General features: G+C 69.9%; 55 protein-coding genes (2 of these 55 cut by a window edge). 30 read left to right on the top strand and 25 right to left on the bottom strand.

The window, feature by feature from the left end; genetic code table 11:
* Window positions 1-32, bottom strand: partial view of a GNAT family N-acetyltransferase gene (locus AB5J53_RS44865; RefSeq protein WP_369251316.1) — the start only. Its footprint begins 712 nt before the window's first position; only the first 32 of its 744 coding nucleotides appear in the window; its start codon is at window positions 30-32; its stop codon lies off the left edge, out of view.
* 297 nt (window positions 33-329) lie between these two features.
* Here AB5J53_RS44865 and AB5J53_RS44870 point away from each other — a divergent pair, with 297 nt between their 5' ends.
* Window positions 330-632 (top strand): hypothetical protein, encoded by a 303-nt coding sequence (locus AB5J53_RS44870; RefSeq protein WP_369252861.1) that lies wholly within the window; start codon window positions 330-332, stop codon window positions 630-632.
* Between the two features lie 22 nt (window positions 633-654).
* Here AB5J53_RS44870 and AB5J53_RS44875 read toward each other — a convergent pair whose 3' ends face one another.
* Window positions 655-1,449, bottom strand: coding sequence for a hypothetical protein (locus AB5J53_RS44875; RefSeq protein ID WP_369251317.1), 795 nt, complete (start codon window positions 1,447-1,449; stop codon window positions 655-657).
* A 483-nt stretch (window positions 1,450-1,932) separates the two neighbouring features.
* On the opposite strand from AB5J53_RS44875, the gene AB5J53_RS44880 reads away from it, so the two are divergent.
* Window positions 1,933-2,727 (top strand): SigB/SigF/SigG family RNA polymerase sigma factor, encoded by a 795-nt coding sequence (locus AB5J53_RS44880; protein WP_369252863.1) that lies wholly within the window; start codon window positions 1,933-1,935, stop codon window positions 2,725-2,727.
* Window positions 2,728-2,888: 161 nt separating this feature from the next.
* Here AB5J53_RS44880 and AB5J53_RS44885 read toward each other — a convergent pair whose 3' ends face one another.
* The 3 genes from AB5J53_RS44885 to AB5J53_RS44895 all read right to left on the bottom strand — a co-directional run bounded on the left by AB5J53_RS44885 (window position 2,889) and on the right by AB5J53_RS44895 (window position 5,428).
* Complete coding sequence (locus AB5J53_RS44885) at window positions 2,889-3,212, bottom strand: ANTAR domain-containing protein (protein WP_369251318.1); 324 nt, start codon at window positions 3,210-3,212, stop codon at window positions 2,889-2,891.
* Between the two features lie 119 nt (window positions 3,213-3,331).
* A complete protein-coding gene (locus AB5J53_RS44890) occupies window positions 3,332-4,642 on the bottom strand; it encodes an FtsX-like permease family protein (RefSeq protein WP_369251319.1) in 1,311 nt (436 codons plus the stop codon).
* Between the two features lie 3 nt (window positions 4,643-4,645).
* Window positions 4,646-5,428, bottom strand: a complete 783-nt coding sequence (locus tag AB5J53_RS44895) for an ABC transporter ATP-binding protein (RefSeq protein ID WP_369252865.1) — start codon at window positions 5,426-5,428, stop codon at window positions 4,646-4,648.
* A gap of 167 nt (window positions 5,429-5,595) precedes the next feature.
* On the opposite strand from AB5J53_RS44895, the gene AB5J53_RS44900 reads away from it, so the two are divergent.
* From AB5J53_RS44900 to AB5J53_RS44920, 5 genes are all read left to right on the top strand, one after another.
* Window positions 5,596-6,276 carry an ABC transporter permease gene (locus AB5J53_RS44900; protein ID WP_369251320.1) on the top strand — a complete coding sequence of 227 codons (681 nt, stop codon included), beginning with the start codon at window positions 5,596-5,598 and terminating at the stop codon, window positions 6,274-6,276.
* The gene (locus tag AB5J53_RS44905; RefSeq protein WP_369251321.1) at window positions 6,273-6,944 is read left to right on the top strand and encodes an ABC transporter permease; all 672 of its coding nucleotides are present in this window, start codon (window positions 6,273-6,275) and stop codon (window positions 6,942-6,944) included. Before AB5J53_RS44900 ends, AB5J53_RS44905 begins: the two co-directional genes overlap by 4 nt.
* On the top strand, window positions 6,941-7,876 hold the full coding sequence (locus AB5J53_RS44910) for an ABC transporter substrate-binding protein (RefSeq protein ID WP_369251322.1): 936 nt from the start codon (window positions 6,941-6,943) through the stop codon (window positions 7,874-7,876). The genes AB5J53_RS44905 and AB5J53_RS44910 overlap by 4 nt, the downstream gene beginning before the upstream one ends.
* A 40-nt stretch (window positions 7,877-7,916) precedes the next feature.
* On the top strand, window positions 7,917-8,507 hold the full coding sequence (locus tag AB5J53_RS44915; RefSeq protein WP_369251323.1) for a hypothetical protein: 591 nt from the start codon (window positions 7,917-7,919) through the stop codon (window positions 8,505-8,507).
* 110 nt (window positions 8,508-8,617) lie between these two features.
* The gene (locus AB5J53_RS44920) at window positions 8,618-9,583 is read left to right on the top strand and encodes a hypothetical protein (protein WP_369251324.1); all 966 of its coding nucleotides are present in this window, start codon (window positions 8,618-8,620) and stop codon (window positions 9,581-9,583) included.
* Here the strand turns inward: AB5J53_RS44920 and AB5J53_RS44925 are convergent.
* Window positions 9,550-10,704, bottom strand: a complete 1,155-nt coding sequence (locus tag AB5J53_RS44925; RefSeq protein ID WP_369251325.1) for an ABC transporter ATP-binding protein — start codon at window positions 10,702-10,704, stop codon at window positions 9,550-9,552. The genes AB5J53_RS44920 and AB5J53_RS44925 overlap by 34 nt on opposite strands.
* Before the next feature lie 362 nt (window positions 10,705-11,066).
* Here AB5J53_RS44925 and AB5J53_RS44930 point away from each other — a divergent pair, with 362 nt between their 5' ends.
* The gene (locus AB5J53_RS44930; RefSeq protein WP_369252867.1) at window positions 11,067-14,129 is read left to right on the top strand and encodes a family 78 glycoside hydrolase catalytic domain; all 3,063 of its coding nucleotides are present in this window, start codon (window positions 11,067-11,069) and stop codon (window positions 14,127-14,129) included.
* Here AB5J53_RS44930 and AB5J53_RS44935 read toward each other — a convergent pair.
* From AB5J53_RS44935 to rhaI, 6 genes are all read right to left on the bottom strand, one after another.
* A complete protein-coding gene (locus tag AB5J53_RS44935) occupies window positions 14,102-14,770 on the bottom strand; it encodes a lactate utilization protein C (protein WP_369251326.1) in 669 nt (222 codons plus the stop codon). The genes AB5J53_RS44930 and AB5J53_RS44935 overlap by 28 nt on opposite strands.
* On the bottom strand, window positions 14,767-16,245 hold the full coding sequence (locus AB5J53_RS44940; RefSeq protein ID WP_369251327.1) for a LutB/LldF family L-lactate oxidation iron-sulfur protein: 1,479 nt from the start codon (window positions 16,243-16,245) through the stop codon (window positions 14,767-14,769). The genes AB5J53_RS44935 and AB5J53_RS44940 overlap by 4 nt, the downstream gene beginning before the upstream one ends.
* Window positions 16,246-16,273: 28 nt before the next feature.
* On the bottom strand, window positions 16,274-17,029 hold the full coding sequence (locus AB5J53_RS44945) for a (Fe-S)-binding protein (RefSeq protein ID WP_369251328.1): 756 nt from the start codon (window positions 17,027-17,029) through the stop codon (window positions 16,274-16,276).
* Between the two features lie 105 nt (window positions 17,030-17,134).
* Window positions 17,135-18,571 (bottom strand): rhamnulokinase family protein, encoded by a 1,437-nt coding sequence (locus AB5J53_RS44950; RefSeq protein WP_369252869.1) that lies wholly within the window; start codon window positions 18,569-18,571, stop codon window positions 17,135-17,137.
* A gap of 13 nt (window positions 18,572-18,584) precedes the next feature.
* On the bottom strand, window positions 18,585-20,624 hold the full coding sequence (locus tag AB5J53_RS44955; protein ID WP_369251329.1) for a bifunctional aldolase/short-chain dehydrogenase: 2,040 nt from the start codon (window positions 20,622-20,624) through the stop codon (window positions 18,585-18,587).
* A gap of 168 nt (window positions 20,625-20,792) precedes the next feature.
* Entirely contained in the window at window positions 20,793-21,953 is a 1,161-nt protein-coding gene (gene rhaI, locus AB5J53_RS44960) for an L-rhamnose isomerase (protein WP_369251330.1), read from the bottom strand.
* A gap of 274 nt (window positions 21,954-22,227) precedes the next feature.
* On the opposite strand from rhaI, the gene AB5J53_RS44965 reads away from it, so the two are divergent.
* The 10 genes from AB5J53_RS44965 to sigJ all read left to right on the top strand — a co-directional run bounded on the left by AB5J53_RS44965 (window position 22,228) and on the right by sigJ (window position 33,055).
* Window positions 22,228-23,745 (top strand): sugar ABC transporter ATP-binding protein, encoded by a 1,518-nt coding sequence (locus tag AB5J53_RS44965; protein WP_369251331.1) that lies wholly within the window; start codon window positions 22,228-22,230, stop codon window positions 23,743-23,745.
* A complete protein-coding gene (locus tag AB5J53_RS44970; protein WP_369251332.1) occupies window positions 23,742-24,782 on the top strand; it encodes an ABC transporter permease in 1,041 nt (346 codons plus the stop codon). Before AB5J53_RS44965 ends, AB5J53_RS44970 begins: the two co-directional genes overlap by 4 nt.
* The gene (locus AB5J53_RS44975) at window positions 24,775-25,788 is read left to right on the top strand and encodes an ABC transporter permease (RefSeq protein ID WP_369251333.1); all 1,014 of its coding nucleotides are present in this window, start codon (window positions 24,775-24,777) and stop codon (window positions 25,786-25,788) included. Before AB5J53_RS44970 ends, AB5J53_RS44975 begins: the two co-directional genes overlap by 8 nt.
* Window positions 25,789-25,820: 32 nt before the next feature.
* Window positions 25,821-26,903 carry a rhamnose ABC transporter substrate-binding protein gene (gene rhaS, locus AB5J53_RS44980; protein WP_369251334.1) on the top strand — a complete coding sequence of 361 codons (1,083 nt, stop codon included), beginning with the start codon at window positions 25,821-25,823 and terminating at the stop codon, window positions 26,901-26,903.
* 16 nt (window positions 26,904-26,919) lie between these two features.
* The gene (locus AB5J53_RS44985) at window positions 26,920-27,240 is read left to right on the top strand and encodes an L-rhamnose mutarotase (protein WP_369251335.1); all 321 of its coding nucleotides are present in this window, start codon (window positions 26,920-26,922) and stop codon (window positions 27,238-27,240) included.
* Window positions 27,241-27,256: 16 nt separating this feature from the next.
* Window positions 27,257-28,675, top strand: a complete 1,419-nt coding sequence (locus tag AB5J53_RS44990) for a BNR repeat-containing protein (protein ID WP_369251336.1) — start codon at window positions 27,257-27,259, stop codon at window positions 28,673-28,675.
* Window positions 28,676-28,751: 76 nt separating this feature from the next.
* A complete protein-coding gene (locus AB5J53_RS44995) occupies window positions 28,752-29,777 on the top strand; it encodes a LacI family DNA-binding transcriptional regulator (protein WP_369251337.1) in 1,026 nt (341 codons plus the stop codon).
* A gap of 134 nt (window positions 29,778-29,911) precedes the next feature.
* Window positions 29,912-31,222 (top strand): alpha/beta fold hydrolase, encoded by a 1,311-nt coding sequence (locus tag AB5J53_RS45000; RefSeq protein WP_369251338.1) that lies wholly within the window; start codon window positions 29,912-29,914, stop codon window positions 31,220-31,222.
* Window positions 31,223-31,279: 57 nt separating this feature from the next.
* Window positions 31,280-32,113, top strand: coding sequence for an enoyl-CoA hydratase/isomerase family protein (locus tag AB5J53_RS45005; RefSeq protein ID WP_369251339.1), 834 nt, complete (start codon window positions 31,280-31,282; stop codon window positions 32,111-32,113).
* A gap of 51 nt (window positions 32,114-32,164) precedes the next feature.
* Window positions 32,165-33,055 carry an RNA polymerase sigma factor SigJ gene (gene sigJ, locus AB5J53_RS45010; RefSeq protein ID WP_369251340.1) on the top strand — a complete coding sequence of 297 codons (891 nt, stop codon included), beginning with the start codon at window positions 32,165-32,167 and terminating at the stop codon, window positions 33,053-33,055.
* A gap of 3 nt (window positions 33,056-33,058) precedes the next feature.
* Here sigJ and AB5J53_RS45015 read toward each other — a convergent pair whose 3' ends face one another.
* Together AB5J53_RS45015 and AB5J53_RS45020 are read right to left on the bottom strand one after the other, a co-directional pair.
* Window positions 33,059-33,934, bottom strand: a complete 876-nt coding sequence (locus AB5J53_RS45015) for an SDR family oxidoreductase (RefSeq protein ID WP_369251341.1) — start codon at window positions 33,932-33,934, stop codon at window positions 33,059-33,061.
* 51 nt (window positions 33,935-33,985) lie between these two features.
* A complete protein-coding gene (locus tag AB5J53_RS45020; RefSeq protein ID WP_369251342.1) occupies window positions 33,986-35,119 on the bottom strand; it encodes a serine hydrolase domain-containing protein in 1,134 nt (377 codons plus the stop codon).
* 616 nt (window positions 35,120-35,735) lie between these two features.
* On the opposite strand from AB5J53_RS45020, the gene AB5J53_RS45025 reads away from it, so the two are divergent.
* Window positions 35,736-36,590: a pentapeptide repeat-containing protein gene (locus tag AB5J53_RS45025; RefSeq protein ID WP_369251343.1), complete on the top strand. Its 855-nt coding sequence runs from the start codon at window positions 35,736-35,738 to the stop codon at window positions 36,588-36,590.
* Here AB5J53_RS45025 and AB5J53_RS45030 read toward each other — a convergent pair.
* Complete coding sequence (locus AB5J53_RS45030; protein WP_369251344.1) at window positions 36,552-38,036, bottom strand: cytochrome P450; 1,485 nt, start codon at window positions 38,034-38,036, stop codon at window positions 36,552-36,554. The two genes, AB5J53_RS45025 and AB5J53_RS45030, sit on opposite strands and share 39 nt — an antisense overlap.
* 108 nt (window positions 38,037-38,144) lie before the next feature.
* Here AB5J53_RS45030 and AB5J53_RS45035 point away from each other — a divergent pair, with 108 nt between their 5' ends.
* Both AB5J53_RS45035 and AB5J53_RS45040 read left to right on the top strand, forming a co-directional pair.
* Window positions 38,145-38,753 carry a TetR/AcrR family transcriptional regulator gene (locus AB5J53_RS45035; protein ID WP_369251345.1) on the top strand — a complete coding sequence of 203 codons (609 nt, stop codon included), beginning with the start codon at window positions 38,145-38,147 and terminating at the stop codon, window positions 38,751-38,753.
* Between the two features lie 119 nt (window positions 38,754-38,872).
* Entirely contained in the window at window positions 38,873-39,598 is a 726-nt protein-coding gene (locus AB5J53_RS45040; protein WP_369251346.1) for a DUF2470 domain-containing protein, read from the top strand.
* On the opposite strand, the gene AB5J53_RS45045 is transcribed toward AB5J53_RS45040, so the two are convergent.
* From AB5J53_RS45045 to AB5J53_RS45055, 3 genes are all read right to left on the bottom strand, one after another.
* Window positions 39,566-40,798 (bottom strand): lactonase family protein, encoded by a 1,233-nt coding sequence (locus tag AB5J53_RS45045; protein WP_369251347.1) that lies wholly within the window; start codon window positions 40,796-40,798, stop codon window positions 39,566-39,568. The two genes, AB5J53_RS45040 and AB5J53_RS45045, sit on opposite strands and share 33 nt — an antisense overlap.
* A 114-nt stretch (window positions 40,799-40,912) precedes the next feature.
* Complete coding sequence (locus AB5J53_RS45050; RefSeq protein WP_369251348.1) at window positions 40,913-41,968, bottom strand: hypothetical protein; 1,056 nt, start codon at window positions 41,966-41,968, stop codon at window positions 40,913-40,915.
* A gap of 92 nt (window positions 41,969-42,060) precedes the next feature.
* Entirely contained in the window at window positions 42,061-43,323 is a 1,263-nt protein-coding gene (locus AB5J53_RS45055) for an aromatic acid exporter family protein (RefSeq protein ID WP_369251349.1), read from the bottom strand.
* A 115-nt stretch (window positions 43,324-43,438) separates the two neighbouring features.
* On the opposite strand from AB5J53_RS45055, the gene AB5J53_RS45060 reads away from it, so the two are divergent.
* Window positions 43,439-44,035 (top strand): TIGR03086 family metal-binding protein, encoded by a 597-nt coding sequence (locus AB5J53_RS45060; protein ID WP_369251350.1) that lies wholly within the window; start codon window positions 43,439-43,441, stop codon window positions 44,033-44,035.
* 56 nt (window positions 44,036-44,091) lie between these two features.
* On the opposite strand, the gene AB5J53_RS45065 is transcribed toward AB5J53_RS45060, so the two are convergent.
* Window positions 44,092-44,739 carry a TetR/AcrR family transcriptional regulator gene (locus tag AB5J53_RS45065; protein WP_369251351.1) on the bottom strand — a complete coding sequence of 216 codons (648 nt, stop codon included), beginning with the start codon at window positions 44,737-44,739 and terminating at the stop codon, window positions 44,092-44,094.
* An 88-nt stretch (window positions 44,740-44,827) separates the two neighbouring features.
* Between AB5J53_RS45065 and AB5J53_RS45070 the strand changes: the two genes are divergently transcribed.
* Entirely contained in the window at window positions 44,828-45,508 is a 681-nt protein-coding gene (locus AB5J53_RS45070) for a class I SAM-dependent methyltransferase (RefSeq protein ID WP_369251352.1), read from the top strand.
* Window positions 45,509-45,691: 183 nt separating this feature from the next.
* On the opposite strand, the gene AB5J53_RS45075 is transcribed toward AB5J53_RS45070, so the two are convergent.
* The gene (locus tag AB5J53_RS45075) at window positions 45,692-46,399 is read right to left on the bottom strand and encodes an ANTAR domain-containing protein (RefSeq protein ID WP_369251353.1); all 708 of its coding nucleotides are present in this window, start codon (window positions 46,397-46,399) and stop codon (window positions 45,692-45,694) included.
* A gap of 133 nt (window positions 46,400-46,532) precedes the next feature.
* On the opposite strand from AB5J53_RS45075, the gene AB5J53_RS45080 reads away from it, so the two are divergent.
* Window positions 46,533-46,904 (top strand): helix-turn-helix transcriptional regulator, encoded by a 372-nt coding sequence (locus AB5J53_RS45080; protein ID WP_369251354.1) that lies wholly within the window; start codon window positions 46,533-46,535, stop codon window positions 46,902-46,904.
* 104 nt (window positions 46,905-47,008) lie between these two features.
* Here AB5J53_RS45080 and AB5J53_RS45085 read toward each other — a convergent pair whose 3' ends face one another.
* A complete protein-coding gene (locus AB5J53_RS45085) occupies window positions 47,009-47,224 on the bottom strand; it encodes a tautomerase family protein (RefSeq protein ID WP_369251355.1) in 216 nt (71 codons plus the stop codon).
* Between the two features lie 189 nt (window positions 47,225-47,413).
* Between AB5J53_RS45085 and AB5J53_RS45090 the strand changes: the two genes are divergently transcribed.
* Entirely contained in the window at window positions 47,414-48,274 is an 861-nt protein-coding gene (locus AB5J53_RS45090; protein ID WP_369251356.1) for a helix-turn-helix transcriptional regulator, read from the top strand.
* Between the two features lie 22 nt (window positions 48,275-48,296).
* Here the strand turns inward: AB5J53_RS45090 and AB5J53_RS45095 are convergent, their stop codons facing one another.
* Window positions 48,297-48,791, bottom strand: coding sequence for an FBP domain-containing protein (locus AB5J53_RS45095; protein WP_369251357.1), 495 nt, complete (start codon window positions 48,789-48,791; stop codon window positions 48,297-48,299).
* Between the two features lie 123 nt (window positions 48,792-48,914).
* Here AB5J53_RS45095 and AB5J53_RS45100 point away from each other — a divergent pair, with 123 nt between their 5' ends.
* From AB5J53_RS45100 to AB5J53_RS45120, 5 genes are all read left to right on the top strand, one after another.
* Window positions 48,915-49,808, top strand: a complete 894-nt coding sequence (locus AB5J53_RS45100; RefSeq protein WP_369251358.1) for a DUF3626 domain-containing protein — start codon at window positions 48,915-48,917, stop codon at window positions 49,806-49,808.
* Window positions 49,809-50,245: 437 nt separating this feature from the next.
* Window positions 50,246-50,845 carry a DinB family protein gene (locus tag AB5J53_RS45105; protein WP_369251359.1) on the top strand — a complete coding sequence of 200 codons (600 nt, stop codon included), beginning with the start codon at window positions 50,246-50,248 and terminating at the stop codon, window positions 50,843-50,845.
* Between the two features lie 176 nt (window positions 50,846-51,021).
* The gene (locus AB5J53_RS45110) at window positions 51,022-51,495 is read left to right on the top strand and encodes a carboxymuconolactone decarboxylase family protein (protein ID WP_369251360.1); all 474 of its coding nucleotides are present in this window, start codon (window positions 51,022-51,024) and stop codon (window positions 51,493-51,495) included.
* A gap of 119 nt (window positions 51,496-51,614) precedes the next feature.
* Window positions 51,615-51,779: a hypothetical protein gene (locus AB5J53_RS45115; protein ID WP_369251361.1), complete on the top strand. Its 165-nt coding sequence runs from the start codon at window positions 51,615-51,617 to the stop codon at window positions 51,777-51,779.
* Window positions 51,780-51,882: 103 nt separating this feature from the next.
* Window positions 51,883-52,833: a phosphotransferase family protein gene (locus tag AB5J53_RS45120; protein ID WP_369251362.1), complete on the top strand. Its 951-nt coding sequence runs from the start codon at window positions 51,883-51,885 to the stop codon at window positions 52,831-52,833.
* A 72-nt stretch (window positions 52,834-52,905) separates the two neighbouring features.
* On the opposite strand, the gene AB5J53_RS45125 is transcribed toward AB5J53_RS45120, so the two are convergent.
* The 3 genes in view from AB5J53_RS45125 to AB5J53_RS45135 are tightly spaced (at most 29 nt apart) and all read right to left on the bottom strand, a layout consistent with a single transcriptional unit that may run on beyond the window.
* Complete coding sequence (locus tag AB5J53_RS45125; protein WP_369251363.1) at window positions 52,906-54,264, bottom strand: GH1 family beta-glucosidase; 1,359 nt, start codon at window positions 54,262-54,264, stop codon at window positions 52,906-52,908.
* Between the two features lie 29 nt (window positions 54,265-54,293).
* A complete protein-coding gene (locus AB5J53_RS45130; protein ID WP_369252871.1) occupies window positions 54,294-55,133 on the bottom strand; it encodes a carbohydrate ABC transporter permease in 840 nt (279 codons plus the stop codon).
* Window positions 55,134-55,140: 7 nt separating this feature from the next.
* Window positions 55,141-55,213, bottom strand: partial view of a carbohydrate ABC transporter permease gene (locus AB5J53_RS45135; RefSeq protein ID WP_369252873.1) — the 3' portion only. It continues 926 nt past the right edge of the window; 73 of the gene's 999 nt are visible here — the last part of the coding sequence; its start codon lies beyond the right edge, outside the window; the stop codon is at window positions 55,141-55,143.

Consider the following 55,213-nt stretch of genomic DNA (forward strand, 5'->3'; position numbering starts at 1 on the left):
TGGGCCTGCTTCAGCAACGGATCAACAGCCATCAGCGGATCCTGTCACCCCGAGATCACACGCGCGGAGGGATTCCGCCGGCCGCCCCAGTGACAAGACGCTTAGGTGGTCCCAACACACGCCATTCCCCAGGGCCACTGCAGGACGTCCGCAAGCCTCGAAGTCCCCACCAACTGGGGCCGCCCAGTTCCGGGCCAATCTGACCCCCGCCCCAGCGGCCGCTTGCCATGCCAACGAGATCACGCGCGAGGCGCGCGCCCTGCTGCAGGCCGACACCGCAGTGATCCGCGATACCGGAGACAACTGCCCTGGAGGGGCAGGCCGTTGAGATCGCCGTCCTGGACGCGGCTACTGGCCGGAAGCTCATGGAGACTCTCGTACGGCCAACCGAGAAAATCAGCCGGCAGGCGTCCTGGGTGCATGGTCTCTCCGACCACGACGTCGGCCGCGCGGCACCGTGGGAGAAAGTCCTGCCGCACCTGCGAAGAGTCACCCGTGGGCGCACGATCTGGGCCTACAACGCAGACTTCGACCGAGGCATCGTCGTGGGCGACACCCGTCGCGGGCAAGAAGCCGCTACACCTGGACGACCCGGGCGCCTGGTACTGCCTGATGGAGGGGTACACCCCTGATCACGGCCTTCTGTAACACGACTTAGTGCTGGACGTCCTGGACATCCCGCCGTGACACGGCCAGATAGCCGACGAACCCGACGATGGCGACGGTCCAGGACAGGGTGACGGGCCCCAGTCCCAGGGCGAGGCCGCCGCGGGAATGGCCGAGCGCCATCCAGTCGGCGACCGAGGCGCCGAGCGGGCGGGTGATGACGTACGCGGACCAGAAGGCGGCGACCGCGCCGAGTGCGCCCCAGCGGTGCAGGACGGCCGGGACGGCGATGGCGACGGTGTACAGGACGGCGGAGCCCAGGTAGCCGAGGCCGATCGTGGCGGAGAGGTCCCCGGCGGCGGTGCCGAGCGCGAAGGTGGCCAGCACGGTGGCCCAGTAGAAGATCTCGCGGCGGCGGGTGCGGACGCTGTGGATGGACAGGGTGCGTTCGCTCGAGTACCAGACGACGAACACGGCGGCAAGCGCGACCATGAAGAAGGGAGTCGAGATCGTGTACGGGACACCGAGGCCCACATGCAGGACGTCGGCGGCCATCGTGCCGAACACACTGACCATGACGATCGCCGTCCAGTAGATCCAGGCGACGTAGCGGCGGACAGTGAGCTGGAGGGCCAGCGAGACCGCGAGGGCCAGCCCGCCGAGGCCGACGGCGGGGACGGGCCCGAGCCGCTGGGCAAGGAAGTCGGAGGCTGTCTCGCCCATGCCGGTGGTGAGCACCTTGATCACCCAGAAGTAGACGGTGACTTCCGGAACCTTGCTCGCCAGGGCGGTGGCGGAGGGGCCGGCGACGCGGGGGTGACGGGTGAGGTGCTCTGTGCTCATGCCCCGCACGATGACATGGCGAACTGGCGTTGCCACAGGGGTCTTTACGATCGCTTGGGGGCTTCTGGTGCAGGAATTGCCAAGGGCGGCAACGGGCCTGAACGCAACCTGAACACCTGAACGGAACACCTGGTCAACGGCATGATCCCGGTGATATGAAGAGCGGTCACCCTGCAGTCGGCGCCCCAGTCGTCGGAGGGTTCCTTTCGTAATTCGAGAGTGAAACCTTCGTAATTCGAGGGTGAAAGGGAGCGGGTGAAATCGAAGTCGGTCACACTCCAGGACCGGACGATTGCCGGGCGTCACATTATTCACGAATCTGTTTGCGTTCGTCGACGCGGGGAATTTGATTTCTAGTGCTTCGGACAGGAGGCACGTCCGTGGGAGTCGGTACGCCGGCCGCGGGTGTCTCCGACCGGTCCCCGTGCGCGTACTCCCATGGTGACTGTCCACTCAACACCCCACGAGGGAGTTGTGAGCACCATGCGCGCCACGGCCAGAACGAAGCAACATCCCCACGACGACGCCCCGGACACCGCGGCCGCCTTCGTCCGGCTCCACCGTCTGCCCGACGGACCCGAGCGGCAGGCGCTGCGCGACGAGATCGTCCGCGCCTGGCTTCCCATGGCGGACCGCATCGCGGGCCGGTACCGCGGCAGGGGCGAATCCATCGAGGACCTGAGCCAGGTCGCGGCCCTCGGCCTGGTCAAGGCCGTCGACCGGTACGAACCGGCTCTGGGCAACGCCTTCGAGAGCTACGCGATCCCCACCATCACGGGCGAGATCAAGCGTCACTTCCGCGACCACATGTGGATCCTGCATGTGCCGCGTCGCGTCCAGGACCTGCGCACCCGGGTGCGCGCCGCACTGAAGGACCTGTCCCAGACGATCCAGGGCCGACAGCCCACCGTCGCTGAGATCGCCGAGTGCGCGCACCTGTGCGAGGAGGACGTACGCATCGCCCTGGAGGCCCTGGACAGCTTCGCCGCCCTCTCGCTGGACGCCGAGCTGCCGGGCAGCGAGGACGGATATGCCCTGGCGGACGCTCTGGGCGAGCTCGATGTCGGCTTCGACCTGGTCGTCGACCGCGAGGCCGTGAAGCCCGCGCTGAGCGCGCTGCCCGAGCGCGAGCGGACCATCCTCTACCTGCGGTTCTTCGGCGGTATGACACAGAGCCTCATCGCTGAGCAGCTCGGCATCTCGCAGATGCACGTGTCCCGTCTGATCAGCAATTGCTGTGCCACGCTGCGTGAGCAGGTGCTCGCCGATGCGGCATAGCTTCCGGAACGGCCGGGTGAGCCTACCCGGCCGCCCGGTCGAGTCTCCTCGGGCCGGGCGGCCGGGGGCGAGCTCACTGCCGAACCCTCCCGGGAATGGTTGGCCAGCATCTCGCCTTTCTTCGAACTACCGGGGCGGGCTGGATCCAAACACTTTTCGGGTCACGGAGTGGACGGAGGATCCGGGATCTGGGCCGGCCCGTATTTGTCGAGCGTGTCCTCGAGGACCGCGCGAACATCGGGCGACAGATCTCCTTTCTGACCCCAGACAATGATCATCTCCGCGATGGTGCGCAGCTTGATGTTCGTGTGCTGGGAGACCTCCCGCAGAACGGCCCACCCTTGATCGGGTGTCACCCGCCCGAGGGCGACCACCATGCCGATCGCCTGGTCCACGACGGCGTGCGAGGTGACTGCTTCCTTCAACTGGTCTATTTCTTCCCGCAGCTCGACGATCCGTTCCGGCTCCTGGGCGTCTTGGTTCATCGTCCCCTCCGGGATCGGGCCGCGTCCTTCGAGTACATCGTCGCCACTCGACGGGGTGCGTGCCAACGCGGGGAGGGGCACCCGCTCGGCGGGTGCCCCTCCCCGGATCGAGCATCCGGTCACGCGGCGATCGTCACCGCCGCCACCGCGGGCGTCCGCAGGGCGCGCCGGGCCGTGAACAGGCTGGTCCCGAGCGTCACCGCCGCCGCCACCGCGACGATGGCGAGCCAGATGCCCAGGCCCTGGCCCGGCCATGTCGCGTCCGTACGGACCAGGGTGAACGGGAGGATTCCCGCGAGCCCGGCCACGGTGCCGAAGAAGACCCCGGTCACCGTCAGGAGCATGCCTTCGGCGCCGACCATGGAGAGCACCTGGCCCGGCGTCGCACCGGCCAGCCGCTGCTGCCCGAACTCCCGGCTGCGGTAAGTCGTCGCCGCGTACAGGGAGTTGATCAGCATGATGCAGGAGAAGACCACGATGATGCCGACGACCACGAGATTGAGGGTCTCCAGGTTCTTGGCGTCGACGGACTTCGGCACGCCCGAGTCGTCGATCGCGTCGTTCTCCACCGCCTGCATATAGAGCGTCGCCGTCGCCATGCAGGTGAACAGGATCAGCGGCATCAGGACACCGGACAGTTCCTCGGCGCGCCGGCGCATGTTCCGTACGGCCAGATACCCGCTCGGGCCCGACAGCGGGAGCCGGTCGAGCAGGCCCTTCAGCAGCCTCGGGGACAGCAACGCGAACCCCACCGACAGCAGGATCGCGCCGTACGCGGGAGGCGCCATCAGCGCGGCGTCCCGCGCGGAGAAGGCAAACGTGGAGCAGACCGCCGCGACGCCCACGGCCAGGGCCGCGTACGCGAGGAACTTCCGCGCCCCGCCCCGGGGTTGACGGCGCTGCGTCGCCCGGCGTACCGCCAGGAACGCCGCGCCCGCAGCCGCGAGCACCGTGACGTCGATACCCGACAGGAGCGCGATGGGACCGAAGGAGTAGTCCACGGACCGCCGCACCTGACCGCTGTCCTGGAAGACGTGCAACAGGGCCTGCCCGCCGAGCATCGCCGGACCGATCGCCAGCACCGCGCCCACCAGCGCGACCGCCACCGACTCGCCGACGACCATGCGCTTGATCTGCGCCGGAGTCGCCCCCGAGCACCGCAACAGCTCGATCTCGGCGCCGCGTTGACGGACATTCACCGTCAGCGTCGAGGCGACCGCGAAGAACACCAGCAGGCTGCCGTAGCCGCCGACGACGCTCGCCGCGGTGGACAGCGACTCCGCGCTCACCGAGTCGACGCCCGGCTGCCCGGCCGTGTCGTGCATCGAGTTGAACGTCATGATGATCGCCGCGCCGAGGAACGCGGACAGCAGCGTCGCCGTGAAGCGCCCGGGGCGCTTGCGAATCGAGCGCAGGGCCAGAGCGAACATGACTCACACCCCCATCAACGCGTCGTCGCCCAGGTGCGCCAGACGCTCGGCCACGGCGTCAACCGTCGGCGCGTGCAACCCGCCCGCCAGCCGTCCGTCCGCGAGGAACACGACGGAGTCGGCGTAGGAGGCGGCGACCGGGTCGTGCGTCACCATCACCACGGTCCTGCCGTGCACCCGTACCGCCTCCTGGAGCAGACGCAGCACATCCCGCGCACTGCGCGTGTCCAGCGCGCCGGTCGGCTCGTCCGCGAAGATCACCCGAGGCTCGGTGACCAGCGCACGGGCGATCGCCACGCGCTGCCGCTGTCCTCCGGAGAGCTGGTCGGGCAGATGGCCGAGCCGGTCGCCGAGACCGACCGCCGTCAGGATCTCCCGGGCCCGCGCACGGTCGACACGCCGGTGGGCGAGCCTGAGCGGCAGGACCGTGTTCTGGGCGACGGTCAGCGTCGGCAGCAGGTTGTACTGCTGGAACACGAAGCCGATCCGACTGCGCCGGAACTTCGTCAGTTCGGCCTCGCCACCGCCCGTCATCTCCGCGCCGTCCACCATCACGATGCCGCTGTCGGGCCGATCGAGCCCGGCCGCGCACTGCAGCAGCGTGGACTTGCCGGACCCCGAGGGCCCCATCACCGCGGTGAACGAGCCCCGCGCCAGGCTGAGCGTCACCCCGTCCAGGGCCGTCACGGCACTCTCCTCGACCCCGAACGTCTTGCTGACCTTGACCAGCCGCAGAGCCTCCGGGGCGGGTCCCGATTCGTGCGTACGTCGCGCTCGGCGAAACATCGTCATCACTCTCCGTCCGGCACGCCCTGTGCCATGCCAACGAAGCTACGGAGACGCAGGCGGGACCACATGGGGCGCAGAACCCGTAATCCGGGGTGTAGACAGCACCACCCCGTACGGGTCACCACAACGCGCCGACCCCCGCCCGCCCCCGATGGAATGGACGCGTGACCGCGCCCCCGGACGACTGCCTCGCGCGCAACGAGTGGATCTGCGGTGAGTATCTGAGCACCCGCCGCCAGATCCTCCTCGATGCGGTGGTCCAGCACCTCCAGCTGACAGCGGTCTCCGTGCTCATCGGGCTCGTCCTCGCGGTGCCGCTCGCGGTACTCGCCCGCCGCTGGGGCTGGGCCGCGGGACCCGTCCTCGGCGTGACCACGATCCTCTACACCATCCCGTCACTGGCGATGTTCTCGCTGCTCCTGCCGCTGTACGGACTGTCGGCCGCCCTGGTCGTCGCGGGCCTCGTCCTCTACTCGCTGACGCTCCTGGTGCGGAACATCCTCGCGGGCCTGCGCGCCGTCCCCGAGGAGACCCGGCAGGCCGCGCGCGGCATGGGATACGGGCCCATCCGGCTGCTGCTCACCGTGGAACTGCCGCTCGCCGTGCCCGCAGCCATGGCAGGGCTGCGGATCGCCACGGTCTCGGCCGTTTCGCTGGTCACGGTCGGCGCGATCGTCGGCTTCGGAGGGCTCGGCAACCTCATCTACTCGGGCATGAACACCTACTTCAAGGCCCAGGTCCTCACCGCGTCCGTGCTGTGCGTCGTCATCGCCGTCGCCGCGGACCTCCTCCTGCTGGGCGTCCAGCGGCTCATCACCCCCTGGACCAGGGCGGCCCGCGGATGAACACCTTGAGCGAGGCCTGGGACTGGCTCACCGACCCCGCGCACTGGTCGGGCGCCGACGGCATCTGGCACCGCCTCGCCCAGCACCTCGTGCTGACCGTGGTCTGCCTGGTCATCAGCTGTCTGATCGCGCTGCCCGTGGCCCTCGTCCTCGGCCACCTCGGCAAGGGCGGCGCGCTGGCGGTCAACATCTCCAACATCGGCCGGGCGGTCCCCACTTTCGCCGTGCTGGTGCTTCTGCTGCTCACCCCGATCGGCAAGTGGGGCGAGGGCCCGACCGTCGTCGCCCTCGTCCTGTTCGCCGTGCCGCCTCTGCTCACCAACGCCTACGTCGGGATGCGCGAGGTCGACCGCGACGTGGTGCGGGCGGCGCGCGGGATGGGGATGACCGGGCGGCAGATGCTGTTTCACGTGGAACTGCCCCTTTCGCTCCCGATGGTCATGAACGGGGTGCGGATCGCCGCCGTGCAGCTCGTGGCGACCGCCACCATCGCGGCGCTCGCGGGCGGCGGCGGGCTCGGCCGGATCATCACCGCCGGCTTCAATCTGGCCAGTACGCCGCAGGTCGTCGCCGGTGCCGTCCTGGTCGCCGTGTTCGCGCTGATCGTCGAGGGGATCTTCGAGGTCGCCGAGCGGCTGGCGCCGTACTGGGCGAGAGGCTCGCGGTGAGGCGACGTACCGCACTGGTGTCCTTGGTCTTGGTGAGCGGCTGCACCACCGGCCCCTCCCTGGAGACCCGGGGCGCGGTCACCGCGTCGCCCGGCGACAGCAAGCACCTGACCATCGGCTCGGCCGGGTTCACCGAGAGCGACCTGCTGGCCCAGATGTACGCGCTGCTGCTGAACCAGGCCGGCTACAAGACATCCATGCTCACCGTCGCCAACCGCGAACTGTACGAACCGGCCCTGGAATCCGGCCAGATCGACGTCGTCGCCGAATACGCTGCCACCTTCGCCGACTGGCTCAACGCCAAGACCAACGGCGCCGACGCACCCCCCGTCGGCTCACCCGACCTCGACGCGACGATGGCCGCGCTGCGCAAGCTGGCCACGCCTCGCGGACTCACCGTCCTCGACGCCGGCAAGGCCGTCGACCAGAACGCCTTCGCCGTGACTCGGGCGTACGCGCGTCAGCACCACCTCAAGATGCTCGGCGACCTCGGAAGGTCCGGCCTGAAGGTGCGGCTCGCCGCGGGCGACGAGTGCGTGCAACGGCCGTACTGCGAGCCCGGGTTGAAGAAGACGTACGGCATCGACATCACCGCCGTCGACCCGAAGGGCGTCGGCACCACCCAGGCCAAGCGGGCCGTGCAGAACGGCCAGGACCAGATGGTGCTGACCACCACGACGGACGCCACCCTGGACGACTTCGGGCTCGTCCTGCTCGCCGACGACAAACATCTGCAGAACGCCGACTACATCGTGCCCGTCGTCAACCGCTCCCGCGCCGGCAGCGAGGGTGTCACCAAGGCGCTCGGCAAGCTCAACGACGTACTCACGACCGCCGACTTGGCGTCCATGAACGAGCAGGTGGACAGCTGGCGACGGCTGCCGGAGGAGGTGGCCCGGACCTATCTGAAGGACCAGGGCCTGCTGAAGTGAGGTTCCATGCGTTGTCAGTGGTGCCTTGTACGTTGCGGTCATGGGCGTATATCTGGTGAGTGTCGGCGCGCAGGAGTGGTGCGACGACAGCGAGGACGGGCGGGGAGAGACAGCCTCCGCCTTGAACGAGGAGTTGAGGCGGCGCGGTCTGCCGCCGTACGAGTCCGTTCCCGAGGAGACGGACTTCGTTCGCGGCTCCGGCCTGGGGTTCGAGGAGAAGCTGGTTCCTCCCATGGACGGATTCGCCGCTCTGTGCCGTGCGCACCTGTCGCGGGAGGAGGTGGAAACTCTCTGCGGCTGGTCGGTGCTGGTGCCGTTGTCGCTCGACGAGGAGATCTGGCTGCCCGTCGAATCGTCCTATACGGAGTCGACGATGGTCGCGGGTGCTCCTCAGGTCCTCGCCCTCGCGGAGCGGCTGGCGGCGGCCATCGAGCTGCCGGACGACGAGATACCGGCGACGTGCGACAACCTCGATCTGACCATGTGGTTCCTGGACGGGCCGGCGAAGGAAGCCGCCACCGCCGGATCGGGACCGTGGCGGGACGACCTGGACACGTGCTTCTACGTGGCGCTGTACCTGCGAGCCGCCCAGCACTCGCTGCGGCGCGGCTGCCCGATCGTCTACTGCTGACGACGCTCCGCTGCGGTCATGAAGGCCGGAGCCCGAGGTGACGGCTCCGTGACGTCGGTGACCGTACTGGTGCGGTCGGGCGGCTTCCCGGGCGGGCCGGGTGCCGGTACATGTTCTCTATGGGGGACTACGGGGGTATCCGCCGGACATGGCGGCAGGCATTACGTGAAGCGGTCCTGGGGGCGCGCACCGACACCAAGGCCGATGGACTGGCGAATCTCGTCGAGCCCGGCTGCGAGAAGGCGTACGAGCGGTTCGAACTCGTCTATTCCAAGCAGCAGGTGCAGCTTCAGCTGCTCTACGGGGAGTCGCAGCGGGCCTTCGAGTCGCAGACCAGACAGTCGCTCAGGATCACCGTGGGATGCGTGCTGAGCAACGTCCTGCGGGACGCGCGGCTGACCGGCACGGAGCCCGATCGTCACCTCGCCGACTATCTCAACAAGGAGATCTCCGGCCTGCGGGCGCGCATCGACCAGGACGGCGCGCTGGCGGTCAGCAGGGGCATCAACGTGGGGCTCAGCCTGGGCGCGCTCATCAGTGTCGTGCTGCTGTTCGTGCCCCTGCTGGTGGGAGCCGCCGGGCTGCTCGACCTGCTGCGGGTCGAGGTGGGCTGTAGCGATCGCTGGAGTCTGATGGGGGCCTTCGTGTGCGGGGGAGTAGGGGCATTCGGCGCGGTGCTCAGCGTCCTCGTACGGCTGCGCAACAGCGGGGAGGAGCTGTCGCGCCGCAGGACCAACGGCGACCGGGGTGCCGTCGCGCCCGGCCAGATGGCCCGCGGGATGCGCCACGAAGGCGTCTACCGGGTCTTGGTCGGCTGGATCCTGGCGCTGGCTGTCTACTTCCTGCTCAACGCCGGTTTCATCAAGCTGTTCGACATGCCCGCCACGCCCGCCGGGATCTGCGCGGACAACGGGGACGGACAGAGCACCGCCTTCTGGGGATTCTGGTGCGCCGTCGGCTTCCTGGCGGGCTTCAACGAACGCTGGGCCTTCGGACTCCTCGACCGCTCGAACCGGTCGGAGCACACCACCCCGTCCACGGTTCAGGCGTCCGCCACGGAGTCGAAGTCCACCTGACCCCGCGACACGCCGAGGGCGTCCGCGTCCACCGAGCGCCGCAGCGCCTCGTGCAGCTTCGCCGGGGTCAGTACGCCGAGGAAGCGCGCCCCCTCCAGCACGGCGACCCAGCCCGCGTCGTGCTGGAGCATCACACCGAAGGCCTGCTTCAGCGGGGAGCCCACCGGAACCCAGGAGTTCATGCGGTGGGCGAGGTCGCCGACCGTACCGCCCGCCGCGAGTTCGTCGACGCCGACCCACCCGTGCAGATCGCCATCGGCGTCGAGCACGACGGCCCAGCGGGCGCCCTCGGCGTCCAGCCGCCCGGCGGCCTGCGCGGCGGGCTCGTCCAGGCGCGCGATCGGCGGCTGCTCCAGGTCGTCGACCTCGATCGCGGTGACCGACAGCCGCTTCAGGCCGCGGTCGGCGCCCACGAACTCGGCGACGTACGGCGTGGCGGGCGTGCCGAGGACCGCCCCGGGCGTGTCGAACTGCTCGATGCGCCCCTGCCCGTACACCGCGATCCGGTCGCCGAGCCGCACCGCCTCCTCGATGTCGTGCGTGACCAGCAGCACCGTCTTGCGCACGGCCTCCTGCATCCGCAGGAACTCGTCCTGCAACTGCTCCCGCACCACCGGGTCGACGGCCCCGAACGGCTCGTCCATCAGCAGCACGGGCGGGTCGGCGGCGAGCGCCCGCGCCACGCCGACCCGCTGACGCTGACCGCCCGAAAGCTGCTCCGGATAGCGCGATCCGTAGGTCTTCGGGTCCAGGCCCACCAGATCGAGCAGCTCGGCGGCGCGCGCCCGCGCCTTCGCCTTCTTCCAGCCGACCAGCGTCGGCACGGTCGCCGTGTTGTCGAGCACCGTCCGGTGCGGGAACAGTCCGACCTGCTGGATGACGTATCCGATGCGCCGCCGCAGCAGCACGGGGTCGACCGTGGCGATGTCCTCGCCGTTCACGAAGATCCGGCCCGACGTCGGCTCGATCAGCCGGTTCACCATCATCATGGTCGTCGTCTTGCCGCAGCCCGACGGGCCGACGAGCGTGACGAGTTCGCCCTCGGCAACCTCGAAGGAGAGGCCGTCCACGGCGGTCGTGCCGTCCGGGTAGCGCTTGGTGACCTGCTCGAACCGGATCATTCCCTCACGCTAACCGGGCCGCCCGACGCCCGCTCACCAGCTGCGTCCCCCTGTGCATGAAGTGCAAGTTCCGTTTTTGAAAAGTTTCAATCCCGCCCGAGCGGCGCGCGTGTCTCGATCGCTCCATGACTGCGCCCCGCGGTCAGTTCTGTTGAATTCTGTCTGATAGTCGCGTTGTTGGAGTGGTGGACATGCGCCCCAGCCGCCACTACCTTCGCAGCCAGTTGAAGTGAAACGTTACAACTCACTTCCTCCGAAGCCGAAGGGATGACGGCGTGAACGAGGCGACACACAACGAAGGAACAGGCAACGTCCGGCGCAGAACGGTGCTCACCACCGCGCTGGGGGCCGGAGCCGTGGCGATGGCCGGAGGAATCGGCACCGGAGGCTCGGCATGGGCCGCGCCGGCCTCCGACCGCACCTCCCTGACGGGGCTGACGGTGGAACACCGCACGAGCCCACTCGGCGTGGACACGGACAAGCCACGCTTCGCCTGGCGCATGGCGTCCCCAGCCCGTGGCCGGCGCCAGACGGCCTATCGGATCCTGGTGGCCACCTCGCCCGAGCGACTCACCCGTGCCCGCTCGGACGTGTGGAACAGCGGCCGCGTCGAGTCACCGGACTCGGTGGCGGTGCGCTACGACGGCAATCCGCTGCGCGCCTCGACGCGCTACTTCTGGACCGTGAGCGTGTGGGACGAGGACGGCCGCGCCGTCACCGGCGCGCCGCCCGCCCATTTCGAGACCGGTCTGCGCAGCACCGACGGCGTGTCGGGCTGGGACGGCGCGAAGTGGATCAGCATGGCGGGCAAGGCTCCGAACAGCGCGGGGGCGCCGCTGCTGCGACGGCAGACCGCGCTCAAGGGGCGGGTCCGCGAGGCCCGGCTCTACATATCGGCCCTGGGCGTCTACGACGCCTATGTCAACGGCCTCCGGGTCTCGGTGCCGCAGGGCGAGGGCAGCACGTATGAGCTGCTCACCCCGGGCTGGACCAACTACGACACCACCGTCAACTACATGACGTACGACGTCACGGAACTGGTCGCGCGGGAGCGGCGGGTGACGCTCGCGGCGGTGCTCGGCAACGGCTGGTACAACTCCCGGATCAGCGAGGCGGCGACGGGCATCCCGGGACTGGACGACAGCAAGTACTACGCGAAGGACGGCAACCCTCTCGCCCTCAAGGCCAAGCTGCTGATCCGGTACGCCGACGGGTCCACCCAGACCCTGGTGACCGAGCCCGGCGGCGGATGGAAGGCCACGGACGCCGGCCCGTACCGGAAGGACGACATCTACGACGGGCAGACGTACGACGCCCGCAGGGAACTTCCCGGCTGGTCGGCGAACGGCTTCGACGACTCCGACTGGGCGGAGGTGGAGGAGCACGGCTTCGGCGCGAAGTTCCCCGACGCGAAGCTCGTCGCCTACCCCGGCGAGACAGCCCGGCTGATGGAGCAGTGGGACCGGCGCCCTGAGTCCGTCACCGTCTACAACCAGGTGGCCGGCGAGTCCACCAGCCCGAACGGCAAGGGCCACATCGTCGTCGACCCCGACCGGTCGGTCACCGATCCGAAGCAGGCGGCGAAGGCGGCCGTGACCCTGCGCACCGGGGACACCGCGGTCTTCGACCTGGGGCAGAACATGGTCGGCGTCCCCCGCTACACCCTGAAGGGCCCCGCGGGGGCCGAAGTCGTGTTCCGCTTCGGTGAGATGCTCAACGACGACAGCGAAGGCGCCGACGGACCGAAGGGCTCGGTCTACCTGGCCAACCTGCGCACCGCCAAGGCGACCAGCACCTACACCCTCAAGGGCGCGAAGGACGGCGAGACCCACCAGGACTCGCTGACCTTCTACGGCTTCCGCTACGTCCAGGTGACCATCGCCAGCCCGGACACCACCGTCACGGTCTCCGCTGTCACGGGCAAGGTCGCCACCTCCGCGATCCGTGACACCGGCACGGTGACGACCGACAACGCGCCGGTCAACCAGCTGTTCAGCAACGTCCGTTGGGGCCAGCGCGGCAACTACCTGTGGGTGCCCACCGACTGCCCGCAGCGCGACGAGCGCCAGGGCTGGACCGGTGACACCCAGGTGTTCTGCAACACCGGCCTCTACAACGGCGACGCGGTCAACTTCCTCAGCCACTTCCAGGACACCCTGATCGAGTCGCAGAAGACTTACGGCGTCGACGGTGCCCAGTTCACCTGTATCGCGCCCGGTTCCCGGTTCGCCTTCCCGGCCCCGGAGAGCGGCTGGTCCGACGTGGGCGTGATCCTGCCGTGGACCGTCTGGCAGATGTCCGGCGACACCAGTGTCATCGACCGCAGCTGGTCGGCCATGGCCAAGTACATCGACTGGATCCACGGCAAGTCGGGCGACTCGTACGCGGGTCAGGGCTCGGTGTTCGGCGACTGGCTGGCCTTCCAGAACACCAGCTCCCAGCTCATGAGCGATGTCTACTACGGTCACTCGACCCGCCTCATGGCCGACATGGCCCGTGCCACCGGACGAGACACCGAGGCCCGCGCGTACGACGAGCTCTTCGCGAACATCAAGCGCAAGTTCGTCGCCAAGTACCTCGGCACCGACTCCTCGGGCAGCCTCGTCCTCCGCTCCAGCCTCGGCAAGGCGTCGGAGGTGGGCGGCGCCGCTCCCACCGAGGACAACTCCCAGACCGCGCTGCTGTGGGCCCTGAAACTCGGCCTGTACGACACGCAGGTACAACGTCGCGAACTCCTGAGGCTGCTCGCGGAGAACATCGGGAACGACGCGGCCTACAAGAGCGCCCACCCGGACAGCACCCGCGTGCAGTACGCGGAGAACACGCTGTCCGTGGGCTTCCTTGGGGTGAACGTCCTCGCCCCTGTGCTGACCGACGAAGGCCGCGACGACCTGGCGTACAAGCTGCTCCATCAGGACGAGTTGCCCTCATGGCTGTTCTCGGTGAAGAACGGTGCCACCACCGTCTGGGAGCGCTGGAACTCGTACTCGAAGGCGGACGGCTTCGGCCCGGTCGAGATGAACTCCTTCAACCATTACGCCTACGGCGCCGTCGTCGAATGGATGTACGAGGGCGTGGCCGGTATCGCCAAGGACCCGGCCCACCCCGGGTTCAAGCACTTCTTCCTCCAGCCGCACCTCGACCCCACCGGGAAGATCACGCAGGTGACCGGCTCGCATGAGTCACCGTACGGAGAGATCGTCAGCGAGTGGTCGGTGAAGGGGACGACGATGACCTACCGGGCCGTGGTCCCGTCCAACAGCACGGCGACCCTGCGCATCCCCGCCACCGACCCCTCCACCGTCCGTGAAGGCAGGACGCCCCTGGCGCGGGTGCCCGGAGTCGAGTGCCAGGGCTTCGTGGACGGCGTGGCCGTCTACCGGCTGCCGTCCGGGGCCTACGAGCTGACTTCCGCCCTGGCCTGATCGCTCACCAGCACCACCTCCAGGGTGCGTGGACCGTGCACCCCTTCGACCCGGTCCAGCTCGATGTCACTGGTCGCGGAAGGACCGGAGATCCACGTCAGCGGGCGGGCCGGGTCGAGGCGCTCCAGGGCCTGGGGGACCGAGGAGACGACCTGATCCGGGACGCGTACGACACAGATGTGGTGGTCGGGGACGAGGGTGATGCGGCGGCGGCCCTGGTCGGGGCCACCGTCCAGGACGATGGTGCCGGTCTCTGCGATGGCCACCGCGCACGCGGTGACCACGCTGTCGACCGCGTCCAGCTCGTGCGGCGTACTGCCGAGCCGGTCCGGGACACGCGTCGCATCGGTCGCCGCCAGCCAGGCCTCGTCCAGCCCCACCGGTGCGACCACCGTCTCCGCGCCGCGCTCGGTGAGCAGCCCGGCGATCGTCGCCGCCAACTCGCCGGCCTGGCAACGGTGCACGACCGCCCGATAGTCCGCCAGATTCTCGGCGAGCAGATCCACCGTCTCTGCGACACTCCGAGCGCCGTGCTCGCGCAGATAACTCCGGTCAACGGCCTGCTCGTAAGGCGTGTCGTCCTGTCGTACGTCCGCGATCGCGCGCCGTACCCGGCCCAGGATCACATCCCTGCTGCTCACTTCGAGTCCGCCTTTCCGCCCTGCGTACGCTGCCACCAGTCGCGGAACGGCTCCGCGGGCACCGCCGGCAGATCACGGCTCGCACTCCACGCCTTGCCGGGGCCCGGCAGCGTCCGCGGATGGAAGCGGCGCGTCCGCGACGCGAGCCGCTGGCCGGTGCGCAGCGCGCCGGGGTGACTGAACGCCCAGCGCGCCGCGCGCATCGCCGCCCGCTCGGCGGCATGCCCCTTCGCGGGCTTGAGGACGACCTTGTTGCCGTCCCGCGTCGTCAGACCGCCCTCGACGACCCGTTCCCGCAGATGGACGAGGACTTCCGGGATGTCGATGGCGACCGGGCAGACCTCGTAGCAGGCGCCGCACAGCGAGGAGGCGTACGGGAGGGAGGCGTCGATCTCGCTCTGTATGCCTCGGAGTTGGGGGCTGAGGATGGCGCCGATCGGGCCCGGGTAGACCGAGCCGTACGCGTGGCCGCCCGCCCGCTCGTACACAGGGCAGACGTTGAGACACGCCGAGCAGCGGATGCAGCGCAGCGCCTGGCGGCCGACCTCGTCGGCGAGCGTGTCGGTGCGGCCGTTGTCGAGGAGGACCAGGTGGAAGGTCTGGGGGCCGTCCTCGTCCGTGGTGCCGGTCCATGTCGAGGTGTACGGGTTCATGCGCTCGGCCGTCGACGAGCGCGGGAGGGTCTGGAGGAACACCTCCAGGTCCTGCCACGTCGGCACGATCTTCTCGATGCCGACGACCGAGATCAGGGTCTCGGGGAGCGTCAGGCACATCCGGCCGTTGCCCTCCGACTCGACGACGACCAGCGTGCCGGTCTCGGCGACCATGAAGTTGGCGCCGGAGATGCCGACCTTGGCGCGCAGGAACTTCTCCCGCAGGTGCAGCCGGGCGGCCTCGGCCAGCTCGGAGGGCGTGTCGGTCAGGCCCTCGGGGGCCGGGCGGCCCCACTCGCTCATCTCACGGGCGAAGATGTCCCGGATCTCGCCGCGGTTGCGGTGGATCGCCGGGACGAGGATGTGCGATGGCCGGTCCTTGCCCAACTGGACGATGAGTTCGGCGAGATCGGTCTCGTAGGCGCGGATGCCCTCCGCTTCGAGGGCTTCGTTGAGCCCGATCTCCTGCGTGGCCATCGACTTGACCTTGACGACCTCGCTCTCGCCCGTCATTTTGACCAGCTCCGCGACGATCCGGTTGGCCTCGTCGGCGTCGGCGGCCCAGTGCACGGTGCCGCCCGCTGCGGTGACCGACTCCTCCAACTGCACGAGGTAGCGGTGGAGATGACGGAGTGTGTGGTCCTTGATCTGCTTGCCCGCCTCGCGCAGCGCGGCCCAGTCGGACACCTCGGCGACCGCCTTGGCGCGCTTGCTGCGGATCGTGTGGGTGGCGTGGCGCAGATTGCCGCGCAGGGTGGCGTTGTGCACGGCTTCGTGCGCGGCCTCGGGGAAGGCCGGCATCCCGACGAAGGTCCCGCTCATGTGCTCGGCTCCTCCACTGTGCTTGCGTTCATGTCAGCGGCTCCTCTTCCGTGCTCGCCAGGATCTCCGCGATGTGGACCGGCCGCATGCCCGTGTTGAGGCGGCCCATCGTGCCGCCGATGTGCATCAGGCAGGAGTTGTCGGCGGCGCACAGCACATCGGCGCCGGTCGACTCGGCGTTGCGCACCTTGTCGGCGCCCATCGCCGCGGAGACATCGGCGTTCTTGACGGCGAAGGTGCCGCCGAAGCCGCAGCACTCGTCGGCGCCGGGCAGCTCGCGCAGCTCGAGTCCCTTGACGGCCTGGAGCAGCCGGCGCGGCCGGTCGCCCAGGCCGAGGCTGCGCAGGCCGTGGCAGGTGGGGTGGTAGGTCACCGTGTGCGGGTAGTACGCGCCGACATCGGTCACGCCGAGCACGTCCACCAGGAACTCGGTGAGCTCGTACGTCTTCGGTACGACCGGAGCCAGTGTCCTGGCCAGCGTGTCGCCACGCCCCTCGGCGCGCGCCCGCTCACCCATCCGCGGATACAGCTCCCGCACCATCGCCCCGCACGATCCGGACGGCGTCACGATCGCCTCGTACTCCCCGAATACATCGGAGAAATGCCGGGCGAGCGGCTCGGCCTCATGGCGATACCCGGTGTTGTAGTGGGCTTGCCCGCAACACGTCTGACCCATCGGGAAATCGACGTCCACGCCCAGCCTGGTCAGCAGTTTCACCACGGCGCGGCCGGTGTCCGGATACAGCGTGTCGTTGACACAGGTCAGGAACAGAGCGACACGCATCGCAGCTCCTTGCTCTCGATCATCGGATGAGTGCTGGGGACACCCTGACACGCGTTCAGGGTAGTGGGGGAGTAGGCGGCGGGCGCGCGCCAGGGGAGTCCTCGCTCACGCACGGGTGAGCCGGTCCTCGGCGGCGCGCCACGCCGCCGTGTCACCCCGAGGCTCGTATCGCTTCAACGGCTGCGTGCGAGCGAGGAGTCGCCGCATCGACGTACGGTCGCCCACCAGGCCGTGCGTCCGGGCCTGGACGAGGACGTTGCCGAGCGCGGCGGCCTCCGCGGGGCCCGCCACGACCGGCAGGCCGCAGGCGTCGGCGGTCAGCTGGCACAGCAGGGCGTTGCGGGTGCCGCCGCCGACGATGTGCACGACGTCGACCGGGTGGTCGGCGAGGGACTGGGCCGCGCCGATCGCCCGGCGGTGGGCGAGCGCGAGGGAGTCGAGGATGCAGCGTGTGACCTCGGCGGGTGACTCGGGCACCGGCTGCCCCGACTCCCGGCAGGCGTCGGCGATCCGGTCGGGCATCCGGCCCGGCGCCAGGAACACGGCGTCGCCCGCGTCCACGACGGACCGCAGTGGCGCCACCTCGGCGGCGGCAGACAGGAGATCTCCCAGGTCGGGGTGCCCCCATTCGCGTACGCACTCCTGGAGCAGCCACAGGCCCATGATGTTGCGCAGATAGCGGACCGTGCCGTCCAGGCCCAGCTCATTGGTGAAGTTGGCCGCCCGGCTCGCCTCGGTGAGCACGGGCGCGTCCAGCTCCAGCCCGGCCAGGGACCAGGTGCCGGTGCAGATGTACGCGAACCGTTCCCCGGTGGCGGGCACGGCGGCCACCGCCGAGGCGGTGTCGTGCGAACCGACCGTGGTCACCGGGACCGGGCCGGTGAGCCCGGTCTCCTCCAGCACGCGCGGCTGGAGCAGCCCCGCCGGGTCGCCGGGACGGCGCAGCGGCGCGAACAGCTTCAGGTCGATGCCGAGCCGCTCGGCCACGTCGTACGACCAGTCGCGGGTGCGCGGGTCGATCAACTGGGTGGTCGAGGCGTTGGTGAGCTCGGTGCCCGCCTCACACGTGAGCCAGTACGTCAGCAGATCGGGGATGAGCAACAGCCGTTCGGCAGAGGCGAGTTGACGCGTCGAGCGGGCCGCCGTCAACTGGTACAGCGTGTTGAACGGCGCGTACTGCAGCCCGGTCGCCGCGTACAGCTCGGCGGCGGGCACAGTCGCCCACACCTTCTCCGCGACGCCCTCCGTACGCGCGTCCCGATAGTGCACCGGGTTGCCGAGCAGCGTCCCGTCCGCGTCCAGCAGACCGTAGTCCACGGCCCAGCTGTCGATGCCGACCGAGTCGACCTGCCCGGCCGCGCGCAGACCGTCGAGGACGCCCGCGTACAGCGCGAGGATGTCCCAGCGCAGACCCTCGGGGACCCGGACCGGCCGGTTCGGGAAGCGGTGCGCCTCGGCGAGTTCCAGGGTGTCGGGGCCGACGCGGCCGACCATGACGCGTCCGCTGGACGCGCCGAGGTCGACCGCGGCGTACGACTTCACAGCGGTCACCGCGTCACCGAAGGAACGCGGCGGCGACGCCGGCGTCGACCGGGACGTGCAACCCCGTGGTGTGCGTCAAGTCTCCACCCGTCAGGGCGAACACCGCGTTCGCCACGTGCTCGGGCAGCACCTCCCGCTTCAGGATCGTCCGCTGGGCGTAGAACTCGCCCAGCTTCTCCTCCTCGATGCCGTACGTCGCCGCCCGCTGCGCGCCCCAGCCGCCCGCGAAGATCCCCGAGCCGCGGACCACCCCGTCGGGGTTGACGCCGTTGACCCGGATCCCGTGCTCGCCCAACTCGGCGGCCAGCAGGCGCACTTGGTGGGCCTGGTCGGCCTTGGTCGCGGAGTACGCGATGTTGTTGGGACCGGCGAAGACCGCGTTCTTGGACGCGATGTAGACGACGTCCCCGCCCAGCCCCTGCGCGATCATCACCCTGGCCGCCTCGCGCGAGACGAGGAAGGAGCCGCGGGCCATGATGTCGTGCTGGAGATCCCAGTCGCGGACCGAGGTCTCCAGCAGCGGCTTGGAGATGGAGATACCGGCGTTGTTGACCACCAGGTCGACCCCGCCGAACGCGAGTAGCGCCGCCTTGAACGCCTCGGCGATCTGCTCCTCGGACGTCACGTCGACGGTGACGGCCACGGCCTTGTCGGGACCGCCAAGCGCCGAGGCGACGTCCGCCGCGCCGTCCGCATTGAGGTCCGCGACCACCACGCACGCGCCCTCGGCAGCCAGTCGCTCGGCGATCGCCTTGCCGATGCCGCTGCCGGCGCCCGTCACCAGCGCGACCCGCGTCGCGAGCGGCTTGGGCTTCGGCATCCGCTGGAGCTTGGCCTCCTCAAGAGCCCAGTACTCGATGCGGAACTTCTCCGACTCCTCGATCGGCGCGTATGTCGAGACGGCCTCGGCACCGCGCATCACGTTGATGGCGTTGACGTAGAACTCGCCCGCCACGCGCGCGGTCTGCTTGTCCTTGCCGAAGGAGAACATGCCGACACCGGGCACGAGCACGATCGCCGGGTCCGCGCCGCGCATCGCGGGGGAGTCGGGCAGGGCATGCCGCTGGTAGTAGGCGGCGTACTCCTCGCGGTACTCGGCGTGCAGCTCCTTCAGCCGGGCGATCGCCTCGTCCAGGCCGGTGGCCGGCGGCAGATCGAGGACGAGCGGCCTGACCTTCGTCCGCAGGAAGTGGTCCGGGCAGGAGGTGCCGAGCGCCGCGAGACGCGGGTGCTCGGCGCGGGCGAGGAAGTCCAGGACGACGTCGGTGTCGGTGAAGTGTCCGACCTGCGGGCGGTCCTGGGAGGCGATCGCCCGGATGTACGGCGCCAGAGCCGCGGCCCGCTCCCGGCGGTCCGCTTCGGACAGCGCTTCGTACCCCTCGACGACCGGCCCGAACGGCTCCGCCTTCCCGCGCTCGGCGAGGAAGGCCTCGGCGGTGCGGATGATGTGCAGCGAGTTGCGCTCGCACTCCTCGGCCGTGGCGCCCCAGGCGGTGATGCCGTGCCCGCCGAGGACGCAGCCGATCGCCTGCGGGTTGGACTCCTTGACCGCCGCGATGTCCAGGCCGAGCTGGAAACCGGGCCGGCGCCAGGGCACCCACACCACGCTGTCCCCGAAACACTCGGCGGTCAGCTTCTCCCCGTCGGCCGCGCAGGCGAGCGCGATCCCGGAGTCGGGGTGAAGGTGGTCGACGTGCGGCGCGTCCACCAGCCCGTGCATCGCCGTGTCGATCGAGGGGGCCGCGCCGCCCTTGCCGTGCAGGCAGTAGTCGAACGCGGCGACCATCTCGTCCTCGCGCTCGACGCCCGGGTAGACGTCGACGAGCGCGCGCAGCCGGTTTAGCCGCAGAACGGCCAGACCGGCCTCGGTCAACGTGCCCAGATCACCGCCCGAGCCCTTGACCCACATCAGCTCGACGTCACCACCTGTCACGGGATCGGTGTCGGAGCCCTTCGCGGACGTGTTTCCGCCCGCGTAGTTCGTGTTCCGCGGATCGGCGCCGAGCCGGCGCGACCGGGCGAGGAGGGCGGCGGCTTCGGGATGGGGTGCCATGGTGTTCTCAGTCCTTAGTCGATCAAGAGCGTGTACGTGTGTTCAGGCGCGCCGAGCTTTCAAGCGCCCCGAGCAGGAGCGCCCCGAAGGGGCGCGGGGAACTGCGCGAGCAGCCCAATTCGGCCCGCGGCCTGCGACCGGCCTCGCGCGGCAGACGAAGCCCAGCAATCACGCCCCCCAACCGGCCTGCTGCCCACCGACCCGCTCCGAGGCAATCCGGTCCGCCCATCCGGACCGGTGGTACGCGGCGACCGGATCGGGATCAAGCCCCAGCTCCTCACGAACCTCGCCGAGCAGCGGCCGTACGTCGGTGTTGTACGCATCCATGACCACGGCGTTCGCGGCAAGCACATCCCCGCTGCGCTGAGCCTCGGCGAGCGCGGCACGATCGACGAGGAGAGCCTTGGCGGTGGCCTCCTGGACGTTCATGACCGAACGAATGATCGCCGGGATCTTCGCCTCGATGTTGTGGCACTGGTCGAGCATGAACGCCACGTCCGGCGTGAAGCCGCCGCCCCGGATCACCTCGTACATGATCCGGAACAGCTGGAAGGGGTCGGCGGCGCCCACCATCAGGTCGTCGTCGGCGTAGAAGCGCGAGTTGAAGTCGAATCCGCCGAGCTTCCGCTCGCGCAGCAGCGTGGCGACGATGAACTCGATGTTGGTGCCCGGCGCGTGGTGGCCGGTGTCGACGACGACCTGCGCCTTCTCGCCGAGCTTGAGGCAGTGCGCGTACGCCGTACCCCAGTCCGGCACGTCGGTCGCGTAGAAGGCGGGCTCGAAGAACTTGTACTCCAGGAGCATCCGCTGGTCGTCACCGAGCCGCTCGTACACCGCGGCCAGAGCCTCCGCGAGGCGGTCCTGGCGCTCACGGATGTCGTCCTGACCGGGATAGTTCGTGCCATCGGCGAACCACAGCTTCAGGTCCTTCGAACCCGTCGCGTCCATGATGTCGACGCACTCGAGCAAGTGATCAAGAGCCTTGCGGCGCACCGCGGCGTCCGGATGGCAGATGCTGCCGAGCTTGTAGTCGTCGTCCTGGAAGGTGTTGGAGTTGATCGCGCCCAGCTTCAGGCCGCGCTCCTCGGCGTACTTGGCCAGGGCCGCGTAGTCGTCGACCTTGTCCCAGGGGATGTGCAGCGCGACGGTCGGCGCGGCCCCGGTGAACTCGTGCACCTTCGCGGCGTCGTCCAGCTTCTCGAACGGATCGCGCGGCACTCCGGGCTGCGCGAACACCTTGAATCGGGTCCCCGAATTCCCGTACGCCCATGACGGCGTCTCGACGGCCTGGGTCTTGAGGGCGGCCTTCACCGCGGCGAGCTCGGTCACTTCGGGGCTCCTACGACTTCGGGTCTGAAAAGGACTTCTTGAAGAGTTCAGTCTGAAACGATTCAGCAGGCCGAAGCTATGAGCCCTCCGTAGGGCTGTCAAGCCCTCACGCAAATACCGCTCTCCGTGACTCGGTTGTGACCTTTGGCTATCGAAAATTTCGACCCGTACCCATTGACGTGACCTGCGCTACCTGCCTAACGTCCCGGCAACCTAGTTGAAACCTTTCACGACGTCGTGAGGCCGACCCGCCCGCGTCGTTGAGGAGCCCCTAATGACCCACCAGTCCGACGCGGGTCCGGCCCCCGTGCTGGCGCTCAAGGACATCTCGAAGTCCTTCGGCGCCGTACGAGCCCTGCGGGACGTGTCCCTGGAACTGTTCCCCGGCGAAGTGCACGCGCTCGCCGGAGAGAACGGCGCGGGCAAGTCGACCCTCATCAAGACGCTCGCCGGCGTGCACCGACCGGACGCCGGTCAGGTGCTGCTGGACGGCGAACCCACCGTCTTCCACGGTCCCGCCGACGCCCGCGACGCGGGCATCGCGGTGATCTACCAGGAGCCCACGCTCTTCCCCGACCTGTCGATCGCCGAGAACATCTTCATGGGCCGCCAGCCTCGGCGGGCCCTCGGCCGTATCGACCACAAGGCCACCCACGCGGCGACCGCCGCCCTGATGAAGCGCCTCGGCGTGGAACTCGACCCCGACCGCCCGGCGCGCGGCCTGTCCATCGCAGACCAGCAGATCGTCGAGATCGCCAAGGCGCTCTCCTTCGACGCCCGCGTCCTGATCATGGACGAGCCGACCGCCGCCCTCACCGGCAGCGAGGTGGCCCGCCTCTTCGGCGTCGTGCGCACCCTGCGTGAGCAGGGCTCGGCGGTGCTGTTCATCTCGCACCGGCTGGAGGAGATCTTCCAGATCTGCCGGCGGGTCACGACCCTGCGGGACGGAGCCCTGATCTCCAGCGAACCGATCGACGGCATGACCGAGGACGACCTCGTACGCCGGATGGTCGGCCGCGATCTCGACGAGCTCTACCCCAAGCAGGACGTCGAGGCGGGCGAGGTCGCGCTGAGTGTGCGCCGCCTGACCCGCGAGGGCATCTTCACCGATGTGTCGTTCGACGTGCGACGCGGCGAGATCGTCGGTCTCGCCGGGCTCGTCGGAGCCGGGCGCACCGAGGTCGCCCGGGCCGTCTTCGGCGTCGACCGCTGGGACGCCGGTGAGGTGGAGGTCGACGGCAGGAAACTGACGAACGGAGCGCCCTCCACGGCCATGGCCGCCGGGCTCGCCCTCGTACCCGAGGACCGGCGCGCCCAGGGCCTGGTGATGGACATGTCCATCGAGCGCAACATCGGGCTCACCGGGCTGCGGACGACGGTCAAGGCGGGCCTGATGGACCGCGGTGCCGAACGCAGCCGCTCGCTCGACTGGGCGGTCAAGCTCCAGGTGAAGTACGCGCGGATCGCCGACACCGTGTCGACCCTGTCCGGTGGCAACCAGCAGAAGGTCGTCCTCGCCAAGTGGCTCGCCACCGGCCCGAAGGTGCTGATCGTCGACGAGCCGACCCGCGGCATCGACGTCGGAACGAAGGCCGAAGTGCACCGGCTGCTCAGTGAGTTGGCCGCCGACGGCGTGGCCGTCCTGATGATCTCCTCCGACCTGCCCGAGATCCTCGGCATGGCCGACCGCGTGCTGGTGATGCACGAGGGCCGGCTCACCGCCGAGATCCCACGCACCGATGCCACCGAGGAAGTCGTGATGGCCGCAGCCACGGGGAGGGCAGCCGCATGACGGTGACCGCACCCAACCCCGCCCCCGCCGCCGAGGTGCCCAAGTCGAGCGGCACCCGGCTGGTGGACCGCGTCTTCAAGATGCGCGAACTCGCCATCCTGCTCGTCTTCCTGGTGATGATCGCCATCACCCAGATGGGCAACAGCCAGTTCCTGTCCGAGCAGGGCATCAAGGACCTGCTGCTGAACGCGACCATCCTGGTGCTGGTCGCCACCGGTCAGTCGCTGGTCGTGATCAGCCGGAACGTCGACCTGTCGGTCGGTTCGACGCTGGGCATCAGCGCCTTCGCCGCCGGTACCTATCTGCAGGGCGGCGGGAACTCCGTCGTCGCGGTGGTCCTGGCCGTGCTGCTCGGCATCGGCTGCGGACTGGTGAACGGGCTGCTCGTGAGCCTCGGTCAGGTGCCCGCGCTCGTCGTCACCCTCGGCACGCTCTACATCATCCGCGGCATCGACTCGATCTGGGTCGGGTCCCGGCAGATCACCGCGGCCGGCCTGCCGGACGGATTCATCGACTTCGGTTCCGGCGGTCTCTCGGCCGTGCCGTGGCTGGCGATGATCGCGCTGGCCGTGCTGGTCGCGACGGCGTACTACCTCAAGCACTTCGGCAGCGGACGCGAGCTGTACGCACTCGGCTCCAACCCGGAGGCCGCGCGGCTCGCGGGCATCCCCGTCCGCAAGCGGATCCTGACCGCGTACACCTTCTGCGGAGCCCTCGCGGGTCTGGCGGGCGCGCTGTACCTCGCCCGGTTCGGCAACGTGGACTCCGGCACCGGCAACGGCTACGAACTCACCGTCGTCAGCGCGGTCGTGGTCGGCGGTGTCGTCTTCACCGGCGGCTCCGGCAGCGTCTACGGAGCCGCTCTCGGCGCGCTGCTCCTCACCTCCATCAACAGCGTGCTGCCGGCCCTCGGCGTCAGCTCTGTCTGGGTGCTCGCCATCAACGGCATCCTGCTCATCCTCGCCATCGCGGTCGACCGGATCGTGGCGCTGCGCGTGGCCTCCGCCCTGAAGAAGAGGAACGCCCGCCATGGCTGACTCCGCTCTCGCGCGCGCCGTCCGCTGGGACACGGTCGTCGGCGCCCTCCTCATCGTCGTCCTGCTGCTGTCCTTCGGGACCGTGGACGGCTTCGGCAACGCCCTCAACCTGTCGTTCCTGCTCGGCAACACCCTGCCGATCGCACTGATCGCCCTGCCGATGACCCTGCTCGTGGTGGCCGGGGAGATCGACCTGTCCGTCGCCTCCACGGCCGGCCTTTCCGGCGCGGTGATGGGCGCCCTGTGGAACCAGGGCATGACGATCGAGGTGATCATCCCGCTGTGCCTGCTCCTGGGCGTGGTGTGCGGGCTGATCAACGGCCTGTTGGTGACCCGGCTCGGGCTGCCGTCCCTCGCCGTCACCATCGGCACCCTCGCCGCCTACCGGGGCATCGCGCAGATCGTGCTCGGCTCGGACGCGGTGACCGACTTCCCCACGCAGTACCTGGACTTCGCGGCCGGACGCATCGGGAACACCTTCCTCCCGCAGGCGTTCCTGCCCTTCCTGGTGCTCCTCGCGATCGCCGTGGTCGTGCTGCACGCCACGCCGTTCGGCCGCTCGCTCTTCGCGGTCGGAGCCAGCGAGGAGGCGGCCCGGTTCGCGGGCATCCGCGTCAAGCGGCACAAGCTGATCCTGTTCACCGCGACAGGATTCATGGCCTCCCTCACCGGCATCTTCTGGGCGCTGCACTACGCCAGCGCCCGCTACGACAACGCCACCGGTCTCGAACTCTCCGTCGTCGCGGCCGTGTTGCTCGGCGGCATCGACTTCGACGGCGGCAAGGGCACGCTCGGCGGCGCGGTCGCGGGAGTCTTCCTGCTCGGCGCGCTGCAGAACGTGATGAGCCTCCAGGATGTCTCCGCCCAGTCGCAGATCGTCGTCACCGGCGTCCTGCTCGTCCTGTCCGTGCTCGGCCCCCGGGTGGCACGGCAGATCTCCGTCGCGAGGGCTGGGCGCAGAGCCGCCTCGGCGCCGCTGCCGAAGGCGCCCACTCCGACCTCGTAACCGCTCGCTCACCCTCGTAAAGGACGTACGCCATGCGCAAGTCATCCATCCGCCGCAGCTGCGCGGCCCTCGCCGCAGTCACCTCGTTCGCCCTGGCGGCCACCGCCTGCGGCGGCACCACCAAGAACGATGTCAAGGAGGACAGCGGTTCGGCCGCCTCGGCCGGCAAGGCCGACCCCAACGCCGCCACCAAGAAGGGCCTGACCGTCGGCTTCCTGCCCAAGCAGGTCAACAACCCGTACTTCACCTCCGCCGACAAGGGCGGCGAGAAGGCCCTGACGGAGCTGGGCTCCAAGTACAAGGAGGTCGGCCCGAGCAGCGCCACCGACACCTCCGGCCAGGTCAGCTACGTCAACACGCTGACCCAGCAGCAGGTCGACGCGATGGCCGTCTCCGCGCAGGACCCGGGCGCCCTGTGCACCGCGCTCAAGCAGGCGATGACGAACAAGATCAAGGTCGTCACCTACGACTCCGACACCAAGACCGACTGCCGCAACGCCTTCGTCTCGCAGGCCAGTGCCGAGGACCTGGGCCGCACCGAGGTGCAGCTGCTCGCCGAACAGATCGGTTACAAGGGCGAGATCGCGATCCTGTCCGCGGCGCAGACCGCGACGAACCAGAACACCTGGATCGACTTCATGAAGGACGAGCTGAAGGACCCCAAGTACAAGGACGTCAAGCTGGTCAAGGTCGCCTACGGCAACGACGACGCCCAGCAGTCCTTCCAGCAGACCCAGGGCCTGCTCCAGGAGCACCCGAACCTCAAGGGGATCATCTCCCCGACCACCGTCGGCATCAAGGCGGCGGCCCAGTACCTGTCCGGCTCGAAGTACAAGGGCAAGGTCAAGCTGACCGGCCTCGGCACCCCCAACGACATGCGCAAGTACGTCAAGAACGGCACGGTCGAGGCTTTCGAGCTGTGGGACCCGGCGAAGCTCGGCGAGCTGGCCGCGCGTACCGCCGTGGCGCTGTCGTCCGGGCAGATCACCGGCAAGGAGGGCGAGACCTTCAAGGCCGGTGACATGGGCTCCTTCACGATCGGCAAGGACGGCGTGATCAGCCTGGGCAAGCCGACCGTCTTCAACGCGAAGAACATCGACCAGTTCAACTTCTAGTTCGGAGCGGTACTTCATGCAGCGCGTCTGTTTCCTGCTCAAGGTCCGCGAGGACCGGCTCGACGAGTACCGCGAGCGGCACGCCGCCGTGTGGCCCGAGATGCTCGAAGCGCTCTCGGCCACCGGCTGGCACAACTACTCGCTCTTCCTGCGCGAGGACGGCCTGCTGGTCGGCTACTTGGAGACCGAGGACTTCGCGGCCGCACAGGCCGGCATGGAGGCCACCGACATCAATGCGCGTTGGCAGGCGGAGATGGCGCCGTTCTTCGAGTCGCTGGACGGCGCCAGACCCGACGAGGCCATGAAGCCTCTCACCGAAGTGTTCCACCTAGCCTGACCAGGAGCTCCGCACGATGAGACGACGCACACTGCTCGCGACGGCGCTGCTGGGCGCGGTGGCCGGCCCCGGTCTGAGCGCCGGTACGGCGCGGGCGGCCGACCCCGGCCCCTCCGTCACGCCGACCGGCACCACTCGACTCGACGCCCAGGCCCTGTTCTTCGTCTCCTACGACGGCCTGGTCAACAACAACTCGTTCCAGAAGAACGGGCTGTTGACCTACAAGGGCTACCAGTACGCGGCCTGGTACACCACGGACCGCAGCGCTGTCGTCGCCCGCCGGGCGCTCGGCGCGTCCAGCTGGTCCACGGTCACCCTCGCCCACCAGCTCAAGAGCTCCGACTCGCACAACGTGATCTCGATGGGCGTGTCCAGGACCGACGGCCGGCTGCACCTCAACATGGACTCGCACAGCGACGGCTTCTTCTACGTGAAGTCCGTGGCCGGGCTGCTCGACAACGCCCCCGCGTGGACTTCTGCGGTCTTCGGTGCCGTACAGACGAGCCTCGACGGGCTCGCGCTCACGACGCAGTTCACCTATCCGCAGTTCATCTCGACCCCGGAAGGCAAACTCCAGCTCAGCTATCGCGTCGGCATCTCCGGAAACGGCCGCAACGCCCTGGCGGAGTACGACGGTTCGGCCTGGACCGCGCTCGGCGAGTGGTCGAGCTCCACCGGGACGTACACCAGCGCGCACGGCTCCAGCACCGCCCGCAACATGTATCTGCACGGCATCGACTACGACGCGGGCGGCCGACTGCACTCCTTCTTCACCTGGCGCGAGCAGAACGGCGCCGTGATGTGCAACAGCGGCGGCATCACCAACCACGACACGGGCTACGTCTACTCCACCGACCGCGGCCGCACCTGGCGCAACGACGCGGGCACCCTCGTCGGCACCACCGGAAGCTCCGACACGGTCGCCGTCACCGACGCGGGACTCGTCGTCGACTCCCTCAACCCGGACCACTCCCTCATGAACCAGGAGAGCCAGTCCACCGACTCCACCGGCCTGCCGCACGCGATCATCAGCTATGTGCCCGGCCGCTTCGGCCAGTGCACCACCAACTACGTCACCGACCGGACGAACAACGGCCGCGCCTTCCACCTCCGCAAGAACTCCTCGGGCACCTGGACGAAGACCGAGATCCCGATCGCCCTGAATTCCAGCCAGCGCACCAAGCTGGTGCTCGACAAGTACGACAACGCCTACGCGATCATGCCGTTCGGCCGGATCGCCGGCGCCTCGAAGGCCTCCGGATACACCGACTGGACGCTCCTGTACGACGGCAGCGGTCTGAACGCTTTCGGCGAGGTCGTGATCGATGAGACGCGGGTCTCGCAGGATGGAATCCTGTCGTTCATGTACCAGGAGAAGTCCAGCGGTACGACGCCCTCGCCGCTCCATGTCGTCGACTTCCGGCTGCCCTCGTGAGCGTCGTTACCGGCGGGCACGCGGGTAATGTGATGGCCTGCCCGCCGCTTCTCGTTCCCCTGGAGGTTCCCGCCTGATGGCCCAGTCGGTGGGTATCAAGGACGTCGCCCGTGCCGCCGGAGTCTCCGTCGGCACGGTGTCGAACGTGATCAACCGCCCTGACTCGGTCGCCTCCGAGACCCGGGCCCGCGTGCTGTCCGCGATCGACCGGCTCGGCTACGTGCGCAGCGAATCGGCGCGTCAGCTGCGGGCGGGGCGCAGCCGGATCATGGGCCTGCTCGTCCTCGACATGGGCAACCCGTTCTTCGTGGACGTGGCGCGCGGCGCCGAGCGCGCCGCGCGGGACGCCGGGCTCGGCGTGATGGTCTGCAACAGCGCGCAGAGCTCGAGCGAGGAGGCCGACTATCTGTCGCTCTTCGCCGAGCAGCGGGTGCGCGGGGTACTGCTGACGCCCACCGACGCGAGCGGACGCAACATCGAGGCGTTCCGCCGCAACGGCATTCCCTTCGTGCTGGTCGACCGCGTCGCCGAGGGCACCACGGAGTGTTCGGTCTCCGTCGACGACGTGGCGGGTGGCGCGCTGGCCGTACGGCACCTCGTGGACGCCGGTCACCGTTCCATCGCGTACGTCAGCGGGCCGCCCGGACTGAACCAGGTCAGGGACCGCCGCACGGGCGCGCTGAACGCCCTGGCCGAGGCCGGACTCGGCCCGGACAGCCTGCGCGAGCTGCCCACCGAGCGCCTGGATGTGGCCGCAGGGCGCGACGCCGGCGCCCGGCTGCTTGGCCTCGCCGAGCGCCCCACCGCCGTTTTCTGCGCCAACGACCTGCTCGCGCTCGGCGTCCTGCAGGCCATGTACGCGGCGGGGGTCGGCGTGCCCGACGACCTGGCGATCGTGGGCTACGACGACATCGAGTTCGCGGCCGCCGCGGCCGTCCCGCTCACCTCCGTACGCCAGCCGGCCGTGACCATGGGCGCCCTCGCCGCCGAACTGCTCCTGGAGGAGATCGAGACGGAGACCGCGCCGGCGCCGCACGAACACCGGCGGGTCGTGCTCCAGCCGGAATTGGTGGTGCGTCGCTCGAGTCTGTCGGCGCGCTGAGCGCTTGTTCAGTTCCTGTCGACCGGAGGGCTGAGCCGCTGTTCAGTAGATTTTCTTGATCCCGGGCGCCGCGGCCTGAGGAACATGTGCTCAACTGGGACGCAGCCTGGAATCCGTTCGTCTCGGGAGCCCTGTTGACCGTCAGCTACCGCCAGCCCGGTGTCGTCCTCACCGACCACCGCTTCACCGTGCCCCTCGACCACGACGACCCGGCGGGGGAGAGCATCGAGCTCTTCGCCCGCGAGGTCGTCGCGAGCGACAGGGCCGACAAAGCACAGCAGGACCTCCCCTGGCTGGTCTACCTCCAAGGCGGCCCCGGCTTCGGCGCCAACCGCTTCGTCGGCAAACAGGCCTGGCTCGGCCGTGCGCTGAAGGAGTTCCGGGTGCTGCTCCTCGACCAGCGCGGCACCGGCCACTCCACGCCCGCCAACCGGCAGACCCTTCCGCTGCGCGGCGGCCCGCGCGAACAGGCCGAGTACCTCGCGCACTTCCGCGCCGACGCCATCGTCCGCGACTGCGAGGCCATCCGCCCCCGGCTCACCGGCGGCGCCCCCTGGACCGTACTCGGCCAGAGCTTCGGCGGCTTCTGCGCGGTGCACTACCTGTCCACCGCGCCGGAGGGGCTGCGGGCCGCCGTCATCACCGGTGGGCTGCCCTCGCTCGACGGGCATGCGGACGACGTCTACCGGGCGGCGTATCCCCGTATCGAGCGCAAGGTCGCCGCGCACTACGCGCGCTATCCGCAGGACGTCGAGCGGGCCCGCCAGATCGCGGAGTACCTCCTGCAGCACGAGCCGGTCCTCAACGGCGGCTACCGCCTGACCGTCGAGGCCTTCCAGTCGCTCGGCATCGTCCTCGGCGGCAGCGAGGGCAGCCACCGGCTGCACTACCTCCTCGAGGAGGCCTTCGTCCGCACCCCGCAGGGCCCGGCCCTCTCCGACGCCTTCCAGGAGGACGTACAGGGCCTCCTCTCGTACGCGGGCCACCCCCTGTACGCCCTCGTCCACGAGGCCTGCTACGCCCAGGGCGACCGCCCCACCGCCTGGTCCGCCGAGCGGGTACGCGCCGAGTTCCCGCAGTTCGACGCGGCCAAGGCCCTCGCGGACGACGGACCGCTGCTGTTCACCGGCGAGTCCGTGCACCCCTGGACGTTCGAGACCGACCCGGCGCTGCGCCCCCTGCGCGAGACCGCCGAGGAACTGGCCGCCCGGAGCGACTGGCGGCCGCTGTACGATCCCGCCCGCCTCGCCGCCAACGAGGTGCCGGTCGCCGCGGCGGTCTACCACGACGACATGTACGTCGACGCCGAGCACTCCCTGCGCACCGCGCGCGCCATCCGGGGCCTGCGCACCTGGGTGACGGACGAGTTCGAGCACGACGGGGTACGGGCCGGCGGGCCGCGCGTGCTGGACCGGTTGCTGGCGTTGACGCGCAACGAGGTCTGAGATCTCCGAGGGGCCTCTAGGATTCTGACGAGCCGTCAGAATCCTTGGGGGGCACGGATGATCGACACCACGCGGACGGACATCCCGGAGGGTGAGGAGCGGCTGCGCCTCGACGTCGAGGACGGCATCGGTGTCCTCACCCTCTGCCGCCCGGCGAAGCTCAACGCGTGGAGCTGGGAGTCCACGCGTCAACTCGGCCTGTTCGCCGGCCGGATCCGCTTCGACGAGTCGATCCGGGTGGTCCTGCTGCGGGCCGAGGGGCGGGCCTTCTGCGCGGGGATCGACGTCACGGCGCCGGGCGGCGCGATCACCGGCCGATCCGGGGCGGAGCGCGCCCGCCACTACTACGAGGGCATCCGCTGGGCGCACGAACGGTTCGCGGCCTTCGCACGGCTGCCGCAGCCCGTTGTCGCGGCGGTACAGGGGTACTGCCTGGGCTTCGGATTCGAGCTCGCGCTGATGGCGGACGTCCGGATCGCGTCCGACGACTCGGTGTTCGCGCTGCCGGAGGCCCAGCTGGGGGTCGCGGTCGACGCGGGCGGTGATCTGCGGATCGCGCGCGAGGCGGGCGCGGGATGGGCGAAGCTGCTCGCGCTGACGGGGCGCCGCCTGGACGCCGTCACTGCCGAGCGCCTCCACCTCGTCCAACTTCTGGTCGCACCCGACGAATTGGACACGGCGGCCCGCGCGGTCGCCGCCGAGATCGCGGCCAACGCGCCCCTCGCGGTCCAGGGGATCAAACGCGACATCGACGGGTTCGCGGACGCCGGACTCGCCGCGGCCCTCGACCGTACGGCGATGTCGGCGGCACTCAGCCTGACCTCGGACGACTCGCGCGAGGGATACGGGGCGAAGGGCGCCCGCCGCCTGCCTCGCTTCGAGGGGAAGTGATCGGCATGTTTTGATCGGGCACTGTTCTGCACTACGGAGGATGGGGCACCGATGCACGACAGCGAACTCCTCGCGGACCGGTTCGAAGAGCACCGCGGCCACTTGAGAGCGGTGGCCTACCGGATGCTCGGCTCGCTCACCGAGGCGGACGACGCCGTCCAGGAGGCCTGGCTGAAGCTCAGCCGCACCGACGCCGACGAGGTCAGAAACCTCGGGGGCTGGCTGACCACCGTGGTCGGCCGGGTGTGCCTGGACATGCTGCGCTCGCGCGCGTCGCGCCGCGAGGAGCCCATGGACGCCTTCGTCCCCGACCCGGTCGTCAGCCCTTTGGCGCGGATCGACCCCGAGCAGGAGGTGCTGCTGGCCGACTCGGTCGGGCTCGCCCTCCTCGTGGTGCTGGAGACGCTGGAGCCCGCCGAGCGGCTCGCGTTCGTCCTGCACGACATGTTCGCGGTGCCCTTCGACGACATCGCGCCCGTCGTCGGCCGTTCCTCCGCCGCGACCCGCCAGCTCGCCAGCCGGGCCCGGCGCCGGGTGCAGGGAGCCGCTGCGGAGCCCGAGCGCGACGTCACCCGGCAGAAGAAGGTCCTCGACGCCTTTCTTGCGGCCTCGCGCGGCGGAGACTTCGAGGCCCTCGTCTCCGTCCTCGACGCCGACGTCGTGCTGCGCGCCGACTCGGGCCCGCTCGTGGGCGGAGCGGCCGCCTCCAAGGTGGTCCGTGGCGCGGCGGCCGTCGCTCAACAGGCGCTCACCTTCGCGCGGTTCGCGGCGTCCTCGCGGCTCGTGCTGGTCAACGGTGAGGTGGGCGTCGTCGCGACCGTCGACGGACAGCCGATGTCGGTCATGGGCGTCACCGTCGCCGACGGGAAGATCGTCGCAATGCACATCCTGGCCGACCCCGAGCGGCTCGCGCGGCTCGACCTCGGGGAGCTGGGCGACTGACCTTCAGCCGGTGAAGGGCCCCCGCCCCAGCTGGTCCCGCACCGCCACCACCGGCTGGCTGACGAGCCCCCTGCGCTGCCAGTTCGCACCGTCCACCACCAGCGTGTGGCCGGTGATGAAACGGGCGTAGGGGGACGCCAGAAAGGTGGCGGCCCAGCCGAGTTCGCGCGGCGCGCCGACCCGGAGGGCGGGCTGGCGCGCGTCGTGGGCGTCGGCCCGGTCCAGCCGGCCCCGAATGTCGTCGGTCATGTCCTCGTGCGGCATCAGCCCCGGCACAAGACCGTTGACCTGGATGCCGTACGGCCCCCACTCCACGGCCAGCGTCCGGACGAGGTTCTGCACCCCCGCCTTGGCCGCCGCGCTGTGCGCGAAACCGGGGCCGCCCGTCCAGGCGTACGACGCGCCGACGTCGATGATCGAACCCGGTGTGCCCGCGGCGAGATGACGCCGGCCGAACTCGCGGGTCATCAGGAACGTCCCGGTGAGCGTGATGTCGACGACCGCCCGCCAGGCGTTCGGGGACATGTCCTCGGCGGGGACGGGGAAGTTCGCCGCCGCGTTGTTGACCAGCACGTCGGGCAGTGCGCACGCGTCGAACACCTCGGCGATCCGCTCCGGGTCCCGTATGTCGCACACGGCTGTGGTCACTCGCGTGCCCAGCTTCGCCAACTCCTCCTGTGCGGGGGCCAGATGCTCCTCGCGGCGACTGACGATCACCAGATCGGCCCCCAGCCGGGCGAACTCCGCCCCGATCGCCTTGCCGAGTCCGGTGCCGCCGCCGGTGATCAGTACGAGCGAGCCGTCGTACGTCCCGGCCGGGAGCGCGCTCGCGCCCAGCGGGGGAGGCACGGGGAGCCCGGAGAGCAGTGTGTCGTCCATGGCGGCCTCGATACCCGGTGTGCCTCCAAACCTCCAGGCATGAGGCGGGATTCAACGGCGCACGGCGTCGTGGAGCGCCGCCAGCAGATCCAGGGGCCGCCGGTCCGGCCACACGGCGCTCGTGCGGTTCATCGCGTACGAGAACCCGACCCGGCTGCCGGGCCAGGCGCCGTGCCGTGATCCCCACGCCCCGGCGTGCCCGAAGGCGTCGGGCGCCGGGCCGAAGAGGCCCAGCTCTGTCTGCAGCTCGAAGCCCGCCGCGTACGCCATCGGGCTGTTCCACAACGGCTCGGTGCCGCGCCGCAGTTCGCGCCGTCCGAGTTGTACGGTCGCCTCCTCCAGGACGCGGACGCCGTCCAGTTCGCCGCCCCGGGCGAGGCAGGCGTAGAAGCGCGCCATCGAACGGGCCGTCACATGGGCGCCCACGGCGGGGACTTCGGACCGGCGGAACGCGGCGCTGTTCCACAGGGCGGGCGCGTCCGCCGCGGCGAGGGGATTGCGGGTCAGGACGCGCAGCGGATCGTCGCCCGGAGGCGGTACGAGGACGCCCGGACCCGCGAGCGTGGTGGCGACCCGGTGATGCTCCTCGTCCGGCAGCCCGAGCCACACGTCCAGACCGAGCGGCTCCGCGAACTCGTCGGCGAAGAAGGCCCCGGCGCTCCGCCCGTCGACGCGGCGTATCAACTCGCCCGCCAGCCAGCCGTAGGTCTGCGCGTGATACACGAACGCGGCGCGCGGATCGTCCGCGGGCGCCTGCGAGGCGAGCAGCCCGGCCATGTGTACTGGGTCGAGGAACTCCTCGTTGTCGAACGGGACTTGGACGCCCGGCAGGCGCGCCTGGTGCGACATGATCTCGGCGACCGTGATCCCGGCCTTGCCCGCCGCGGCGAACTCCGGCCAGTAGCGGGCGGCCGGGGTGTCGAGGTCCAGTTGGCCGCGCTCGACGAGGAGGAGTACGCAGGCGGCGGTGAGGCCCTTGGCGCCGGAGAAGACGAGCTGCAGGGTGTCCACGCGCCAGGGGCGGCCGCTGTCCGGGTCGGCTGTGCCGCCCCACAGGTCGACGACCGGTTCTCCGTCCCGGTACGCGGCGAAGGCTGCGCCCGCCTCCTCGTGCTCCTTGAAGTTGCGGCCGAAGACCTCCGCGACCGCCTCGAAACCGGGGGCTGTGTGGCCCTGGATGTCCATCGTTCCGTCACCTCGGGATCGATCGGTGGGGCGGGGCGAGTGCGTGCCTGGCGGGTGTGGGGTTTTTCGCCCCCTCCGCCCCTACCCGTCCCGACCAGCCTTTCGGCTGCGGGTGTGTGGGGGCTTGTCGCGCAGTTCCCCGCGCCCCTTTAGGGGCGCGGGGAACTGCGCAATCTTTTGAGCGGGGGTCTGGGCAAACAATATCTTTTTTACCAACATAAATATACCCAACCCCCCCCCCCAATTTCCTCCAGTATATTAATTCTTATCCTAAATAATATATTCCCTTTTTCCCCCCCCTTATATAATATTATTTTGTCCCTATTTTATCTTTCTCTCTTTCCCTATTTTAAAAATATACCCCCCCCATATAATTTTTTTTTTCTCTTCTTTTTCTTTCCCCCCCCCCCAGCTCCTTTTCCACCTATATTTCTCCCCCTCTTTTGAGCGGGGGTCTGGGGGCGCAGCCCCCAGGGACGGGACGGGTAGGGGCGGAGGGGGCGAAATCCACTCGCCCAGGCATGGCGGAGAGGCTACCGACCGATGCAGTAATGGTCCAGACCATGTGCCATCGGTCCAGTTCAGACCGCCCCTCCCGGCTCAGTACGCTGGGGCCATGCAAGAAGACAGCGGAACAGTCCAGGACCGGCTCCTCGATCTGCGCGCCGACTGCGGATCGTGCTTCGGGCTGTGCTGTGTCGCCCTGCCCTTCGCCCGCTCGGCGGACTTCGCGATCGACAAGGACGCCGGGAAGCCCTGTCCGAACCTGGCGACCGACTTCCGGTGCGGCATCCACACACAACTGCGCCAGAAGGGCTTCACGGGCTGCACGGTGTACGACTGCTTCGGCGCCGGGCAGAAGGTGTCGCAGGCCACCTTCGGCGGTGAGGACTGGCGCTCGGGCTCGCGAGAGCACGCCCGGCAGATGTTCGACGTGTTCCCGGTCGTACGCCAGCTCCACGAACTGCTCTGGTACCTGAACGAGGCGCTCACGCTTTCCGCCGCCCGCCCGGTGCACGCCGATGTCCGCCGCGCGCTCGACAAGACCGAGCGGCTCACCCGCCAAACCCCCGAGGAACTCGCGGAGTTGGACGTGGCCGCGCACCGGCAGGAGGTCAATGTGCTGCTGCTGCGGACCAGCGAACTCGTGCGCGCGGGCGCCGGCCGCGGAAGGAAGGCCCGTCCCAAGGACCGCCGCGGCGCCGACCTCATGGGCGCCCGTCTCAAGGGAGCCGACCTGCGCGGCGCCAACCTGCGCGGCGCCTACCTCATCGCCGCCGATCTGACCGGCGCCGATCTGCGCGGCGCGGACCTGATCGGTGCCGACCTGCGCGACACCGACCTCACGGACGCCGATCTGACCGGCGCGTTCTTCCTGACCCAGCCCCAGCTGAACGCGGCCCGGGGGAGCGCCGGCACCAGGCTGCCGGAGTCAGTCACCCGCCCGGGCCACTGGGCGGGCCGGCACTGAGTCCGGTGCGGGCGCGCGGCGTTCGAGGTGCAGGCGCAGCCCCTCCGGCATCAGCGTCAGCCGCTCGGCCACCCGCAGCCGGTAGTCCGGGTCGGCCCGCAGTTCGTAGCGGCGCAGCAGCAGGCCGAGGACCAGGGTCGCCTCGTGCAGCGCGAACTGGCGGCCGATACAGGCCCGCGCCCCGGTGCCGAACGGCTTGAAGGTGTGCCCGGGCCGGGCCCGCACCGCCTTCGCGTCGAAGCGGTCCGGGTCGAACTTCTCGGCGTCGGCGCCCCACACGTCCGGATCGCGGTGCAGCATCGCCGTCAGGACCAGTGCCCACGCGCCCTGCCGCATGGGATGGACGCCGCCCAGCACCGTGTCCTGCCGGGCCTCGCGCGCGAAGGCCGGCGCCGTCGGCCACAGGCGCAGCGACTCGTCGAGGACCCGGCGGACATAGCGCAGCTTGGCGACCTGGTCGTAGCCGGGCCGGTCCGTGTCGCCCCAGACGCGGTCGACCTCGGCCCGGGCGCGCGCGGCGACGTCCGGGTGCCGGGAGAGGTAGTGCAGGGCGAAGGAGAGTGCACCGGACGTGGTCTCGTGGCCGGCGATCAGGAAGGTGATGACCTGGCGGCGGATGTTCTGCGGCGCCAGCCGTTCCCCGGTCTCCGGGTGGGCGGTCTCCAGCATCCGGTCGAGCAAGTCCCCCTCCCCGCTTGAGGATTGACGGTCCTTCACCACCGCATCGACCGTGCGATTGAGATACGCCATGTCCGCCTCGTTGCGACGGGAGGCGCCGCGCATGAGCAGCGGAGCCATCGGCGCGGGCACGGCATTGAGGCGCTGCGCGTACGTAAGGGTGCCCACCATCGCGTCCACGAAGGGATGCGGCCGGGAGCGCTCGAAGGAACCGAAGTCATGACCGAAGCCGGTCCGGGCGATCGTCTCCAGCGTCAGCTTCGTCATGTCGCCGGGTACGTCCACGCTGCGCCCCGCCGCCTGCTCCCGGTCCCAGCGGTCCGTCAGCCGCTCGGTCACGGCCAGCATCATCGGGTGGTAGCCCTCCATCGCCTCACGGCTGAAGCCGGGGGCCAGGACGTCGTGCGCCAGCTGCCAGTTGGGCTCGTGGTTGTACGCCGTGAACAGGCCGTCCCCGGCCACCGGGCGGAGATTGGCGACCCCCAGGCCCACATGCTTCGCGAACCGCGTCTCGTCCGCCAGCTCGGCCGCGAGATCCGCGCCCCAGACGAAGACGATCTCCTTGCCGAAGATCTTGCGCCGGAAGATCGGCCCGAGCAGGCGGCCGAAGCGCATCGAGTCCTGGAGCGGCGAACGGACATTGACGCCGAGCACATCGCCCAGCAGCGGGACACGGCGCGGTGGATGCGGAATGCGGTGCAGCTCCGGCCAGCCCAGCTCCGCGCTGCGGAACCCCTTGGGCAGTGCGGCCCCCGTCGTCTCCGCCATGACGCCATCTCCTTCGTGCCTGCGGCAGTTCGAATCTGTTGTACGTGGGTTCAATAACGGATTTCAGTCTCGTCCCGTTGTTGAACCCACGTCAAGTAAAGTGCGGGCATGGCCGGGAAACAGGGGGAGCGCCCGCGTCGGCGGCTCAGCACCGAGGAGCGCCGGGAGCAGTTGCTGTCGGTCGGGGCCTGCCTGTTCTCGGAGAGCCCGTACGACGACGTGTGGATCGAACAGGTCGCCGAGATCGCCGGAGTCTCGCGCGGGCTGCTGTACCACTACTTCCCGACGAAACGGGACTTCTTCGCGGCCGTCGTCGAGCGTGAGAGCAAGCGGATGCTGCGGATGACCGCGGCCGTGCCCGGAATCCCGGTCCGCCGGCAGCTCGGCGCGGGCCTCGACACCTTCCTCGGATACGTCGAGGAGCATGCGCACGGCTTCCGCGCCTTCCACCGCGCCGACGCGGCGGGCGACCAGGCCGTGCGCAAGGTCTATCAGCAGGCGCTGGCCGCACAGGAGCGGCAGATCCTGGAGGCGCTCGCCGCGGACCCCGAACTCGGCTGGGCGCCGGAGGACCGCCCCGAACTCCGCATAGCCGTCCGGGGATGGCTGGCCTTCACCACGGCCGTGTGTCTGGAGTGGCTCAGAGGGGCGGAGCTGACCCGGGAGCAGGTGCGCGATCTGTGCGCGCGAGCGCTGCTGGGCGCGATCGCACCCTGAGCCGACTCCCGCTCGGCGGGGCCGCAGGCTGAACAGGGTGCTCACAGGGTGGCGAGGCCTGGTTGGCGTACACCCGGATCTTCGATAGGTTAGGCAAGCCTTACCTAAGGAGGAATCTGATGGGTGACCGTCACACCTGGACGGCCGCGCCCGCCGCGGCGGAACGTGCCCGCTCGGTGCTCGCCGCGGCATGGTCCTGCGCGGTGACCGCCGAGGGCGGCCGGGAGGAGTTCGTCGGCGCGCACACCGTCGCCGCGGACGGCCGGGTGCTCCTGCACGTGCCGGAGGACAGCGTGCTGCTCGCGACGGCGATCTGCGCACCGCGCGGCGAGCCGTCCGCCGTCCTCGAGTTCGCCGACGTCGCGCCCGTTCCGCTGCGCAACCGGATTCGCGCCCGGCTGTGGCTCGCCGGCTGGTTCGTCCCCGAGGACGGGCACCTGGCGTTCCGGCCGACGCGTGCGGTGCTGCGCCAACCGTCCGGGACGGTCGTGCTCGACCTCGACGAGTTCGCCGACGCCCGGCCCGACCCGCTCGCGACGGCCGAGGCCACACTGCTGACCCACCTCGCCGATGCCCACCCCGACGCGGTCGAGCGGCTCACCCGCCTCGTCGAACCGGACAGCCTGCACGGCGCGGTGCGCGTCCAGCCCCTCGCCGTAGACCGCCACGGCCTCACCCTGCGCATCGAGCGGGCGCGCGGCAACGGCGACGTACGACTGCCCTTCCACTCACCAGCCGACGATGTCGCCGAGCTCACGGAACGCATGCACGTCCTGCTCACGCAGGCCGGCTCCACCGCCTGCCCCCGTGCCCTACAGCGGCAGCGCACAGACGGCGACGGGTGAGGCGAACGGCTCGCCCGCTAGCAGGAGTTCGCCGCTCTTGCCGTCGACATGGAAGACGCTGACCGTGCTCGACTTCTGGTTGGCGGCGAACAGCAGCCGCCCGTCCGGGGAGAACGCGATGTGGCGCGGGAAGTCGCCGCCCACCGGCACGGTGTCCAGGAGCCTCAGGCGGGCGCCGTCCGCCTCGATCGCGTAGCGCGTCAGGCTGTTGTGCCCGCGGTTGGCGAGATAGGCGTACGACCCGTTCGACGTCACCAGGATCTGTGCCGGGTAACTCGTGCCCGCACCCGTGCCCGTGGACTGCGCCGGGCCCGGAGTGAGCCGCCCGGTCGCCGGGTCGTAGGCGCAGACGGCCACGGTGTTGTCGACCTCGTTGGCGAGGTAGGCGTAGCGGCCGCCGGGGTGGAACGTGAGATGGCGCGGGCCGGCGCCCGGCCGCGTATGCGCCTGGGAGACCTCCGTGAGCGTGCCCTTGGACTGGTCGAGGCGGTAGCTGTAGACGGTGTCGGTGCCCAGGTCGACGGCGAGCACATGGCCGGCGTCGGGGCTGGTGATGAACTGGTGGGCATGCGGGCCCTGTTGGCCCGGGCCGGGCGCGGGGCTGGAGTGCGTGACGAGATCAGTGCGCTCGCCGAGCGCGCCCGAGGCGTCGATGGGGTGCACGGCCACGCTGCCCGAGCCGTAGTTCGCGCTCAGCAGCCAGCGCCCGCTCGGATGCACGGACAGATGGCAGGGGGCCGCGCCTCCGGTGCCGCGCGTGCCGAGCACCTTGTTCTTCGGCAGCCCTACGGCCGTCACACCGCCCTCCTCCCGCTCGTCGACGGCGTACAGCGTGCGGCCGTCCGGATGCAGCGCGAGATACGACGGGTCGCCGACGCCCGTGATGGTGCCGGCGGCGGTGATCCCGCCCGTCGTGGGGTCGTAGCCGGCGAGGCCGATGCCGGTGCCGCCGCCGTCGACCGAGGTGTACGTGCCGAGGAAGAGCGGGCGTGGTCCGGAGCGGTGGGCGGGGGACGGGGAGGAGCCGGTTGTGGGAGCTGTAGGCGTTGTCGGTGTCGTGGAGGCGACTGCGCGGTCCGCCCGGGGCGTGGCCGGTGCCGGGACCGTCGTCACCGCGACGGCTCCCGCAAGCACCCCGACGAAGCGGCGCCTGGTCCAGCCGCCGCCCGGGCCTCGCGCCGGGTCTGCACCACTGCTCATGCCTGCACCTCGGGTGTCGGTTGCCTCAGCTGTGACAGCCACCTTGACGTGTGACACCCGTGGAGTGCAAGAACGGCAACAGCCGTTGCGTACGGTGCAACGGCTGGTTGTCGGTTACCAGTCACCGTCCTCGACCGGTTTGCCCGGGGCGTCCCCGAGCGGCTTCACCTGCTCGGGCGAGGGCTGCTGCCAGGGCTCGTGGTCGTCGCCGAGCCAGTCGCCGACCGGCTGCACCGAGCCCAGCGTGTCCGCCGGGGCCAGGTCGGTGGCGTCCTGGTCGTAGTAGTCGAACCAGGGGAGCCCGGCCCGGGTGTAGGCCGCGCGGTCCACCGGGGACGGTGGGGGCGCCTCACCGGTGATGCGACGCCACTCCGGGGGCGTCACGAGATGGACGAACACGCGCCCGGCCGGCTCCTTGGCCCAGGCCTTGAGCGGCCGGTCGTCCCGGTAGACCTCCTGGCGCATGGAGCCGCCGACGCCGAGGCCCATCGCCGGAGCGCTCCGAGCGCGCCCCGCCGGAGCGCCCGCGGGGGCCGGAGCGGCACCCGGCGCGGGCGGCGCGGCTGCCATGGGGAACGCGGCGCCGTAGCCCCCCACGGGCATGCGCCTCAGCTCCTCCGCCCTGCGGCGCTCCGCCTCACGCCACGAGGCCAGCTCCCCGTCGTTGAGCGGGAAGGACTGCAGCTGCACGCCGCCCCACACCTCCTCGCCGGTGACCTGGCCCTCGACGGTGGCGCCCAGCCCCAGAGGCACCGCCACGAACTGGCGGACGGTGCCCTTCCCGGAGTTGATGCCGTCGAGCCACGACTGGCGCGGCAGCACCACATAGTTCTGCGGGTCCCGGCTGAGCCGGGAACTCCACGGCTTGCCCGAGACCGCGCACACCTTGCCCACGCCGACCTGCAGGGCGGCCGGCTCCGACGTCCCGGCGAAACTCAGCCACATGGCCTCGCGCAGATACACCGGCAGCATCACACCACCGCGGGCCCGCCATGCGGCGGGCACCGTGTCCGCGTAGTCCTCGACGCGCCGGATCGGGAAGTCGCCGAGCCCCGGAGGCAGGTCGTGCGTGCCGGTCTCGGGCAGTCGCAGGGTCCGCTTGAACCGCACCTGCACCCCGCCCGGCAGCCGCAGTGCGTTTCCGTCGATCCGTACGGTGCTCTCGGTCATCCGCCCGCCCCCTCGTCGTATCGCTGTCTCGACGCCGCAGCCGTCCCTCGACGTCGGACCACTTCCTCGTACCGCTTCCTTGTACCGCTTCCTCACGTAGAACGACGAGGAGCAGCGGGACGGTTCCGGTCGCGGCGCAGCCGCTGCGGGAGGCGCAGGTGTTGGCGCAGGCGTGTGAGGCGCGGTCGGCGCTCGCGCTGTTCGCGCGTTGCACGGTCCAGCTCCTCCAGGAGCCGGCGGGTGCGGTGCTCGGTGTCGAGCTCGTCGATGATCCGGTTGACCTCTGTCAGGACGGCGCCGTGCAGCTGCCACTGGCGGGCGTCCCGCTGGATCTCTTCGAGGAAGAGCTGGGCCAGCTTGTCGCGGGTGGCGGCTGCCGTGGTGAGTTCCGCGCTGAGCCGTGCCTCGGCCGACGCGGATCTGTGGCTCACATCGGTGGTCACCAGGACGGCGAAGCTGACGATGGCGTCGGCGACCTCGGACAGCAGCTGCGCCAGAGTGGCCCCGGCCTGCGGTTCGAAGAGCGGCTGGGGCTCACGTTCCTTGGCGAGATCGGTGAGGCTGCGCGCGAGGACCCGCAGCACCACGGTGCAGATCTCCAGCGTGTCGAGGCCGGTGCGCAGCACCACCCGGTACAGCAAACCCTCGCGCACGCGTGGGTTGAGCTTGAGGCTGTCCTCGGCCTGCCGCAGCGCCGCGTCCACCGCGACGATGTCGTGGTCGAGCCGGCGCGCCTCGTGCAGCCGCTCGGCCGCCAGCTGGAAGGGGGTGCGGCCCGCGGCCTCCTCGCCGATCCGCAGCATCAACTGCCGCGTCCGGCGCGCCAGATCCTCGATGGACTCACCGGCCTCGCTCACCCACACCGGAGGCGGGAACACGAGGTTGGCGCCGAGCCCCACGACGGCACCGATCAGCGTTTCCACGACCCGCGCCCACGCTGTGTCGCCCACCCTGGTGACGCCGAGGACCAGCATGGCGCTGATCGCCACCTCGGGCACGAACTCGTCGACCCGTACGAAATGCCCGACCACCAGTGAGGCCAGGATGATCAAGGCCAGGCTCCACCAGGTCAGCCCCACGAGGCTGCTGAAGCCGATGGCGATGACAACACCGGTGACCACCGAGTTCACGCGCCGGATGCTGGTGGTGATCGTGGCGTACAGGGTGACCTGCACGACCAGCAGCGCGGTGAGGGGCGCGGTGAGCGGCGCGGGCTCGGGGCTGAGGTGCAGGGCGACGACGTACGCGATCGTCGCGGCAGCCGTGGACCTGAAGGTCTGGACGGCCACCGGCTCACGGTGTCGCTTCACGAGCTGGGCGACGGATGTCGCCCACTCCTCACGTACCTCTCGCATCCTTGGGCTTTTCCCGTTCCATAGGTGTACCGAACGTATTCATTGAGGACCGTACTTGTCCGCAAGCGGCCCTAGATTGTCGTCATCAGCCGGAAGGCACCAGGAGGGGACCAGGATGAGCAACGTCGAGGGCATCGAATTGCTGACACGGGCGCACACCTACCTGCGCGAGGTGGTCGCGGCCGTGCCGGAGGGGGCGTGGGGTTCACCGACGCCGTGCGGTGACTGGACGGTACGCCAGGTCCTCAACCATGCGCGACTCGATCAGCAGGCGTACGGCGCCGCGATCACCGGCGCCGGCTGGCCCGACTCCGACCCCTTCCAGCCCGCCGACGCGCTGGACGCCGACGCGCCGACCGTGCTCGACAAGGTGCTGCGGGACGTCGCGGACACCTACGCGCCCTTGCCCGCCGACGCCGAGGAGGTGGCGACCCCGCTGGGGCCGCTGCCCCTGCGTCTCGCCGCCGCCGCGGGCGCCATGGACGCGGCCGTGCACGCCTGGGACATCGCCGTCGCGACGGGCCAGGACGCTCCGCTGGACGAGGAATTGGCCGAGGGCATCTGGGCTGCCGCCGAGCGGCTGGCCGATCATCTGCGGAACTCGTTCGGGGTGTTCGCCCCCGCGCGCGAGGTGCCCGAGGGCCACAGCCGTGCCGAGGCGCTGCTCGCCTTCCTCGGCCGGGACCCGCACTGGACGCCTGCCGCGTCCTGAAGCCATCACTGGGAGCAGGACAGTTGATCAACGACGCTGGCATCTCCAGCCACTGATCAACGACGGGTCAGCGTGTCCAGCGTCATGGCCACCAACTGGCCCTCCAGCCCGGCTTCTTCAGGCATGACCGCGGCCCGGAACGTGCGGGCGTGGAGCAGGGACAACAACCACCAGGCCGCCACCTGCGGATCAAGGTCCTGGCGCAGGTCGCCCGCCCGCTGGCCGTGGCGTACGAGCTCGGCGAACGTGTCGGCGAAGCGCCGGTGCGCGGCATGGACTGCCTCCCGCAGCTCCGGCTCGGCGGTCAGCGTGAACGCGTCCGCGAAGAGGAACCCGAGCGAGCCGCGGGCATGGAAGCGCTCCATGTGGCCCGGCTCCAGGAAGCCGGCCAGCAGATCCGTGACCGGGCGACCGGCCTCGACCGCCTCGGTGAGCGTCTCGCACACGCCGGACACGGCGCGGTCGACGACGGCCCGGTACAACGCCGCCTTGGAGCCGAAGTTCTGGAAGACAACCGGCTCGCTCACACCGACGCGGGCGGCGATCGCGGAGACCCTGGTGCGCTGGTAGCCGGTCTCGGCGAAGACCCCGGTGGCGGCGGTCAGGATCGTCTCCCGCCGCTGGGCCGGGGTCATTCGCACGCGTTTGGCGCGCTCGCCCCGCCCCCGCTCGGCACTTTCCGCCCGGCTCGTCGACTCGCTCACGTCCGCATCGTACGACCTCTTGCCGTTCTTACTTAGTCGTGACTAAGCTCGAAGCATGTACTTAGTCGCTACTAAGTAGGGAGTGATCGTGAATCTAGGACAGCTCCTGCAACACGGGGGACCGCACCCCGACACCGACGGGCTGACCATCGAGCATGCCCGCGGCTACGAAGTCTGCGGCGCCGTCTGCTTCGGCGGGATGCGGCCGCGGGCGTACAAGCGACTGGCGGAGCTCAGCGGCGCGCGCCCGGGTGACAAGGTGCTGGACGTCGGTTGCGGAACCGGCTACCTGACGCGCCGGATGGCGAAGGCAGTGGGCCCCGACGGATCCGTGCTCGGCGTCGACCCGTCCATCCCCGTCATCGAGTACGCGCGCCGCAAGACACAAGAACCGCAGTGCGCGTACGAGGCCGGGGTCGGTGAGGCGCTCGACGCGCCGGACGCTTCCTTCGACGTCGTCGTCACCTGCCTCGCGGTACACCACCTGCCCGAGGAGGTGCGGCCGGTCGCGCTCCGCGAGATGCTCCGGGTGCTGCGTCCCGGTGGACGGCTGCTGGTCGCCGACTTCCGGCCGCCGCGCACCCGACCCGTCCGACATCTCGTCGCCGCGACCACCGGGCATGTCATGGCGAACTACCAGGTGGACCTGCTCGAAGGGCTGATCGCGGACGCCGGCTTCGAGGTGCGGGGGCGCGGGGATGTGCGGCCCTGGCTGCGGTACGTGCAAGCCGTGCGGCCTGAGAAGGGGTCCGGATCGCAAGCTCGGTGATCAGCGTCTGCTGGACCAGGCGCCCGGCGCACGAGTGCCTGGAGCGACGCGACAACCGGGGCAAGGTCGTGCTCGCCGGGAGAGCTGACGCGGTGGGCGTGGAGAGCTGCCACCGCCGGGAGGGGGGGAGTCGACACTGCCATGCATCGGGAGTCGACACCGCGAGGAGAGCCGGCACCACCCTCACTCTCGAGCCTCCAAGGGCGGCTCCGAGGGCGTGCTGCGGTCGGCGACCGCTGCGGCCAGCTGCTGTTGCTGCGGCTCGGGCAGCGGGTCGCCGTTGACGCTGTTCACCAAGTCCTGGGCCACGTGGCGCAGTTTGGTGTTCGTGCGCTGGGAGATCGTGACCAGGACTTTCCAGGCGTCCTCGGCGCTCAGGGCGAAGGTGGCCATCAGGACGCCGCGGGCCAGGTCGATGACGGGACGGGTCTGCAGGGCCTGCCGCAGCTGGAGGAGTTCGATGCGCAGGTCCTGATCGGCATCGTCGTACTGCGTGTCCTCGTTCGTCCAGGCGAACAGGGGGCGCGTGCGAGTGAGGTCGAGCAGCCTCTCGACCGAGTCGCCGGCGGTGCGGATGGCGACGGTCTTGGCTTCCGCCAGCGCACGCCGGCGCATGCGCAGCAGGACGTTGAGCCCGGAGCAGTCGCAGAACTCGACGCCGCCCAGGTCGAGATCCACGCCGCTGAGGGAGCCGGCGAGGGCGTCGCGCAGGGCGCTCTGCAGTATCTGGTCGGTGTCGATGTCGAGGTCGCCGGACACCACCACGAGCACGCGGTCGTCCGCCGGGTGCGTCTCGATGCTCAGCCATGGCTGTGAATGCGCACTCGCCGAGGCGTGCGCCGCGCAGGCGACCGACTCCCCGCTCGTAAGGGAAAGCGCACGTTCTGACATGGCTGCCGCTCCCGAGGCATTCCGCCTGTCTCCGCCTCCTCCAGGCTCAGCCCTGGGGCGTCACACGTCAAGAGATACATGAAATTTCTTTCACCCTTTTGATTACGTGAATGCCGCGTCATATCCTGGCTTCATGGGTGGAGTACCGGAGACGCACACAGGCTGGACGTTCCTCACCAATCACGCGCGCGTGCTGACCGCGATCGCCGAGGACCCCAACACCCGGATCCGCGACATGGCGGCGCGCTGCCGGCTCACCGAGCGGGCCGTCCAGAAGATCATTTCCGATCTGGAGCAGGAGGGTTATCTCTCCCACACCCGGCAGGGACGCTCCAACACCTACCGCATCGATCCAGAGGCCTTCCTCCGGCACCCCGCCGAAGCCGGTCTCACCGTGACGGACCTCCTCGCCGTCCTTGCCCGGCACGACGCGCAACGCGGCAACCAGTCCCAGCAGTTGCAGACGGCACCTCCCCAGGCGCGCCGGGCCGCATCGGATCGGTGAAGCCAGGCGGCGCTCACGAGAGCCTGCCGAGAAGTCCGTCGAGCACCGCTTCCTGCCGCCGGGCGCAGGTGAGCGGGTGCTGACCTGCGCCCGGCTCAGGCTCTTCAGGCCTCCGGCGCCTGCTGGATCTTGGCGAGGGTCAGTACGTCCCCGCCGATGCCCCAGCCGCCGTCGGGGACCTCCTCGACCAGCACCAGGGTGGTGGCGCGAGCGCGCTCGCCGTAGATCTCGGCGTACAGGTCGGTGGTGCGGGTGATGATCAGCTCCTTCTGCTTCTCGGTGAGGGAGTCGGCGGGGACCTTGAAGTTCGCGAACGGCATGTCGATCTCTTTCTGCGGTGGGTCACGGGAGTCGCGAGGGCGGGAATCGGGGGCGTCGGGTCGACGTCGCCGCTGTGCCCCGCCGTCCCCTCCACCCTCGACCGGTACGTCGTCCCCAGCCAGGGCTGCGCCCACCCAGGGGTTGTCATCCCCTGGCTCGGACCCCGCCCGACGGGCGACCATGGGGGAGTGAACCTTCCCGAACTCGCCGCGTTCCTGAAGTCCCGCCGTGACCGGATCCGGCCGGTCGACGTCGGCCTGTCGGCCGGACCCCGGCGCCGGGTGCCCGGCCTGCGGCGCGAGGAGGTCGCACAACTGGCCGGCCTGTCGGCGGACTACTACACCGAACTGGAACGGGGACGCGGAGCCCAGCCCTCGGAGCAGACCCTGGCCGCGCTCGCCCGGGCGCTGCGCCTGGGCGGCGACGAGCGCGACCATCTCTTCCACCTCGCCGACCGGCCCCTGCCTCCGGTGGCGCACGGCCCGACCGCGCACGTCCAGCCGGCTCTCCTAGGTCTGCTGGACCGACTCACCACGACCCCCGCCCAGGTCATCACCGATCTGCACGAAACCCTCGTCCAGAACGAGTTGGCCGCCGCGCTCGTCGGCCGGCACCCCGCGGTACGCGGCCCGGCGGCGAGCCTCGTCCACCGGTGGTTCACCGACCCCGCCGCCCGCGCGATCTATCCGCCCGACGAGCACCCGCACCACTCCCGGGTCTTCGTGGCCGACCTCCAGGCCGTTGCCGCCCGGCGCGGTCGCGACAGCGAGGTGGCCAGGATGGTGACCGCGCTGCGGCGACGCAGCGCGGAGTTCGCCGCTCTGTGGGACACCCATGACGTGGCCCTGCGTCGGGCCGACCACAAGCGCATCGTCCACCCCGCGCTGGGCGTCATCGAGCTGGACTGCCACAGCCTCTTCAGCGAGGACGGACGCCAGCGCCTGCTGTGGTTCACCGCACCACCGGGCACCGAGGGCGCCGCGCAGCTGGAGCTGCTCTCCGTCATCGGCACCCAGGACATGGGCGCGCAGGAGAGCTCCAGGAACTAAGACGCAGGGCTTCGCTGCGAAGTCACACGTAGAGCTTCTCCAGGAAGGCCGACAGGCGACCCACCGTCCGGTCGATCTGCTCCTCCACCGTGAGGGTCTCCTCGAAGCGGCTCCCCGGGTCGGGGATCTTCTTGCCCCGCACGTACAGGGAGCAGGCGAGGTCGGCGCACATGTAGACGCCGACCGAGTTGCCCTCGCGGCCGGCCGTGCCCGCCTTGCGGGCCGTCATCAGTGAGACCCCGTTGCCCGGGTGGGTCGTCAGACACAGCGAGCACATGCTGCGGTGCAGGAAGCCGCGTTGGGAGGAGGGGAAGCGCAGGGTGACGCCCACGATGTCGTCGGCTCGTTCGGTGACGAGATAGCTGCGGTCCGGCGCCCCGGGATCTCGCCAGCCCAGGAAGTCCAGGTCGTCCCAGGGACGGTCCTCGAGGTCACGGGGTATCGCGAGGCGCTTGGCCTCTCCCTTGGAGCAGTTGATAAATGAGGTGCGGATGTCCTGCTCGGTGAGTGATCTCATGAGGGAGTTCTCCTGGGGGATCGATGGGTGGAACCTGCAAGCCGTGAAGGCGACACCTGCGAGCCTGCAAACCTAGGAGCACTAGGTTTGCGTCAAGGTACCCAGCCTCGCGGGAGACATCCAATGCATTTCGGAAACGGCCGCACACCGCGGGAGCAGGCCCTCCGTCATGTCGCGAGCCGCTCTCGGGGCCCCGCGCTGGATCCGACGCTGCGGGTGACCCTGAACTTCCACCCGGACCGGCTCGTGCGCGGGCTCCCGATCCTGCATGCACTGGCCCAGGACGGCACGTACCGCTCGCAGTTCGTGACGGGCACGAGCAACGGCGGGCTGACAGCGCATCCCGGCGGTGACCGCTGGCGCTGGGAGAGCCGGATCTTCGGCGCGGCGTACGACACCGCGCCCGCGCACGAGCGCCCCGTGTACGGCGGGCTGAACTTCCGCCGCCAACTGGTAGGCGCGTCCCCCCGGTTCGGCTCCTCGCACTTCCGGATGTCGGGAGAGGCGCTGGAGCGCGCCACCTTCTGCTACCCCGACAGCGCGGCCGAGCCGTCCGCGTTCGGAGTGGCGGCCGGCATGTCCCTGATCGAACTGGCCGAGGCGGACGACCGGGACGCGCTCGACGACTACATCGAGGCGCAGGTGCACGGACAGGTCGTACTGGCGCGGGACATGGAGGCACTGGTTCTGGACGCGAGCTACCGGGACACGCCCGTGGAGGCGGCTGCGCGGCGGCTGCCGTGCCCGGTCGAATGGCATCCCGGATACCGGCTCTCCGTCGAGGAGTTGCGCCGCCACGCGGACTTCCGCGGTCCGGAGTTCGCCGCACTCGGCGCCCGTATGGCCGAGGACGGATACCTCGACCCACGGATCATTGGGCACGCGGCCCGTACAGGACGCCACGAGCTGCAGGACCTGAAGATGGTGTGGCACTGCCTCGCCCGCTTCGGCGCCCCTCGGGGCGCGGGCACGGCCGTGGGCGGCCGCACGCCGGGCGTCAGCACCCCCAGCGCGTAGCCGCGGGCGACCAGTTCGGTACGGGTGGCCGCGCTCCAGCGCTCGGGCGGCCGCCGCAGGTGGTAGTTGACGCCGTCCACGGTCAGGCCCGTCTCCCGGGCGGCCTGCGCCGTGGTCGCGCCCCTGAAGAGCAGGGCGAGGATGCGGGCCTCGCCGGCCGTGACGGGCGGGGAGGGCGGTTCAGCGGCCCGGGACATTCGCTGACCACACGGAGCATGACCAGCAGGGCCGTGGACGCCTCGACGCTGTCGCTGACCGGATCCGTGGATCAGCTCCCCGTGGCGCCGCACCCTGTCGGCCGCGTCCCAGCGCACCGAGATCGGATATCGGGAGCGATGCCGCGGCCGCAGTGCCTGGGCGATCCGCTTCACTTGCGTCGCCTCCTGCGGCCGGAACAGATCCAGCGGGTGTCAGCGTCGGATGGGAAACTGCCCGGCATGATCGGACAGAACCCGAAAGCGGATCTTCTCCACTATCTGCAGGACGCCCGCGAAGCCTTGCTCTGGAAGCTCGATGGGCTCTGCGAGTACGACGCCCGCCGCCCTCTCACGCCGACCGGCACCAACCTGTTGGGGCTGGTCAAACACGTCGCCGGAGTAGAGCTCGGGTACTTCGGTGACACGTTCGGGCGACAGTATTTCGATGAGGAGCCGCCGCCCTGGTGGTACACGCAGGATGCCGAACTCAACGCCGACATGTGGGCCACCGCGGATGAGTCGCGTGAACAGATCGTCGGGCTGTACCAACAGGCGTGGGAACACTCGAACGCCACGATCGAGACGCTGTCGCTGGACGCGATCGGTCACGTCCCGTGGTGGCCCGAGGAACGACAAGAGGTGACACTGCACCATGTCTTGGTGCGAGTGACCGCCGAGACCCACCGACACGCCGGCCACGCCGATATCGTGCGGGAGCTCATCGATGGGTCCGCCGGGGAGTTGAAAGGCAAGGACAACATGCCACCAGGTGATCAGGCGTGGTGGGAGCGTTATCGACGCCGACTGGAGCGGGTGGCGCACGAAGCCGGCAACAGCTGATCCAGACCCGAGCGGCTCCGGCTGGGAGCCGTCACCTTCCCGCGGGTGCAGGTGTACTTCGTCGGCCGGCGCGCGTCGGCGGCGGGGAGACACAGGTCACATCCGTGAATGTCACAGGGGGTCGGGCTACCTCGTCCCAGGGGGTGTAGCCACTGACGACCACGGAGGAGCACACCATGGACGCGCGACTGAACTACTTCGCCAGCCCGACCGCGGGCAAGGCCCTCAAGTACTTCATGTCGGCGGGCAAGGCGATCAAGGACTCGCCGCTGCCGGCCGCGACGCAGGAGCTGGTGGCACTGCGCGTGAGCCAGATCAACGGCTGCGCCGTCTGCATCGACATGCACACCAAGGAGGCCGCCGCGGCCGGCGAGACCTCGGTGCGGCTGAACCTGGTGGCGGCGTGGCGGGAGGCCACGGTCTTCACCGAGGCCGAGCGTGCCGCGCTGGAACTGGCGGAGCAGGGGACCCGGATCGCGGATGCTGCCGGCGGGGTCACTGACGAGGTGTGGGCGTATGCCGCCAAGCACTACGACGAGGAGCAGCTCACCGCCCTGGTGGTCCTGATCTCGTTCATGAACACGGCGAACCGGCTGAACGTCATCACCCAGCAGCCGGCCGGCAACTACGAACCCGGGCAGTTCCACTGAGCGCCACGGGCACAGGTACGAGCACGGGCAACTGGCCCGGGGGCCGGCTGCGGGCCATCGGGCCCCGGGCTCGGGGGTGTTGGCGGACCAGGTCTGGGACCTGCTGAGCGCCGGAGCGCGTGTCCACGTCGGCGGCGACGGTTCCCGCATGGCTGGCACCCGGCGTCCGCGAGACCTTCCGCGCGCTCCCCGCGGAACGGACCCCGGGCGGCGACTCCAAGCGATGGCTGAACGACCTGATCGCGTCAGGACGTTACATCGAGGACGTCTACGCCGCCGGATGAGGACGCCTGCGTCCTCGGACAAGGACGTCTGCGCCATCGGACAAGGAGTAGAGCCCTGTGGGCCCACCTGGCAGAGTGGGCCCACAGGCGACAGGGGGCTGCGGTGGACACATGGGAGCGGGCTCGGTGGGTTCTCGACACGGCGGGACTGTCGTCCGACGGTCTCGTCGACTGCCGGACCCTGTCGGGCGGGACGTACAACACGGTCGAGGAGCTACGGCTCGCCGACGGCACCCGGTACGTACTGAAAATCCCTCCTGCGGCCACCGTCCCCGGCCTCAGCCACGAGCGAGAACTCCTCCGGTCGGAGGCGGAGTTCTACCAGGAGGCCGCGACGGTCGGTGTACCCGCGCCCGAAGTGGTCACGGCCGGGGAGCGCCACCTCCTGATGACTCACTGCCCTGGCACACCGTGGGGTGACCTGGACCCCGGTGAACAGGCGGTCCTGCGCAGGGAGTTGGGTCACCTGGTGGCCCGCCTCCACCACGTGACCGGCCCGGGCTTCGGTTACCCCTCCGGCGCCCTCGGCCCCCTCACCCCCGACTGGCGGACCGCCTTCACCACCATGTACGACGCCGTCCTGGACGACGCACGCCGCTACGACGCCTGGCTGCCCCGCCCCGTGGACGAGGTGGCCCGCACGGCGAAGCCCGCGTACGACGCCCTGGACGAGGTCACCGTCCCCCGCCTCGTCCACTTCGACCTGTGGCAGGGCAACATCCTGGTGGAGCGCTCGGACAGCACGGCACCCCGGATCGGCGGTCTGATCGACGGCGAACGCATGTTCTGGGGCGACCCTCTGGCCGACTTCGTCTCGCTGGCCCTGCTCGGCGACATCAAGCAGGACGAGGACCTCCTGACCGGATATCAAGAGGCGGGCGGTCGAGCGGAGTTCGACTTCTCGGCCCGACAGCGCCTCGCCCTCTACCGCAGCTACCTCTACCTGATCATGCTCGTCGAAACCGTGCCCCGCGCACCCGGCGCCGAACGCGTCGCCTGGGTGCGCGAGGCAGTGGCCCCGGAGCTGCTCGCCGCCCTCGACGAACTCCGCTAGGCCCTGTCGTCACACGCACCCGACGCCGCGAGGCCCCATCTCCGGGCGGTCAACGGGAATGTGATCACAGACCTAGGCCGCGCTGCGCCCCCGCCCGCCATGCGCCCGGATGATGTCCGCGTACCGGTGCCCGCTCCCCTTGATCGTGCGCTTCTGCGTCTTGTAGTCGACGTGCACCAGCCCGAAGCGCTTGTCGTAGCCGTACGCCCACTCGAAGTTGTCGAGCAGCGACCAGGCGAAGTAGCCGGCGAGCGGAACGCCCTTGCGGACCGCCGATGCGCAGGCCGCGAGGTGCTGTTCCAGATACTCCGTGCGCTCGGGGTCGTCGACGGTCCCGTCGGGGCGTACGACGTCGGGGTAGGCGGAGCCGTTCTCCGTGACGTACAGCTTGCGGGCGCCGTAGTCGTCGGTCAGGCGGAGCAGGAGGCGCTCGATACCGTCGGCGCCGACCTCCCAGTCCATGCCGGTGCGGGGCACGCCGAGACGGCGGACCGTGCGCACGTGCGGGGCCGGTCCGGTGGGGTCGTCGGCGACGGTGGACGGGAAGTAGTAGTTGAGGCCCAGCCAGTCCAGCGGCTGGGCCATGGTCTCCAAGTCGCCCGGAAGCTCGGGGAGTTCGACTCCGTACACCTCACGCATGTCCGCCGGGAAGCCGCGGCCGTGGACCGGGTCGAGCCACCAGCGGTTGGTGTGTCCGTCCAGGCGGTGGGCGGCCGCGACGTCCTCGGGGCGGTCGGTGGCGGCCTCGACGCTGGACAGGTTGTTGACGATGCCGACCTGGGCGCCGGGCACCGCGGCGCGGACCGCCTGGGTGGCCAGGCCGTGGCCCAGGAGCAGATGGTAGGAGGCGCGGACCGCGGCCGTCAGGTCGGTCAGCCCCGGGGCCATCCGGCCCTCCAGGTGCCCGATCCAGGCCGAGCACAGCGGCTCGTTGAGCGTGGTCCAGTGCTTGACGCGGTCACCCAGCCGCTCCGCGACGACCGCCGTGTACGAGGCGAAGTGCTGGGTCGTCTCGCGGACCGTCCAGCCGCCCCGGCCCTGGAGCACCTGCGGCAGATCCCAGTGGTAGAGGGTGACGGACGGCGTGATGCCCGCCTCCAGCAGCGCGTCGATCAGCCCGTCGTAGAAGTCGAGCCCCTTCGCGTTGACCGGGCCGTCGCCGCCCGGCACCACGCGCGGCCACGCGATCGACAACCGGTAGGCGTTGGTGCCGAGTTGGCGCATGAGCGCGATGTCCTCGCGCCAGCGGTGGTAGTGGTCGCAGGCAAGGTCCCCGTCGTCGCCGTTGTCGATCTTGCCGGGGGTGTGCGAGAACGTGTCCCAGATGGAGGGGGAGCGGCCGTCCTCGGCGACGGCGCCCTCGATCTGATAGGCCGACGTGGCCGTGCCCCACAGGAAGTCCTCGGGAAGTGCGGCAAGGTCGATGGTCACGGAAGTCCCTTCGGGAAGAGGAGAGTTGGTCACTTGACGGCTCCCGCCGTCAGACCGGCGACGAGATAGCGCTGCAGGAGCAGGAAGCCCGCGACCACGGGGACGCTGACGACGAGCGAGGCGGCCATGATCTGGTTCCAGTACACGTTGTTGAGCGTGGAGTAGCCCTGGAGCCCGACGGCGAGCGTGCGCGTGGTGTCGTTGGTCATCACCGACGCGAACAGCACCTCGCCCCAGGCGGTCATGAAGGCATAGACGGCGACGGCGACGATGCCGGGGATCGCGGCCGGCACGACGACCCGGAACAGCGCGCCGAGCGGTCCGCACCCGTCCACCAGCGCCGCCTCGTCCAAGTCACGCGGCACCGAGTCGAAGTACCCGATCAGCATCCAGATCGAGAACGGCAGCGAGAAGGTGAGATACGTGAGGATCAGTCCGCCGCGCGACCCGAACAGGGCGATGCCGGTGGCGTTGCCGATGTTGACGTAGATGAGGAACAGCGGCAGCAGGAAGAGGATGCCGGGGAACATCTGCGTGGACAGCACGGTGACCGTGAAGACACGCTTGCCGCGGAAGTTGTAGCGGCTGACGGCGTACGCGGAGAAGACCGCGATCACCACCGAGCAGACCGTCGCCGCGCCCGCCACGATCAGCGAGTTCACGAAGTACCGCGCGAGCGGGATCGTCGACCAGATGTCGATGTACGGGCGGAACGTCAGGCTGCTCGGCAGCCAGCGGAACTTCCCCGTGACGTCCGCGAGCGGCTTCAGAGAACTGGAGACCATGACGTAGACGGGCACCAGGACGAAGCCGGTGAGCAGCGTGAGGAAGATCCGCCGGGACCAGAGGAAGGAGCGCGGCGGGGCCATCGGGGACCTAGACATCGGCGGTCCTCCGTCCGCGTGAGGTGAGCACGAGGTACACGCCCGTCACGACCAGCAGGAAGAGC

The organism is Streptomyces sp. R41 (assembly GCF_041053055.1).
In the GTDB taxonomy this organism is placed as follows: Bacteria; Actinomycetota; Actinomycetes; order Streptomycetales; family Streptomycetaceae; genus Streptomyces.

Excerpts from the sequence above, each read along its gene's own strand:
- AB5J53_RS44930 (WP_369252867.1), top strand. The coding sequence starts at position 11,067 with ATGGCCGGAGGAATCGGCACCGGAGGCTCGGCATGGGCCGCGCCGGCC.
- AB5J53_RS44920 (WP_369251324.1), top strand. The coding sequence starts at position 8,618 with ATGTTCTCTATGGGGGACTACGGGGGTATCCGCCGGACATGGCGGCAG.
- AB5J53_RS45080 (WP_369251354.1), top strand. The coding sequence starts at position 46,533 with ATGGGTGGAGTACCGGAGACGCACACAGGCTGGACGTTCCTCACCAAT.
- AB5J53_RS45110 (WP_369251360.1), top strand. The coding sequence starts at position 51,022 with ATGGACGCGCGACTGAACTACTTCGCCAGCCCGACCGCGGGCAAGGCC.
- AB5J53_RS44940 (WP_369251327.1), bottom strand. The coding sequence starts at position 16,245 with ATGAGCGGGACCTTCGTCGGGATGCCGGCCTTCCCCGAGGCCGCGCAC.
- AB5J53_RS44925 (WP_369251325.1), bottom strand. The coding sequence starts at position 10,704 with ATGATCCGGTTCGAGCAGGTCACCAAGCGCTACCCGGACGGCACGACC.
- AB5J53_RS44875 (WP_369251317.1), bottom strand. The coding sequence starts at position 1,449 with ATGAGCACAGAGCACCTCACCCGTCACCCCCGCGTCGCCGGCCCCTCC.
- sigJ (WP_369251340.1), top strand. The coding sequence starts at position 32,165 with ATGCACGACAGCGAACTCCTCGCGGACCGGTTCGAAGAGCACCGCGGC.
- AB5J53_RS45105 (WP_369251359.1), top strand. The coding sequence starts at position 50,246 with ATGATCGGACAGAACCCGAAAGCGGATCTTCTCCACTATCTGCAGGAC.
- AB5J53_RS45085 (WP_369251355.1), bottom strand. The coding sequence starts at position 47,224 with ATGCCGTTCGCGAACTTCAAGGTCCCCGCCGACTCCCTCACCGAGAAG.
- AB5J53_RS44965 (WP_369251331.1), top strand. The coding sequence starts at position 22,228 with ATGACCCACCAGTCCGACGCGGGTCCGGCCCCCGTGCTGGCGCTCAAG.
- AB5J53_RS45060 (WP_369251350.1), top strand. The coding sequence starts at position 43,439 with ATGAGCAACGTCGAGGGCATCGAATTGCTGACACGGGCGCACACCTAC.
- AB5J53_RS45055 (WP_369251349.1), bottom strand. The coding sequence starts at position 43,323 with ATGCGAGAGGTACGTGAGGAGTGGGCGACATCCGTCGCCCAGCTCGTG.
- AB5J53_RS44905 (WP_369251321.1), top strand. The coding sequence starts at position 6,273 with ATGAACACCTTGAGCGAGGCCTGGGACTGGCTCACCGACCCCGCGCAC.
- AB5J53_RS44890 (WP_369251319.1), bottom strand. The coding sequence starts at position 4,642 with ATGTTCGCTCTGGCCCTGCGCTCGATTCGCAAGCGCCCCGGGCGCTTC.
- AB5J53_RS44995 (WP_369251337.1), top strand. The coding sequence starts at position 28,752 with ATGGCCCAGTCGGTGGGTATCAAGGACGTCGCCCGTGCCGCCGGAGTC.
- rhaS (WP_369251334.1), top strand. The coding sequence starts at position 25,821 with ATGCGCAAGTCATCCATCCGCCGCAGCTGCGCGGCCCTCGCCGCAGTC.
- AB5J53_RS44880 (WP_369252863.1), top strand. The coding sequence starts at position 1,933 with ATGCGCGCCACGGCCAGAACGAAGCAACATCCCCACGACGACGCCCCG.
- AB5J53_RS44975 (WP_369251333.1), top strand. The coding sequence starts at position 24,775 with ATGGCTGACTCCGCTCTCGCGCGCGCCGTCCGCTGGGACACGGTCGTC.
- AB5J53_RS44915 (WP_369251323.1), top strand. The coding sequence starts at position 7,917 with ATGGGCGTATATCTGGTGAGTGTCGGCGCGCAGGAGTGGTGCGACGAC.
- AB5J53_RS44985 (WP_369251335.1), top strand. The coding sequence starts at position 26,920 with ATGCAGCGCGTCTGTTTCCTGCTCAAGGTCCGCGAGGACCGGCTCGAC.
- AB5J53_RS45130 (WP_369252871.1), bottom strand. The coding sequence starts at position 55,133 with ATGGCCCCGCCGCGCTCCTTCCTCTGGTCCCGGCGGATCTTCCTCACG.
- AB5J53_RS45100 (WP_369251358.1), top strand. The coding sequence starts at position 48,915 with ATGCATTTCGGAAACGGCCGCACACCGCGGGAGCAGGCCCTCCGTCAT.
- AB5J53_RS45030 (WP_369251344.1), bottom strand. The coding sequence starts at position 38,036 with ATGGCGGAGACGACGGGGGCCGCACTGCCCAAGGGGTTCCGCAGCGCG.
- AB5J53_RS45020 (WP_369251342.1), bottom strand. The coding sequence starts at position 35,119 with ATGGACATCCAGGGCCACACAGCCCCCGGTTTCGAGGCGGTCGCGGAG.
- AB5J53_RS44990 (WP_369251336.1), top strand. The coding sequence starts at position 27,257 with ATGAGACGACGCACACTGCTCGCGACGGCGCTGCTGGGCGCGGTGGCC.
- AB5J53_RS45095 (WP_369251357.1), bottom strand. The coding sequence starts at position 48,791 with ATGAGATCACTCACCGAGCAGGACATCCGCACCTCATTTATCAACTGC.
- AB5J53_RS45050 (WP_369251348.1), bottom strand. The coding sequence starts at position 41,968 with ATGACCGAGAGCACCGTACGGATCGACGGAAACGCACTGCGGCTGCCG.
- AB5J53_RS45045 (WP_369251347.1), bottom strand. The coding sequence starts at position 40,798 with ATGAGCAGTGGTGCAGACCCGGCGCGAGGCCCGGGCGGCGGCTGGACC.
- AB5J53_RS44895 (WP_369252865.1), bottom strand. The coding sequence starts at position 5,428 with ATGTTTCGCCGAGCGCGACGTACGCACGAATCGGGACCCGCCCCGGAG.
- AB5J53_RS45015 (WP_369251341.1), bottom strand. The coding sequence starts at position 33,934 with ATGGACGACACACTGCTCTCCGGGCTCCCCGTGCCTCCCCCGCTGGGC.
- AB5J53_RS44885 (WP_369251318.1), bottom strand. The coding sequence starts at position 3,212 with ATGAACCAAGACGCCCAGGAGCCGGAACGGATCGTCGAGCTGCGGGAA.
- AB5J53_RS45040 (WP_369251346.1), top strand. The coding sequence starts at position 38,873 with ATGGGTGACCGTCACACCTGGACGGCCGCGCCCGCCGCGGCGGAACGT.
- AB5J53_RS45075 (WP_369251353.1), bottom strand. The coding sequence starts at position 46,399 with ATGTCAGAACGTGCGCTTTCCCTTACGAGCGGGGAGTCGGTCGCCTGC.
- AB5J53_RS45005 (WP_369251339.1), top strand. The coding sequence starts at position 31,280 with ATGATCGACACCACGCGGACGGACATCCCGGAGGGTGAGGAGCGGCTG.
- AB5J53_RS45035 (WP_369251345.1), top strand. The coding sequence starts at position 38,145 with ATGGCCGGGAAACAGGGGGAGCGCCCGCGTCGGCGGCTCAGCACCGAG.
- AB5J53_RS44955 (WP_369251329.1), bottom strand. The coding sequence starts at position 20,624 with ATGGCACCCCATCCCGAAGCCGCCGCCCTCCTCGCCCGGTCGCGCCGG.
- AB5J53_RS44945 (WP_369251328.1), bottom strand. The coding sequence starts at position 17,029 with ATGCGTGTCGCTCTGTTCCTGACCTGTGTCAACGACACGCTGTATCCG.
- AB5J53_RS44970 (WP_369251332.1), top strand. The coding sequence starts at position 23,742 with ATGACGGTGACCGCACCCAACCCCGCCCCCGCCGCCGAGGTGCCCAAG.
- AB5J53_RS45025 (WP_369251343.1), top strand. The coding sequence starts at position 35,736 with ATGCAAGAAGACAGCGGAACAGTCCAGGACCGGCTCCTCGATCTGCGC.